At 45.2% G+C, this 52358-nt stretch carries 41 protein-coding genes, 1 pseudogene and 1 riboswitch; of the genes and pseudogenes, 20 read left to right on the top strand and 22 right to left on the bottom strand.

Going from position 1 to position 52358, the window contains the following annotated elements; all coding sequences use genetic code 11:
* Positions 1-91: 91 nt before the first annotated feature.
* The 3 genes from AB4274_RS06855 to AB4274_RS06865 all read right to left on the bottom strand — a co-directional run bounded on the left by AB4274_RS06855 (position 92) and on the right by AB4274_RS06865 (position 3077).
* Complete coding sequence (locus AB4274_RS06855; protein ID WP_017059919.1) at positions 92-1453, bottom strand: sodium-dependent transporter; 1362 nt, start codon at positions 1451-1453, stop codon at positions 92-94.
* A 289-nt stretch (positions 1454-1742) separates the two neighbouring features.
* Positions 1743-2519, bottom strand: a complete 777-nt coding sequence (locus AB4274_RS06860) for a YggN family protein (RefSeq protein WP_136982350.1) — start codon at positions 2517-2519, stop codon at positions 1743-1745.
* A gap of 84 nt (positions 2520-2603) precedes the next feature.
* A complete protein-coding gene (locus AB4274_RS06865) occupies positions 2604-3077 on the bottom strand; it encodes a GreA/GreB family elongation factor (protein ID WP_372111429.1) in 474 nt (157 codons plus the stop codon).
* A 145-nt stretch (positions 3078-3222) separates the two neighbouring features.
* On the opposite strand from AB4274_RS06865, the gene AB4274_RS06870 reads away from it, so the two are divergent.
* Positions 3223-5157, top strand: coding sequence for an ATP-dependent DNA helicase RecQ (locus tag AB4274_RS06870; protein ID WP_017059916.1), 1935 nt, complete (start codon positions 3223-3225; stop codon positions 5155-5157).
* Between the two features lie 64 nt (positions 5158-5221).
* Here AB4274_RS06870 and dinB read toward each other — a convergent pair whose 3' ends face one another.
* On the bottom strand, positions 5222-6298 hold the full coding sequence (gene dinB / locus AB4274_RS06875; RefSeq protein ID WP_372101237.1) for a DNA polymerase IV: 1077 nt from the start codon (positions 6296-6298) through the stop codon (positions 5222-5224).
* A gap of 164 nt (positions 6299-6462) precedes the next feature.
* Here dinB and AB4274_RS06880 point away from each other — a divergent pair, with 164 nt between their 5' ends.
* Positions 6463-7701 carry a response regulator gene (locus AB4274_RS06880; protein WP_017071276.1) on the top strand — a complete coding sequence of 413 codons (1239 nt, stop codon included), beginning with the start codon at positions 6463-6465 and terminating at the stop codon, positions 7699-7701.
* Between the two features lie 135 nt (positions 7702-7836).
* Here the strand turns inward: AB4274_RS06880 and nqrM are convergent, their stop codons facing one another.
* From nqrM to bolA, 9 genes are all read right to left on the bottom strand, one after another.
* Positions 7837-8091 (bottom strand): (Na+)-NQR maturation NqrM, encoded by a 255-nt coding sequence (gene nqrM / locus AB4274_RS06885; RefSeq protein WP_009848378.1) that lies wholly within the window; start codon positions 8089-8091, stop codon positions 7837-7839.
* Positions 8092-8107: 16 nt separating this feature from the next.
* A complete protein-coding gene (locus AB4274_RS06890; protein WP_017059913.1) occupies positions 8108-9112 on the bottom strand; it encodes an FAD:protein FMN transferase in 1005 nt (334 codons plus the stop codon).
* Positions 9113-9286: 174 nt separating this feature from the next.
* Positions 9287-10513 carry an NADH:ubiquinone reductase (Na(+)-transporting) subunit F gene (nqrF, locus tag AB4274_RS06895; protein ID WP_017059912.1) on the bottom strand — a complete coding sequence of 409 codons (1227 nt, stop codon included), beginning with the start codon at positions 10511-10513 and terminating at the stop codon, positions 9287-9289.
* Positions 10514-10542: 29 nt separating this feature from the next.
* On the bottom strand, positions 10543-11139 hold the full coding sequence (gene nqrE, locus AB4274_RS06900) for an NADH:ubiquinone reductase (Na(+)-transporting) subunit E (RefSeq protein WP_009848375.1): 597 nt from the start codon (positions 11137-11139) through the stop codon (positions 10543-10545).
* Positions 11140-11146: 7 nt separating this feature from the next.
* Entirely contained in the window at positions 11147-11779 is a 633-nt protein-coding gene (locus AB4274_RS06905; RefSeq protein WP_008223083.1) for an NADH:ubiquinone reductase (Na(+)-transporting) subunit D, read from the bottom strand.
* Complete coding sequence (locus tag AB4274_RS06910; RefSeq protein WP_017059911.1) at positions 11779-12546, bottom strand: Na(+)-translocating NADH-quinone reductase subunit C; 768 nt, start codon at positions 12544-12546, stop codon at positions 11779-11781. The genes AB4274_RS06905 and AB4274_RS06910 overlap by 1 nt, the downstream gene beginning before the upstream one ends.
* Complete coding sequence (locus tag AB4274_RS06915) at positions 12536-13780, bottom strand: NADH:ubiquinone reductase (Na(+)-transporting) subunit B (protein ID WP_010439046.1); 1245 nt, start codon at positions 13778-13780, stop codon at positions 12536-12538. Before AB4274_RS06915 ends, AB4274_RS06910 begins: the two co-directional genes overlap by 11 nt.
* A gap of 5 nt (positions 13781-13785) precedes the next feature.
* A complete protein-coding gene (locus AB4274_RS06920; protein ID WP_032545690.1) occupies positions 13786-15126 on the bottom strand; it encodes a Na(+)-translocating NADH-quinone reductase subunit A in 1341 nt (446 codons plus the stop codon).
* Between the two features lie 521 nt (positions 15127-15647).
* Positions 15648-15956, bottom strand: coding sequence for a transcriptional regulator BolA (gene bolA, locus AB4274_RS06925; protein WP_017064186.1), 309 nt, complete (start codon positions 15954-15956; stop codon positions 15648-15650).
* Between the two features lie 174 nt (positions 15957-16130).
* Between bolA and AB4274_RS06930 the strand changes: the two genes are divergently transcribed.
* The 4 genes from AB4274_RS06930 to AB4274_RS06945 all read left to right on the top strand — a co-directional run bounded on the left by AB4274_RS06930 (position 16131) and on the right by AB4274_RS06945 (position 19878).
* Positions 16131-17282 carry a methyltransferase gene (locus tag AB4274_RS06930; protein WP_017068516.1) on the top strand — a complete coding sequence of 384 codons (1152 nt, stop codon included), beginning with the start codon at positions 16131-16133 and terminating at the stop codon, positions 17280-17282.
* 66 nt (positions 17283-17348) lie between these two features.
* Positions 17349-17918, top strand: coding sequence for a YajG family lipoprotein (locus AB4274_RS06935; protein ID WP_372111432.1), 570 nt, complete (start codon positions 17349-17351; stop codon positions 17916-17918).
* Entirely contained in the window at positions 17918-18466 is a 549-nt protein-coding gene (locus tag AB4274_RS06940) for a peptidylprolyl isomerase (protein ID WP_372111435.1), read from the top strand. The genes AB4274_RS06935 and AB4274_RS06940 overlap by 1 nt, the downstream gene beginning before the upstream one ends.
* Positions 18467-18519: 53 nt before the next feature.
* Positions 18520-19878 (top strand): AmpG family muropeptide MFS transporter, encoded by a 1359-nt coding sequence (locus AB4274_RS06945; protein ID WP_065584406.1) that lies wholly within the window; start codon positions 18520-18522, stop codon positions 19876-19878.
* A 66-nt stretch (positions 19879-19944) separates the two neighbouring features.
* Here AB4274_RS06945 and AB4274_RS06950 read toward each other — a convergent pair whose 3' ends face one another.
* Positions 19945-21291: a DUF4397 domain-containing protein gene (locus AB4274_RS06950; RefSeq protein ID WP_372072609.1), complete on the bottom strand. Its 1347-nt coding sequence runs from the start codon at positions 21289-21291 to the stop codon at positions 19945-19947.
* Positions 21292-21876: 585 nt separating this feature from the next.
* Between AB4274_RS06950 and AB4274_RS06955 the strand changes: the two genes are divergently transcribed.
* From AB4274_RS06955 to csdA, 3 genes are all read left to right on the top strand, one after another.
* On the top strand, positions 21877-22626 hold the full coding sequence (locus AB4274_RS06955) for an outer membrane protein OmpK (RefSeq protein ID WP_102428259.1): 750 nt from the start codon (positions 21877-21879) through the stop codon (positions 22624-22626).
* A 110-nt stretch (positions 22627-22736) separates the two neighbouring features.
* The gene (gene panE, locus AB4274_RS06960; protein WP_372111438.1) at positions 22737-23657 is read left to right on the top strand and encodes a 2-dehydropantoate 2-reductase; all 921 of its coding nucleotides are present in this window, start codon (positions 22737-22739) and stop codon (positions 23655-23657) included.
* Between the two features lie 59 nt (positions 23658-23716).
* On the top strand, positions 23717-24928 hold the full coding sequence (gene csdA / locus AB4274_RS06965) for a cysteine desulfurase CsdA (RefSeq protein WP_372111440.1): 1212 nt from the start codon (positions 23717-23719) through the stop codon (positions 24926-24928).
* Between the two features lie 69 nt (positions 24929-24997).
* On the opposite strand, the gene csdE is transcribed toward csdA, so the two are convergent.
* The 4 genes from csdE to AB4274_RS06985 form a co-directional block, all read right to left on the bottom strand.
* Positions 24998-25426, bottom strand: a complete 429-nt coding sequence (csdE, locus tag AB4274_RS06970) for a cysteine desulfurase sulfur acceptor subunit CsdE (RefSeq protein WP_372111442.1) — start codon at positions 25424-25426, stop codon at positions 24998-25000.
* Between the two features lie 37 nt (positions 25427-25463).
* Entirely contained in the window at positions 25464-26273 is an 810-nt protein-coding gene (gene tcdA / locus AB4274_RS06975; protein WP_372111444.1) for a tRNA cyclic N6-threonylcarbamoyladenosine(37) synthase TcdA, read from the bottom strand.
* A 113-nt stretch (positions 26274-26386) separates the two neighbouring features.
* Positions 26387-27499: a murein transglycosylase A gene (mltA, locus tag AB4274_RS06980; protein WP_017059898.1), complete on the bottom strand. Its 1113-nt coding sequence runs from the start codon at positions 27497-27499 to the stop codon at positions 26387-26389.
* Positions 27500-27580: 81 nt separating this feature from the next.
* Positions 27581-28054 carry a DUF2850 domain-containing protein gene (locus AB4274_RS06985; protein WP_017064193.1) on the bottom strand — a complete coding sequence of 158 codons (474 nt, stop codon included), beginning with the start codon at positions 28052-28054 and terminating at the stop codon, positions 27581-27583.
* 161 nt (positions 28055-28215) lie between these two features.
* Between AB4274_RS06985 and argA the strand changes: the two genes are divergently transcribed.
* Complete coding sequence (argA, locus tag AB4274_RS06990) at positions 28216-29553, top strand: amino-acid N-acetyltransferase (RefSeq protein WP_017064194.1); 1338 nt, start codon at positions 28216-28218, stop codon at positions 29551-29553.
* Positions 29554-29836: 283 nt separating this feature from the next.
* Positions 29837-30028, top strand: a complete 192-nt coding sequence (locus AB4274_RS06995; RefSeq protein WP_046224581.1) for a hypothetical protein — start codon at positions 29837-29839, stop codon at positions 30026-30028.
* 81 nt (positions 30029-30109) lie between these two features.
* On the opposite strand, the gene recD is transcribed toward AB4274_RS06995, so the two are convergent.
* The 4 genes from recD to AB4274_RS07015 form a co-directional block, all read right to left on the bottom strand.
* A complete protein-coding gene (gene recD / locus AB4274_RS07000; protein ID WP_372111445.1) occupies positions 30110-32320 on the bottom strand; it encodes an exodeoxyribonuclease V subunit alpha in 2211 nt (736 codons plus the stop codon).
* Positions 32320-35994 (bottom strand): exodeoxyribonuclease V subunit beta, encoded by a 3675-nt coding sequence (gene recB / locus AB4274_RS07005; protein ID WP_372111448.1) that lies wholly within the window; start codon positions 35992-35994, stop codon positions 32320-32322. Before recB ends, recD begins: the two co-directional genes overlap by 1 nt.
* A gap of 391 nt (positions 35995-36385) precedes the next feature.
* Positions 36386-39862 (bottom strand): exodeoxyribonuclease V subunit gamma, encoded by a 3477-nt coding sequence (gene recC, locus AB4274_RS07010; RefSeq protein WP_372111449.1) that lies wholly within the window; start codon positions 39860-39862, stop codon positions 36386-36388.
* Positions 39863-39989: 127 nt separating this feature from the next.
* Complete coding sequence (locus AB4274_RS07015; protein WP_137001990.1) at positions 39990-40940, bottom strand: TDT family transporter; 951 nt, start codon at positions 40938-40940, stop codon at positions 39990-39992.
* 208 nt (positions 40941-41148) lie between these two features.
* Between AB4274_RS07015 and AB4274_RS07020 the strand changes: the two genes are divergently transcribed.
* The 9 genes and pseudogenes from AB4274_RS07020 to AB4274_RS07060 all read left to right on the top strand — a co-directional run bounded on the left by AB4274_RS07020 (position 41149) and on the right by AB4274_RS07060 (position 52142).
* On the top strand, positions 41149-42045 hold the full coding sequence (locus tag AB4274_RS07020; protein WP_017059889.1) for a LysR family transcriptional regulator: 897 nt from the start codon (positions 41149-41151) through the stop codon (positions 42043-42045).
* 88 nt (positions 42046-42133) lie between these two features.
* Entirely contained in the window at positions 42134-42427 is a 294-nt protein-coding gene (locus AB4274_RS07025; RefSeq protein WP_008223840.1) for a YebG family protein, read from the top strand.
* Positions 42428-42582: 155 nt separating this feature from the next.
* Positions 42583-42667, top strand: a riboswitch (Fluoride riboswitch).
* 194 nt (positions 42668-42861) lie between these two features.
* Complete coding sequence (locus AB4274_RS07030; RefSeq protein ID WP_017071044.1) at positions 42862-43554, top strand: iron-sulfur cluster assembly scaffold protein; 693 nt, start codon at positions 42862-42864, stop codon at positions 43552-43554.
* Positions 43555-43579: 25 nt separating this feature from the next.
* The gene (locus AB4274_RS07035) at positions 43580-44569 is read left to right on the top strand and encodes a GGGtGRT protein (RefSeq protein WP_065584394.1); all 990 of its coding nucleotides are present in this window, start codon (positions 43580-43582) and stop codon (positions 44567-44569) included.
* A gap of 228 nt (positions 44570-44797) precedes the next feature.
* Positions 44798-45430, top strand: a pseudogene (locus tag AB4274_RS07040) (MarC family protein).
* Between the two features lie 258 nt (positions 45431-45688).
* The gene (gene dapD, locus AB4274_RS07045; RefSeq protein ID WP_017059885.1) at positions 45689-46720 is read left to right on the top strand and encodes a 2,3,4,5-tetrahydropyridine-2,6-dicarboxylate N-succinyltransferase; all 1032 of its coding nucleotides are present in this window, start codon (positions 45689-45691) and stop codon (positions 46718-46720) included.
* Between the two features lie 523 nt (positions 46721-47243).
* Entirely contained in the window at positions 47244-47594 is a 351-nt protein-coding gene (locus AB4274_RS07050) for an EF-hand domain-containing protein (protein ID WP_372111452.1), read from the top strand.
* A 124-nt stretch (positions 47595-47718) separates the two neighbouring features.
* Positions 47719-49041: an efflux RND transporter periplasmic adaptor subunit gene (locus AB4274_RS07055; RefSeq protein WP_032545691.1), complete on the top strand. Its 1323-nt coding sequence runs from the start codon at positions 47719-47721 to the stop codon at positions 49039-49041.
* Positions 49038-52142, top strand: coding sequence for an efflux RND transporter permease subunit (locus tag AB4274_RS07060; protein WP_372111455.1), 3105 nt, complete (start codon positions 49038-49040; stop codon positions 52140-52142). Before AB4274_RS07055 ends, AB4274_RS07060 begins: the two co-directional genes overlap by 4 nt.
* Positions 52143-52358 lie beyond the last annotated feature (216 nt).

The raw sequence follows: 52358 nt of genomic DNA on the forward strand, positions 1-52358 counted from the left end.
CTTTACGGGGTCACTTCATTATGAGTGGCTTTGTGCTTAATATTTCAAGTTCAGAGGAGGTAATTTCAAAAAGCCCAGATAGGGTTCTGCATTAACCGAAAGATGCCCAGATAACCGTTGCTACCAAAATTGGGCACACAAACTTCACATACATTGGCCAAACCTTACCAAACCAACCAAGTTGAAAATCAGGACTGCCTTGTTCAAGCTCTTTCACTTTTGAAGCTCGGCTCCATACCCAACCACCAAACACACAGAACATCAGTGCAGCGACTGGTTGAAGATACTGAGTTGCAATCATCGCTACCATGCCAAACATCGCAGCAAAGTTGTAAACAATCACCACACTAAACAGCGCGATAGCACCACCAATCACCCAGCTTGTTGGCGTTCGTCTAGTATTGAAACGCTCACTCACTAGCGCAACCGGGCCTTCAAGCATCGAAATCGAAGAAGTCAGTGCAGCAATCGTTAGTAGTAAAAAGAACACAATCGCAAAGATCTGTCCAAGCACACCTAAACTATCAAACATCAACGGCAAAACCGTGAATACTAGAGTGTCAGAGCTTAATAGTGAGCCGTCTTCAGCGTAGATTTGAACGCCTTTTTGCATCGCAACAAACATTGCTGGCATCACCACTAATCCAGCAATAAAAGCGACAGCAGTATCCACCAGAGTTACGTTCATCGCCATTTTTGGTAGGTTCTCTTTCTTGCTTAAGTAAGAGCCATAAACCAACATCGAGCAACCGCCAATAGTGAGTGAGAAGAACCCCTGTCCCATTGCCGCCAGAATCAGTTTTCTATCCCACACTTTCTCAAAGTCTGGAATAAGGTAATGTTTTAGGCCTTCCATCGCGCCAGATTGCGTCATGATGTAAACAAACAATAAGCCAAATAAAACAAACAGCGCAGGCATCAAACGAGTCGACCATTTCTCGATGCCTTGCTTAACACCGCCCTGCACAATCAAGATAGTCAGTACATAGAACGCGACGGTACCAAATACGTTGCGCTCAACACTGAAGCCCTTAAACCAATCAGCAATCGCTTCTAGGCCGATAAGATCCGCGACCGCACCAATTAGGAAACAGATCAACCAGCCACCAACAATACTGTAAAACGCCAACACTGCGCTTGGTACACTCAGTCCAACCCAACCGACAAACTCACCGACTTTCTTACCCAAAGGGTTTGTCGTCAAAGATCGCATGCTATCAACTGGGTTTGCTTGGCCGTGACGGCCGATAGCCATCTCAACCACCAACATAGGGAAAGCAACCACGAAGATCATGATCAAATAGACTAAAAGGAAAGCGCCACCACCGTTGCTAGCAACTTGAGTCGGGAAACCCCAAATATTACCCAAGCCAACCGCTGCACCAGCCGCTGCTAAAATAAAACCTAAACGAGAGCTAAAGTGCTCTCTTGAAGAGGAAGATTGTTGGTCCATATCGCCCGCATTAAAAATCAGTGAACTAGTTGAGAAGTACAGTAATAAAAAGCAATGATAGGCACAACCAATAAATGAACAATTCTCTGATTTTTACAATCAATGCGCTATTTAGAACAACAAAATTAACAAAAAACCAGTCTTATCGTTCAATTATAAGCAACAAAGCGAAGCAGTAGGCTTAAGAAGGAAATGGATTGAATTGAGATAAATACTCGCCGTGTGGTTCCATTTATACAAACAAAAAGAGCACCGACCGGTGCTCTTACTATTCATCACTAGACTCGAATTAAATTGTGAAGACTTGGTAATCTTTTAAGTTCGGAATGATTTCATGCAGTTCTTGCTCTTGTTCTGCCATCTCATCAAGTGAATCACAGAACTCATTCGCTTCCTCCTGTACTTGTTGAGAGTGTTCTTTCATTCGCTCTTCAACTTTCAGCTTTAATTCAGCCATACTGTCAGCCAGTTCAGTCAGGTTTAGGCCACCGTCTTGTTTCATTTTTTCTGACATCGCATTAAAAGCGCTAGAGATAAATTCTTGGTTAAAGATTTCTTTCGCCTTCTCGAAATCTTCAGACCAGCCATTGGCCATCGAATCAAAGCTTTCTGCAGGCAACACTAATTCGCCATCTTTGTAATAACGCGCTTCCAGTTCTGCAAAGTAGGTTTTCATTGATTCTTTTACATTATCAAATGACTCAGGTGAATCCAGGCTAGCCGCGATATCATCAATCACGTCATTGGCTAACGCTAAGCTATCGTTGGCCATTTGTTTCGCTCGAGGTAGGTACTCACTCATGTTTTCGCGATATTTCTCAATCGCCGCTTGTTGGTCAGCATCAAGCTCAACTTTCTCGCCATGAATATAGAGATCGTTATTATCATCGAACACGGCGGTATCACCATTTACCTGATGAATTTCGACTTTTTGGTCATCGATTCGCAACTCATTCTTCAAATCAACTCGACATTGAGCCGCAAATGTTGGCAGGCTCACAACAGAGATCGCCGCTGTTAACGATGCAATTAATACACTGTTTTTCATAAATACATTGTTTTTCATAACATCCTCTCATCAATCTGACAGATTACTATACCCTTGGTATATGCTCCTTTGTCAGAGAAACGTTTTATATCTATTAGTCAGTTAGTCGATAGAGATAACTTCGTAGCAAAACTGTTTATCTGCGACCTTAAACTCAATCTCATCACCAACTTCTTTACCCATTAGAGCCTGGCCAAAAGGTGCATTTGCCGTCACGATGGCAATCTCATTCTCATTCCACGTGACAGAAAGTCCGCCGACTCTCGGCCCCATAAAAAAGTGTTTATATTGATCATGCTCGTCAATGACCACAACGTAACTGCTCACCGTAACCTTCTCACTATCACGCAACACTAAGTTACGATAACACTGAATATCGTCTTCACACTCTTGTACCCTCACCGCTTGACCATGGGCGAGATACGAAGCTTCTAATGCCAATGTATCGTACTTATGTTCAGGCACTGTCTCTTCATCTGTCGCAGCATCAATAGCGCGTTGAGTAGCAGATTTTGCGATACGTAATCGGGATTCAAGTTGCTCTATGATTATTTGGCGAAGCTCAGACTTATTCATACTATTGGGGTGCTTTTCTATAGGAGCTACAGAATAGAATTAGGTACAATCAGGTGCAAGACATTTGATTCATCAAGCGACGCTATCATGAATGGGCGCCCGCTTTAGCATCAATACGACACTTAATAACTCAGGTAGAACATAAATGATTGAGCAGAAGCTAAAACAAGTATTCGGATTCGACTCACTGCGCAATGGGCAAAAGCAAGTCATTGATAACGTTCTATCTGGTCACTCGACTGCCGCGATATTCCCGACAGGCTCAGGTAAATCGCTGTGCTATCAATTACCAGCATTAGAGTTACCGCACTTAACCTTGGTGATATCGCCACTGTTAGCCTTGATGAAAGACCAACTCGCTTTCCTGCACAGCAAAGGCATTAGCGCAGCGGCAATCGAATCAAGCCAAGACCGACAAACCACACAACAGGTTATGCAGTCAGTGCGTAACGGTGACACCAAGATCCTCATGATCTCCGTCGAGCGCTTGAAGAACGAACGCTTTCGTCAGTTTATCTCCCAAGTGTCGATCTCACTGCTTGTGGTCGATGAAGCGCACTGTATTTCAGAATGGGGACACAACTTCAGACCCGACTACCTGAAGCTTCCTCAATACCAAAAACAGCTCAATATTCCTCAGGTTCTACTACTGACAGCCACTGCGACTACAGCGGTTATCCAAGATATGAAGTCAAAGTTTGAAATTGATGAGGAGCGCGTTGTGGTTACGGGTTTCTATCGTCAAAATCTCGATCTGTCGATTCAACCTTGTGAACAAACCAGTAAGCTAGAAACCTTGTGCAATGTGGTTAACCAAGCTTCTCTCGCTCCGACTATTGTTTATGTCACCCTTCAACAAACGGCAGAGATGGTGGCTCAGCAGCTTCGCAATGCTGGCGTTAATGCAGTGGCTTACCATGCGGGTCTTAAGCCTGAAAATAGAGATGCTATTCAACACCAATTCATGAATGATGACGTGAGCTGTATCGTCGCAACTATCGCGTTTGGTATGGGCGTGGATAAGTCCAACATTCGCCGAGTGATTCACTTTGACTTACCAAAATCGATCGAAAACTACTCACAAGAGATCGGCAGAGCTGGTCGAGATGGGCAAGCGTCTGAATGTATTTTACTGGCTAACAAACACGGTTTAAGCACACTCGAGAACTTCGTTTTTGGTGATACGCCAGACAACATATCGATCCAAGCGGTATTAAAAGAGATCTACGAAAATCAAAACATTGGCGCTTCTGGCTCGAATCAATGGGAGATCATGCTTAATCAACTATCACGTGAATCCAACATTCGTCAGTTACCGCTAAAAACACTACTGGTGTATCTCGAAATTGAAGGTGTGATTGAGCCCAAGTACAGCTACTTCGCAGACTACAAATTTAAGTTCATTCGTCCGAAACAGCAGATCACAGAGCAATTTCAAAGTGAACGTCGTCAATTTGTCGAAGCGATTTTCCAATGCTCTCCTCAAGCAAGAGTGTGGTGCCAAGTCGACTTCGATGCGCTTTGGACACACTTCCAAGCCGATCGTCAGCGTGTGATTGCGGCTATCGACTACTTCAATGAACAAGGTTGGATTGAACTAGAAAGCAAGCAGATCACCGATGTCTACGCGATCCACAATACTTCTGAAGATATGATGCAACTGTCAGAGCGTCTAACTGAGTTGTTTAAAGCAAAAGAAAACAGCGAGATAAACCGCCTTAACCAAATGCTGAATTTCTTTGAGGCGGATACTTGCCTAAGCTCACGCCTTGCGAGTTATTTTGCCGATGATAAAGCACCAACAAACTGCGGTCACTGCTCTGTATGTCGAGGAGAAGTGGCAATCTTACCAACCGTTGATGTTGAACCTATCGATGATGAGACGGTGATGACATGGATACATGAGTTTATTTCGGCTAGCCAACAACTGATTACCGACGAGGCAATTACTCGCTTCTTATGTGGAATCGCCACCCCGCTTTCAACCAAACTCAAAGCCAGTAAAATGGTCGGTTACGGCAAGCTAGAGCAGCAACCGTTCAGTGATACCTTAGCGCGAGTAAAACAACTTCCTAGGTAATTCTTACTTATAAAAAACCGACTAGGCTATGAAGCGTAGTCGGTATTCATCTCACTCATTATCTTTAAAAGAAGCTCAACTGACGCATTTGGTCTTTAGGTTGCAGCATTACGCTTAAACCAAGCAGGCGTATTTCTCGCCCCTGTTGTCTTTTCAGTATTTCACTAAGCAGCTCTTTGAAGTGTTCACGATCGAGAGAGGCATGGATGTGTTCAATCGTGGTTTGTTGAAAGTCGGCGAACTTGAGCTTAATGCCCTGCTTGATGATCGCTTTGCTTGGGCTAGCCTTTTCTAAGCGAGTCTCGAGTTCAGGAAATAGCTTATCTTCGATTACCTGCCAACATTCTGCGTAGCTTGAAATGTTTTGGGTAAAGGTGCGCTCTACACCTACCGATTTTCGCTCGCGCTCGATGATAACTTCTCGATCATCAATGCCATGACTGCGCTTCCAGAGTGATGCACCTTGACGGCCAAACTTGAGTAGCAGGTCTCGATAGTCAGACTCTTTGATATCCTTACAAGTAAAGAAACCCGCTTGGTGCAGCTTTTCTATGCTCACTTTGCCGACACCGGGAATCTTTTCAAGTGGTAGCTCATCGATCACTGATTGCACGTCTTGTGGAGGGATAACAAACTGACCATTGGGCTTATTCAGATCTGAGGCCACTTTCGCCAAGAATTTAATCGGTGCAATTCCTGCAGAAGCTGTCAGGTTCAGTTCGTTCCAAATATCACGGCGTATAGACTCGGCAATAAGTGTTGCTGAACCGTGACACCGCTTAGAATCGGTGACATCAAGGAAAGCTTCATCCAAGGAAAGTGGTTCAATGATTGATGTGTATCGAGAGAAGATTTCACGGATCTTTTTAGATATCTCGACATAGACCGACATTCTTCCCGGCACAACCAATAGATTAGGACAAAGCTGTAGGGCCTTTCCGGTAGGCATTGCAGAGCGAACACCAAACTTGCGGGCTTCATAATTACAGGTGCTCAAAACGCCGCGTTGCTTTTCATGCCCACCAACAGCTAACGGGCGATTTCGGTAAGCAGGGTTATCACGCATTTCTACAGCCGCGTAAAAACAATCCATATCAACATGAATTATTTTTCTTACTTTCTCTTCACCCGCGCTACACATCTAGGAATCACTCGACCTTACAACTGTATCTATAAACAGTATAATCCAATTATTATCAGATTTAAAACGATCTCGAGTCCAGCTAAAGAGGTTTCTCTTCAATAGCCATGAGCTCTTCTGATACTATTGTTAACGAGTATTTAGTCTATAAGTAGGGATCGCTTGTGAGTGAAAAAATACTAGTAGTGGAAGATAGCCGAGCATTTCGCAACTACCTGTACCAACAGCTGAAAAATAGCGGTTATGAGGTAGCAGTTGCTGAATCGATTGCAGAAGCAAAAAACATCTTGGAACAAGAGACGGATTTCTTGTGTGCCGTATTAGATTACTGCTTACCTGACGGGCAAGACGGTGAGATCATTGATCTCGTCTTAGGCTATCAACAGAAAATCATTGTCCTGACCGGGATGTTCGACAATCAACTGCGAGAGCAAGTCCTAGCCAAAGGCGTTATCGATTACATACTTAAAGACAGTATGTCATCAGTAAGCTACCTACTTCCCCTGGTTCAAAGAATTTCGAATAATCGCCATCACAAAGCATTGGTTGTCGATGATTCAGCGGTCGTTCGCCGTTACATAGCTCAACTTCTAGAACACCAATATATCCAAACTATCCAAGCCGAAGATGGCGAACAAGCATTAAAGCTCCTTCATAACGATCCCGATATTACGTTCGTTGTTACAGACCATGATATGCCGAAGAAAGACGGTATAGCGATGATCCGTGAGATACGACGCGATCACGACAGAAACCAGTTGGCTATTCTAGGGTTATCAGGCAGCGATGATCGCACCATGACAGCTCGATTCCTTAAAGCGGGGGCTAACGACTTCCTTTACAAGCCTTTTAACCAAGAAGAATTTTTTTGCCGTATCCATCAACTGCTTGATATGAAAGAAGCGGCCAACGAGCTATTTCGACATGCCAACGAGGATGCTCTTACTGGCTTATGGAACCGTCGTTACCTGTTCAATCAAACATGTAAAGGTTGTGAGCAGCGCAGTATAGCCATGATGGATATCGACTTCTTCAAGAAAGTGAACGACACCTACGGTCACGATGGTGGTGATGCAGTCCTCGTGGAAGTCGGCAAGATCATCAAAGACCATTTTAAAGATGATGTTGCTGTACGCTTCGGTGGCGAAGAATTTTGTATTCAGTCGTGTGGTTCGTTTGAGAGCTTTGTTGACAACTTAGAGTCCATGAGAGAAGCCATTGAAAGCCATGTTGTTGAGCATGACTCTCAAAGAATCAAGGTCAGTATCAGTATCGGCGTAACCGATTTAGACGCGAAGCTAGATGAGCAGATCAAAGCCGCTGATGAGCTTCTTTATACGGCAAAAGAGCAAGGTAGAAACCAACTAGTGTTTGCGCGTAACAGCATGCAAATCGAACAATAGTCATTCGCCTCTGCTTCCATTTTTGGTATACCAAGATTAATTGCTAGACCTCAAAACTAAAAAAGCTCAAGACGATAATCTTGAGCTTTTCAATTTGAGGGCATAGATAACTCTATCCCCTATGACTGTCACCAATTAAGCGATACGGTCTTTACTCCAAGCCGCTTCTTTTTGTTGACGCTCAGCCAGCTTCTCTTCACGGTAAGCTTCACGTGCTTCACGCTTCTTACGCGCGTCACAAGGTTCAGGGCAGTTACATACTTTATCAATACCAACAGCACCCAAACCGCCACAGCTACCTTTCACAACTTTCTTTTGGATAATGTAGCCAATTGACATCGCTGCGATTACTGCAAGAAAAACACCAAATGTAATCAGAAATGTATTCATAATTATCTCGCTTACCTTATTTACCTAAGTATGGCTTAAATGCTTCAGAAGCAATTTCTTTAAAGCCATCTGCTGTTTTTACCACCATGAACACTGGGATGTTATGTTGGTTTGCGACTTCCATTCCTTTTTCCTCACCTAAGACCATAAGGCCCGTAGATAAGCCGTCTGCAGTCATTGAAGACGGGTTTAAAACAGTCACAGAAACCACTTTATGGTGAAGAGGCTTTCCTGTTTCAGGGTTGATGATGTGTGAGTAACGAACACCATCACGTTCAAAATAGTTACGGTAATCACCAGAGGTTGCGATAGCCATATCACCCGGCTCGATGATCTCTTGGATATTACGCTCATCAACGCTTGGTTTCTCAATCGCGATACGCCAGCCCACGTTCTCACGGTTTAAACCTTTCAGACGAATTTCGCCACCGACTTCAACCATGTAGTTGTGAATACCGATAGAATCAAGGTAGTCAGCGACGACGTCAACACCCCAACCTTTTGCAATCGTGGATAGATCGACATACAGGTTAGGTAGGTCTTTCTTCAACATGTTGCCTTCAACACTAAGATGATGGATACCAATCTTAGCCTTGCGAGCCGCCAGCTCTTCATCTGATGGCACAACTTCAGGACGAGCTTCAGGACCAAAACCCCATAAGTTAACTAACGGACCAACCGTTACATCCAGAGCTCCTTCAGTAAGACCGTTCAAACGAATCGCTTCTTTCACAACCGTCGCTGTTTGCTCAGATACTTCGAACGCATCCGCACCTTTATGCTGGTTGAAACGGCTTAATTCGGAATCTTCACGGTAAGTCGACATCTGGTCGTTTACTTCTTCAAGTAGACGATCGATCTCTGTATGAACTTCATTAGACTCAGGAAATTCATCACCATTGATGTATTTAATATTGTAACTCGTGCCCATCGTTGGGCCACTCAAATGCACTTGCTCTCTTGACTGCTCACAGCCCGCAAGAAAAATCAAAGAAGTTAATGCAACAAGCCAAATTCTCACTTGCTTACTCCTGTCTAATGTTGAGGATTTATATAAGGAAAAATAAGAGTAAAAAATAGGTATTTTGAATGCCTTACTCTTTCTTATATAAGCCAGTATGTTGTCAAAAGCTGTCTTAGAAAAACAAATGGCTGACTCGTAGGAGTCAGCCATAATATCAATCACTTAAGTGGATTAACCACCGAAGTCATCTAGTAGGATGTTTTCATCTTCTACACCAAGATCTTTCAGCATGCCGATAACAGCAGCGTTCATCATCGGTGGACCACACATGTAGTACTCACAATCTTCAGGAGCTTCGTGATCCTTCAGGTAGTTTTCGTACAGTACGTTGTGGATGAAACCAGTGTAACCGTCCCAGTTGTCCTCTGGTTGAGGATCAGACAGTGCACAGTGCCACACGAAGTTTTCGTTTGCAGCCGCTAGGCCATCGAAATCTTCAATGTAGAACATCTCACGCTTAGAACGCGCGCCATACCAGTAAGACATCTTACGAGTAGACTTAAGACGCTTAAGTTGGTCGAAGATATGAGAACGCATAGGCGCCATACCTGCACCACCACCGATGAATACCATTTCATTGTCTGTGTCTTTAGCAAAGAACTCACCAAATGGACCAGAAATAGTACATTTGTCGCCTTCTTTAAGAGACCAGATGTATGAAGACATAACACCAGGAGCTACGTCAGGGTTGTTTGGCGGCGGAGTTGCGATACGCACGTTAAGCTTGATGATGCCTTTCTCTTCTGGGTATGAAGCCATAGAGTAAGCACGGATCGAATGCTCTTTAACGATAGACTCATAACGGAACAAGTTGAACTTATCCCAGTCACCACGGTATTCCTCAGGAATATCGTAATCTGCGTATTTCACGTGATGTGGTTCAGCTTCAATCTGAATGTAACCACCCGCGCGGAACGGAACTTCTTCACCTTCAGGGATCGCTAGAGCAAGTTCTTTGATGAAAGTAGCTTCGTTGTTATTCGAGATAACAGTACATTCCCACTTTTTAACACCAAAGATATCTTCGTCTAGTTCAATCTCCATGTCAGTTTTCATAGCAACTTGACATGCAAGACGTTCGCCTTCGCGAGCTTCACCTTTTGTGATGTGATCAAGTTCAGTTGGAAGGATGTCGCCACCACCAGACTTAACTTTTACACGACACTGACCACAAGAGCCACCGCCACCACAAGCGGAAGATACGAAGATACCAGCGCCAGCCAGGGCACCAAGTAGCTTGCTACCAGGTTGAGTAACGATCGCCTTTTCAGGGTCGCCGTTTACTGAAATAGTGATGTCACCTGATGGTACTAACTTAGACTTAGCGAAAAGAATCACTAGTACTAGAGCCAGTACAATAATGGTAAACATCGCTACGCCAAGAATAATACTAAACATTTGTTATTCCTTATTACTGGGTGCTTACCCTACAGTTGAACACCAGAGAAAGACATAAAGCCTAACGCCATCAGACCAACAGTAATGAACGTGATACCAAGGCCACGAAGACCTGGAGGTACGTCAGAGTACTTCATCTTCTCACGGATACCCGCAAGAGCAACGATAGCTAACATCCAACCCACACCAGAACCGAAGCCGTAAACAACAGATTCAGCAAAGTTGTAGTCACGAGTTACCATGAAAGATACACCACCAAAGATTGCACAGTTAACTGTGATCAGTGGAAGGAAGATACCTAGTGCGTTGTACAAAGGTGGGAAGAAACGGTCTAGAACCATCTCTAGGATTTGTACAAGTGCCGCGATAACACCGATGAATGCGATGAAGTTAAGGAAACTTAAATCGACACCTTCAACAAGCGCGTTTTCTTTCAGGATGTGTGTGTAAACAAGGTTGTTTACAGGAACAGCGATTGTAAGTACTACAACTACCGCAACACCAAGACCAAAAGAAGTTTTAACTTTCTTAGATACCGCTAGGAATGTACACATACCTAGGAAGAAAGAAAGCGCCATGTTTTCGATGAAAATCGATTTAACTAGCAGACTAATATAATGTTCCATGACTACCTTACCCCTTCGCTTCTACTTGTTCTGGTTTGAACACACGAATTGCCCAAATCAAGAAACCAATTAGGAAGAATGCAGAAGGTGCTAGAAGCATCAAGCCGTTTGGCTGATACCAACCACCGTTGCTCACTAGAGGTAGTACTTCCATACCAAATAGTTTGCCAGAGCCTAGAAGCTCACGGAAGAAACCAACAGTGATAAGAACGAAACCGTAACCAAGACCGTTACCAAGACCATCGATTAGAGATGGGATTGGCGCAGACTTCATTGCGAATGCTTCAGCACGACCCATTACAATACAGTTAGTAATGATTAGGCCTACGAATACAGATAGCTGCTTAGAGATATCGTATAGGTATGCTTTAAGCACTTGGTCTACCACGATTACTAATGATGCGATGATTGCCATCTGAACGATGATACGCACACTGTTAGGAATGTGGTTACGGATCAAAGAAACGAAGAAGTTAGACAGAGCAGTAACGAACATTACCGCGATAGTCATAACAAATGCTGTTTCTAGCTTAGTGGTTACCGCAAGAGCAGAACACACACCAAGAACCTGTAGCGCGATTGGGTTGTTGTCCAACACCGGCGCTAAGATGCTCTTTTTAATTTCTTTTGCACTAGACATTAGTTCAGACCTCCGTCACGAACTTTTGCTAGGAACGGACCAAAGCCCATATCACCTAACCAGAAGTCAAATGTATGTTGAACACCAACGCTAGTCAGTGTTGCACCAGAAAGGCCATCTACACCGTGCTCAGAACCTTGAGGAGCGCCACCTTTAACAACCTGAATAGCAGGTTTGTGGTTTTCGTCGAATAATTTCTTACCAACGAATTGAGCGCGCCAAGATGGGTTCTCAACTTCACCACCAAGTCCAGGAGTTTCACCTTGCTCGTAGTAAGTGATACCAGAAACTGTGTTGCCATCAGTTTCTACCGCAACGAATGCGTACATCATTGACCATAGACCGTTACCGTGAACAGGGATGATAACTTTAGAAGTTTCAGCGCCATCTTTCACAAGGTATACAGTACCCGTGTTAGCACGACGAAGGATCTTAGCGATGTCATCTTCAGCTGAAAGCTTGATTGACTGAGCTGGATCTTTTGCCGCTTTACGTTGGTCGTATGCAGCAGCATCGCCGTCAACGAAATCGCCAGTAGCGAAATCAACTAGACGAGGTTCAATGTTCTCTGCGTACAGTTCAGGGATATTACCCGCAAGTTCAATGCCCGCAACTTCAAGGATCTTAGTTTGCTGATCTAGAACCGCGTTAGCTTGTTGCTTAGGTTTAAGAACAACTGCAGCTGTTGAAACGATGATTGAGCACACTAGGCTCAATGCGATAACAACAAACAGCGTCTTTTTAATGCTATCGTTATTACTTGCCATAGCGCGCTAGTCTCCGCTTAATGTTCTTCTCGATTACAACGTGGTCAAACAGAGGAGCAAATAGGTTTGCGAATAGAATCGCAAGCATCATGCCTTCTGGGTATGCAGGGTTAACTACACGAATCATTACACACATTGCGCCGATTAGGATGCCGTACCACCACTTACCACCATTGGTAAATGACGCTGATACAGGGTCTGTTGCCATGAAGAACATACCAAATGCGAAGCCACCTAGAACTAGGTGCCAGTGCCAAGGCATGCTGAACATTGCGTTAGTGTCAGAACCGATCACATTAAACAATGTTGATACAGCAATCATACCGATCATAACACCAGCAATGATGCGCCATGAAGCAATGCCCATGTATACGATCATTGCAGCACCGATCATAAGTGCAAGCGTTGATACTTCACCGATAGAACCTGGAATGTTACCAATGAATGCGTCCATCCAAGTGATCGTCTCACCAGATACCGTGTTCATTAGCGCGCTACCACCGCCTTGAGCCCATTGGCTAAGCGCTGTTGCACCAGAGAAACCATCAGCTGCAGTCCAAACTACGTCACCAGAAATCTGAGCAGGGTATGCAAAGAATAGGAACGCACGGCCAGCAAGTGCAGGGTTTAGGAAGTTACGACCCGTACCACCAAAAATCTCTTTAGCAACAACAACACCGAAGGTAATACCTAGTGCAGCTTGCCATAGAGGAAGTGTTGGCGGAACAATAAGCGCGAACAAGATAGAAGTAACAAAGAAACCTTCGTTAACTTCGTGCTTACGCACCATACAGAACAGTACTTCCCAGAAACCACCAACGATAAAGACCGTCGCGTAGATAGGTAAGAAGTAAGTCGCACCCAAGAGCATCTTACTGCCCCAACCTGCATCGGCTCCTAAGGAGGCTCCAAGCATTTCGGTTAGCCAGTAGTGCCAGTTACCATCAATGATAGAAACTAGTTCTGCACCTGAATACATGTGGTTTAGTGCTGCAATAGCTTGACCACCTGCGTTGTACATACCCCAGAACATTGCTGGGAATACCGCAAGCCAAACCATGATCATGATACGTTTTAAGTCAACGCTATCACGGACATGCGAGCTTTTCTTTGTAACTGTACCTGGTGTGTAGAAAAGTGTTGCTGCAGCTTCGTAAAGCGCAAACCACGTTTCGTGTTTACCACCTGGTTCAAAATGATGCTCGATGTCTTCAATAAACTTTTTAAGGCCCATGAAAATTACCCTTCCTTCACAATTGTATCTAGGCATTCACGAAGTAACTGACCGTACTCGTACTTACCAGGACATACAAAGGTACACAGTGCTAAATCTTCTTCATCTAGCTCTAGCGCACCAAGTGCTTGTGCACTATCAACGTCGCCAGCACATAGATCGCGAAGCAGCAAAGTAGGCTCCATATCTAATGGCATTACTTTCTCGTAGTTACCAATTGGAACCATAGAGCGATCACTACCGTTTGTTGTCGTTGTCATGTTGAACAACTGACCTTTAAACACGTGACCAAGGAATGAACGAGTAACAGAGAACTTGTTCTTACCAGGCATAGCCCAGCCAAATAGCTCTTTATCACGACCTTCACGAAGAACCGAAACCTGTTGATGGTAACGGCCAAGGTAAGCATGTGGACCTGAAGCGTGAACACCAGATAATACTGAACCTGAGATCAGGCGAACTTCACCTGGCATCAACTCGCTGTCCGTCAACTCTTCAAGGCTAGCACCAATTTGAGTACGAACTAGGCGTGGGTTATTAACTACTGGACCAGCCAGAGAAACAACACGCTCAGAGTAAATCTCACCAGTAAGGAACAACTTACCGAATGCGATAACGTCTTGGTAGTTAATGCTCCACGCTACATTTTGTGCATTTACCGGGTATAGGTAATGCATATGCGTGCCTGCAAGACCTGCAGGGTGTGGGCCATCAAAAACATGTTCTTCAACGTTAGACTGAGCTGAACGAGGTAAGCTAGTACCTTTTTTACAAACGTACACTTTACCGTTAGTCAGAGTTGAAAGAAGATCTAAACCAGCAACGAAAGCATCAGACTGCTCGTTAATGATTAATTCTGGCTCAGCTGCTAGCGGATTAGTATCCATAGCAGTAACGAAAATAGCCTGAGTTTCAGAATCAACTGCTGGAACCTTGCTGAACGGACGAGTTCGCAAAGCGGTCCATGCGCCAGACTCAACTAACTGAGCTTTAACCGTTTCACGGTCAAGACTTGCTAGTTGGTTAGCTTCATAGCTATTGAACGTGATTTGCTCATTGCCTGCTACTTCAATCACTACTGATTGAAGAACACGCTTAGCACCACGGTTCACTTCAATAACTTTACCGCTTGCTGGAGAAGTAAATACAACACCTGGGTTCTTTTTATCTGCAAAAAGAACTTGGCCTTTCTTCACTTCATCACCAACGCGAGCATGCATCGTAGGACGCATACCAACGTACTCTTCGCCAAGCAAGGCGACTTTAGTGATGGACTTACCATCATTAATCACCTGGGATGGAGTTCCTGCGATAGGAAGATCCAAACCCTTCTTTATTGTAATCATACGCACTTGCACTACTTTATCGGGAAAAAGATTCTTTTAATTGCGTAAATTCAGGACGTTTTAAAATCGCCCTTAGACACGACATTACAGTGTCCGGTTTTGGTAAATTTGAGATACCAAAATCGCAACATTACATTAATAAACTCATCACAAATATTATGTGAGATTTATCAGGTGCCGTATTCTAGCATTTTTTGACAACTTGATGCCATGACCAATAACTTGAATACCGCGTTTATTTGGTGAGATTTGAAGCATATGGACTCTCAAATATGTATAAATTTGACGAGCCGCACAGATAGATTGGCTTTTGAATCGTGTTTTAAACAAGAGATTAATACTCTGTCACAAACTAATATTTTACGAGTTATGTTGAAACACTGTTAATAAAAACATTACTCATTGTAGGTATTTTTAGTCGTTCAAATTGCCATCAGTTTGAGTGATATAACAACGAAAAACACATAGGTTTGGCGACAAAAAAGGCGGCATCACCACCTTTTGTCAATATGCTCGCTGTGTTACTTGCCACCACCCATACACATAGGGCTGTCTGGCACGTTATCTAGCTGCTTCATCCATTCATCTTTTGTATAAGTGTGAATGGACAGTGCGTGAATATTATTCGCTAGCTCTTCTGAAAGAGCTTTATTTACCGCTCGATGACGAGCAATAAGACGCAATCCTTCAAACACATCACTGACAACAATCACTTTAAAATGACTCTCAGAACCGGCCGGAACATTGTGCATATAGCTCTCATTAACCACGTTTAAATGACTTGGTGAAAACTCATTGTGCAATTTTGTTTCGATAACTTCTTGGATCATTGTGATTCCTTAATAACGTATTGGCATTATCCGTGGGATGAGTATAAACCCTAAGCGGTCGACTGTCTGAGTATTTGATAGCGAATGGCGTAGGTTTGGTTGAGTTTTTTCTATCTTGTTCAGCCTGCATTTGAGACAATATCTTTGTTATTTCTTACATAAGTATCTCAAGCAATGAAAACCGAACTTACCCTTCACGATAGAACTTTAACCTTACATCGTTTCCCGAAACGTTCAAATGAAACCCTTCAAGCTTGGGATGCGGGCGACGAATACCTGATCAGTCATGTTGAAGAGATGAACCTCGAACCTGGCAAACACATCCTGATCATGAACGACAGCTTCGGTGCCCTATCCGCTTGGTTCTCGAAAGATCATGATGTCACTATGATGAGCGACTCATTTATCTCTCACCGTGGTGCCCTGAAAAACTTGCAGCGCAATCAAAGTAACCGAGTGAACTTCTTGAACACGATGGATGATATCCCACACGGTATCGATCTTGTGATCATGCAGCTGCCAAAAACAAATCGTCACCTAATCTGGCAATTGAGTCAGCTACGCCAAGCATTGCCTGAAGGCTGCCAAGTGATCGGCGTCAACAAGGTAAAAGAGATTCACACCTCTACGCTTAACCTGTTCGAAAAATACCTAGGCGAAACCAAAACATCACTAGCGAAGAAAAAACACCGCTTAGTCTTCTCATCTCCAAACTGCCAGCCAATTCAAACGGTAGAGCCTTTTGTTGAATGGGATGTAGACGGTGAAGATATCCGCCTGAAAAATTTACCAAATGTTTACTCAGGGGAAGCACTCGATCAAGGCGCTCGCTATATGCTAGAGCACATCCCTCAAGATCCTGAGCTACGTCATATCATCGATCTTGGTTGTGGCAACGGTGTATTGAGTGTAAAAGCAGGGCAATTGAACCCACAAGCCCGTATCACCTGTGTGGATGAAAGCTTTATGGCGGTGGAATCGGCGCGCCAAAACGTCAAAGATAACCTTGGTGAAGAAGGCAACTTCCAGTTCATCGCCAACAACTGTTTAGATGGCTTCAAGAAAAACAGCACCTACTTAGTGATGTGTAATCCTCCATTCCATCAGCAACAAGCGATTACGGATCACATTGCGTGGCAAATGTTCTGTGATGCAAAGCATGTTCTAAGCAATGGAGGCAAATTAATTGTTATTGGCAACCGACACCTCGGATACGATGTCAAACTAGCAAGACTATTTGGTGAAGCTAACGTTGAAACGCTTGAACTAAACCAAAAATTTGAGATATTACAAGCAACAAGAGAACCTGCGAATTTTAATAAATAAGCAGAAACGACTTCACAAGAATTTAAGATACCGAGCTTCTGGTGTGAATTTAGAAAGGATAAAGGAATGAAAAAACTGATTTTGGCTGCTTCTATTATGGCTTTGACAGCATGTTCAGCCCCTCAGCAAGAACAGATCAATGTAATGCCAGAAGCTTCACTAAGCCCAAGCAACCTTGTACAAGGCAAAACATACACACTAACCAGTAAAGATGTTCGTGCCGCTCAATATGTTGCATTGGTTGATAGTGGCCGTTCAAACATTCAGCCAATTCACGCTAAGCAAAACATGCGTATTTCTCTAGAAAATGCTGTTGCACAGCAGTTAGAGTCTCAAGGTTTTCGTGCGAGCGTAAACAGTGAAAACTCGATTGTTTTAGAGATTCAAGAAGCACTCGTTACCGTAGAGCACACCATTATGGAAAACAAAATGGACGGTAAAGTAACGCTTGAAGTTACCGCTGAAACGCCTGAAGGCAAACTAGTTAAAACATTCAACGGCACTGCAACACGCACTGGTGCATTGAGTGCATCTAACGACGACATCTCTATGGTTCTTAATGACGTGATCAACTTGGTTCTTACTGAGATCGCTAACGACCAAGAGCTACAAACTTACATGAAGGAACGTTTCTAATGGGTCGTATTTTATCTTCTATCGCATTAATGCTAGTGAGCGTGAGCGTTTGGGCTGGTCCTAAAGTAAACGTGGAAACAACATTAGGCGACTTCACTATTGAGCTTAACCAAGAACAAGCACCGGTTAGTGCGGAGAACTTCCTAAAATACGTTGCTGACGGCAGCTACGAAGGCACTATCTTCCACCGTGTTATTCCTGGCTTTATGGCTCAAGGTGGCGGCTTCGATCAAGAGATGAATCAACAAGCAACTTACGCTCCTATCAAGAATGAAGGCAGCAATGGCTTGAAGAACGATACAGCAACAATCGCGATGGCTCGTACTAATGCGCCAGATTCTGCAACTCGTCAGTTCTTCATTAACTTCTCTGATAATGACTTCTTGAACGCAAAAGGTAGCAACCCAGGCTACGCTGTATTCGGCAAAGTAATTGAAGGTTTTGATGTTGTTCAAAAGATGGCAACGATTCCAACCAAGCGAATGGGCCGCATGTCAGACATACCAGTTGACCCAATCGTCATCACTAAAGTGACCCTTCTTAAGTAATCCAATCTAACGCCCTTATTTCTTAAGGGCGTTTTTCTACACAAGGACGCCCTATGTCATCAGGCACTCCCTCTCTTTCTTGGATGCAGACTTTCCGCAGCTACCTAGATAAACGCCTACTTTGGGTGTTTATGCTCGGCTGTTCGAGTGGCTTCCCATGGGTTCTTATTGGATCCAATATGTCTGGTTGGCTAAAAGATGCAGGTTTAACGCGTGCTGCCATCGGCTACTTTGGCAGTGTGTTTGCCGTGTATGCGATTAACTTTCTATGGGCACCATTGGTAGACCGAGTAAAACTGCCGGTGCTTCACGCAATACTCGGCCAGCGACGCAGTTGGATCTTTTTCTGCCAATCCATTGTTTTAATCGGTACCTTATTCATCGCAGGCGTCAATCCCGCAGAGAACTTGGCGTTTACTTCAATGTTGGCGCTCGCTATTGCCATTGCCTCAGCCACGCAAGACATCGCGATTGATGCATTTCGTATTGATACCTTCCCAAAATCCGAAGCATCAAAACTGCCGCAAGCTTCTGCAATGGCCGTAATTGGTTGGTGGACGGGGTATTCTCTACCAGGCTACCTTGCCTTTATTAACGCAGACTCAATCGGTTGGAATGGCGTGTATTACGGAATGGCAGGCGTCGTTGTCGTACTAATGCTGTTTACTCTTTTTGTCGGAGAGCCAAATACACAACGCGAAGCCCTGCAAGAACAGGCTCAGCAACGCCACAATAAGGTTGTCGGTTCGAAAGTCGTGGCTTGGTTCAGTGTTACCGTGTTAGAACCGTTTTATGACTTCTTCAAACGAAACGGAGTTCAAGTTGCCATCACCCTACTGCTGTTCGTATTCCTATTTAAGATAGGTGAAGCCTTCCTAGGTCGCATGTCGATCACCTTCTATAAAGAGATAGGTTTCAGTAACGAACAGATCGGCCACTATTCGAAGTTAATTGGTTGGGGCGCAACCATATTCTTCACTTTGGTAGGCAGCGTCTTCAATGTAAAATTCGGCATTGTACGCGGACTGATGATTGGCGGTGTTGCCATGGCAGCCAGTAATCTAATGTTTGCATGGATCGCTCACACTGGCCCGAGTGAAACCTTGTTCTTGGCAACCATCATTGTCGATAACTTTACAACTGCGTTTTCAACCGTAGCGTTTGTCTCTTTCTTAACACTATTAACCGGGCAGGCCTTCTCTGCAACCCAATATGCATTACTCGCATCCTTGGGTAACTTCGGTCGAACAACACTGGCTTCATTTAGTGGTGAATTGGTCGATTACCTCAATGATTGGTCAACCTTCTTTATACTGACCGCACTTATGGTGATTCCAAGTTTGATCATGCTCTACTCGTTACGCCACTTTTTCACGGATTTATTAGAGAAAGCCAAAACTAACCAAGAATAGAGTCAAAGAAAACAAATAAGAAGAGGGTAGCATTGATCTACCCTCTTCTACGTTCTGTCTTCAGATCTAGTCTGTTGTTTCACTGACAATTAGGTTAAAACCCGTACCCATCGAATCATCAATCGCCACGACTTGATACACCACACCATCAGCTAAGGTTGCGGGCGCAGAGTCGATAGCCACAACTGACGGCTGACCCGCTACAGTAATCGTCACAAAGTAAGACCCCGCCGCAACATAAATGCCATTCGCATAATCTCTGAATTTCACATCACTTAGCGCCGGAGTGCTACCAGAGATCCCCGCGTTTTCTGTTAAGTAGATATCCACCGATGCCGCAATTGGGTTAGCAGCGGCGTGGGTAATGTTTAACACCGCACTGGTCGCAACCGGACGACGGTTTTCAGGAACAACCAAAGGTTCCAAATTCAGTGGACTTACTGTCCCTACCGCATAGATGCTGTAATCCATGCCAGCAAATACAGCTAATCCATCAACATCAATAAATGACGGAGACGTCGTTCCCGTTTCGTATATATCAATATCATAACTGTCTGCTGCTAAATCTAAGAAACCGCGAATTTCTTTAAACATTAAACCATCCAGAGGAGCAAACTTAGCAGAATTAACAAATACATCTACAGCTGGTGCGCCATCGACCAAATGCCCGACTCTTACTTCGGCAGTTTCTGCCATGTCGTATATTAACGATGATCCACTACCGTCCATCACCATCAACTTCACCGGAGATACACTGTTTGAGTCAGCTCTTGGTACCGCTGCAATAGTTAGCTCGCTACCGCCAGCCAGAGTTATCTCTCCAGAATCAAAAGCAATAGCACTTCCGCTCACTGTTTCTAATCTTACTCGGTACTGACCAGCTGGAATATTCAGCACGTCAGTAAAATCTTTATAAGCTAAAGTCCCTAACGGTGCGCCCAATGGATCACTAGGACCAGTGACATACAGATTTACATCGCCAACACCTGTTGCCGCGTGTACTACTTGCACATCTAGGCTTGAACTTGTTGCCGTTCCTGCAGCAGGGCGAGTAACAACCAAAGCCTCTACAGGATTGTTGGATCCATCGGCGTCGCCTACAACCATCACGGTGTAATCTAATTCACCGCTTAAATCGAATTGGCTTGGAGAAATAACAGTAGCAACAGCGTCACCTGGGAGTTGAACATCGACTTGAAGAGTTGTCTGTCCTTGATCTACTGAGGCGTATCCGGATGCCTGAGCATAATCGACACCGCTCCAACGAGCCTGGCTATTGACTAAAACGTTAGCTAAAGGCGCATCTGGCGATGCATGTACAGCTTGTAGTTGAGTTGTTGGTTCATCGTCATCATCACACCCAACAATGAAAAGGGCTGATATCGCTACAGCGAGTATAGGTGAATATTTCATCGGTCTTCTCTCCAAAAAAGTTAGACCAGTTCGTCACACAAATGATTAGTCCAATAACTAATCTTTAAAAAGTATTTCAAAATCTAGTGCAGTGAACTGTCTTTAATTCTCCGTGATTCAAAAAGTAGCTAGGTTCAAATCCCTAGGCAGTCATCACATGAGTTGTCCATCAATTGATTCCAACTCCACTACGCTGTTGGTCAAAAATAGATCAAAGACGAGATTAAGAGGTGGTTTGAATGAGTCATTTTTTAAGAGAAAACGCTTAGAAAAGAATACTGTTGATTTTGATATGCATATCACTCTAATTAGTAGAATCGTTTGCTTAGCGCAGTATTTCACCTATTTATCCACAAAATAATCGAATTTCACAAAATCAATAGAATTAGAGGTGCATCAGGATGCATTGCCACCGTAAAGTTCCATCATTTAGATCATTAGTGTGATCGATCTCACTTTAATAATTGCAATTTTCACTCTGTCTCACTTTTATTTGAGAACAAAATCGCTATGATGCTCGGCATTCGGACACACAAACACGCACGGATTAGCGGGTTACTTATTTTAAACATAGAGAGTTCCATTATGCGTAAATCACTTTTAGCTCTTGGCGTAGTTGCAGCTGCAACAGCAATCCCTGCTCAGGCAGAATACTTATATGGCTTTGGTAGCATGTATGCTGATTACCAAGTTTGGGACCAAGGCTTTGGTAACGATGACGATAACTTCGGTGGTGACATCTCAGATCGTAACCAAGCTGTTATTGGTATCGAAGGCGGTGCTGCATTTGACTGGGGTCAAATCTACGGCTTCTACGACTACGAAGGTGTTGATCGTTCAGGTGATGATCGCGGAGCTTCAACTAAAGGTACTATCCACTACAACCTAATGGATACTAAAGTTAGCCTTTACGCACAAGTTTACAACACAGATACTGATGCTGGTTTCCATGAGCAAAACCGTGTTCTTGGTCTTGGCTATACTGGTCTAAGCGGTGACGGTTGGGCATTCACACCATTCATCGGTGCACACCAAATTAACTCTGGTGATATCAGCGGTTCTAACGGTGGTATGGCTGGTTGGGTTGGTTACTACAATACTGACATTGCAGGTCAAAACTTTACGTTCTCAACTTGGGGCGAATATGAATTTGCTCGTAACGATGAGTACTCAGAAGTTCAAGGTGGCGACTACGGTCTAAATGGTAGTATCAATGCACTATGGAACTTCCACCAAAACTGGTCAACTGGTGTTCTTTACCGTTACACAGTGAACAAGCTTGCACGTAAAGACTACCAAGATCTAATCATCTACCGTCTACAGTACAACTTCTAATCAAGTTAAAACTTCATTAGATAAAATGGCACCCTCGGGTGCCCTTTTTTATTGCTTTCATTTAATGCCTCGCTATCCTTGCAGCATCACTTTCTTATCTCGGAATTGCTGTGAACATCACTATTGTTGGACCTGGAGCTATCGGCTCTTTATGGGCGATAAAACTGCTTAAAGCGGGTCATAATGTCTCTTTGTGGAGCCGTTCTTCCGACCACTCCATTGAGTTATCACTTGATGGACAACCCTCTCTCCCTATCAGTAACAACAATATCGAACGATTAGCCGCGAGTGATCTGGTTATCTTCACCGTCAAGGCTTGGCAAGTCGAAACCGCAACCACTCCGCTCCTCCAACATCTCGACCCAGACACCATTCTCATGTTCATGCACAATGGAATGGGCGCGGTCGATAATATTGCTACTCAAGTCGATGGTTACCCCGTTGTATTGGCGACCACGACTCAAGCCGCATTCAAACCCAGCCGTAATCATGTATCTCATACAGGGTTAGGCCACACCCAATTGGGTGCTTTTAACCAAGTCGGTCAGCAATGCACGTTTTTAGTTGATGTCCTCAACCATGCCCTGCCAGAGGTAAGCTGGAACCCTGAAATAAAAACTGCGCTTTGGACTAAGCTCGCGATTAACTGTGCCATAAATCCACTCACTGGGCTCAAGCAGATTAAGAATGGCGAACTTGCTGATCACCAATTTGAGGGGGTGTTGCGTTCGATAGTTCAAGAACTGACAGAAGTGATGCAAGCAGAAGGGATCGCCTGTTCATTCGATGAATTAGCAGCAAGCGTCAAACGCGTCATCCTAGCGACGGCAGAGAACTACTCTTCAATGCAGCAAGATATGTTTTATCAGCGTAAGACAGAGGTCGACTTCATTAGCGGCCATCTAATCAAGACAGCACTTAAGCACGGCATAAAGGTTCCTGTTAACCAAAAGCTGTTTGCTCAAGTCAAAGAGCAAGAAAAGCGCTGGGATCATGAATATTCGTCAGCAACGATTAACAAGTCGCGATAAAATAACAAGACCGCTCAGCATAATGCTAGCACCCACTTTCAAGATTTAGGTAAGAACAGATGTTTGATATCAATCACATCCGAGAGCAGTTTCCTGCGCTATCCCAAACCATCAATCAACAACCGTTGATTTACTTAGACAGCGCGGCGACGACACAGAAGCCTCAGGTGGTTATTGATGCCATTAGCCAATATTACTCGAAGCAGAATGCCAATGTGCACCGTGGTAGCCATAGCTTAACTGCCCATGCTACCAGTCAATTTGAAGCCGCTAGAGACAAGGTCGCCCAGTTTATTGGTGCTTCGTCTTCAAAAGAGATCATCTGGACTCGCGGTGCTACCGAAGCGCTTAATCTTATCGCTCAAACCTACGCCAGAAGCACCCTTAAGCCCGGCGATGAGATCTTAGTCAGCGAAATGGAGCATCACGCCAACATCGTGCCTTGGCAAATTGTCGCAGAGCAAACCGGTGCTAAAGTCGTTAAAGTACCGATGACACCGGATTGTGAATTTGACCTCACTGCGTTTGATGCACTTTTAAATGAACAAACCAAGATTGTTGCATTAGCTCAGATAACCAACGTCACGGGCTCACGTCAGCCGATTGAGCAAGTGATCGAAAAAGCCCACCAGATGAATGCGATTGTGGTGGTGGATGGTGCACAAGGTATCGTTCATGAACCCGTAGATGTTTCATCTTTAGGTGCGGATTTCTACGTATTCTCTGGACACAAGCTCTATGCCCCTGCGGGCATCGGTGTGCTTTACGGCAAGCTTGAATTGTTAGAAGCGATGCCACCTTGGCATGGTGGTGGCAAAATGGTCGAGCGCGTCTCTTTCTCTGGCACTACTTTTTCAGAACTGCCTGGCAAATTCGAAGCGGGCACGCCAAATGTGGCAGGAGCCATAGCACTAAGCACCGCAATAGAATGGTTAAGTGGTTTTGTACAACAAGATGTCGAAAATCATATCCACCAACTACAACACGAGACTTATCTTGCTCTCAGTAAACTGGATGACATTCAGATTTTAGGGTATCAACCTAACGCAAGTGTGATTACTTTTGTGATGGATGGTGTTCACCATCAAGATATAGCGACTCTACTGGATCAGCAAGGTATCGCAGTACGTGCAGGACATCATTGTGCTCACCCATTAATGGATGCACTTAATGTGAAAGGAACGGTTCGAATTTCATTTGGTATTTACAACAACATGGATGATGTTGAAAAGCTCGTAGCGGCGATAGAAAAAGCCGTTGATATGCTTTAGGGAGTAGCGAAATTACTTAGGGTTGGCGTTTAACGTCAACCCTTTTTGCTTCTGTGTATCAAGGAGATATTAAGCACTTAGCTCTTGGATTTGAGCAACAATCGCTTTTAATCCATTACCGCGAGATGGGCTAAGGTGGGTAATTAGGCCGATTTGTTCAAAGTAACCATCAATATCGAATGCTTGTACCTGCTCTGATGTTTTTCCACCATACGCAGCCATCACTAATGCGATTAGCCCGCGAACGATACGAGCATCAGAATCAGCACAAAAGTGCCAAACACCATCGATATTCTGAGAAACTAACCACACTTGGCTTTCACAGCCAGAGACAATCACCTGCTCACTTTTCAGTTCATCAGGCATCGTTGGCAGTTTCTTACCCCATTGAATCACTTGGCGATAACGGTCTTCCCAGCCGCTGAATGTCTGCATCTTCGCGACGATATCATCACTGGTAATTTCAGTGCCGAATGGAGAGCTTGGGAATGTGGTCATTTTAATATCCAGTCGATTGTTAATTGAGTAAAAGACGTTACTTAGCGTGCTTTTGAATCAGCTTTTCAACGATACGCGAAACAGCTACAAAACCAAACGTCGCCGTTACAACTGTTGCCGCACCAAAACCCGTCGCACAATCCATACGTTTTGGACCTTCTGCTGTCGCTTTCGCAGCACAGACACTGCCGTCAGCTTGAGGGTATTTCAGCTGTTCAGTTGAGAACACACAATCGATACCAAACTTACGTGCTGGATTCTTAGGGAAATTATGATGACGACGAAGGGTATCTTTTAGCTTCTTCGCGAGCGGATCTTGAATCGTCTTGGTCAGATCGGCCACTTTAATTTGCGTTGGATCGATTTGACCACCAGCACCACCAGTAGTGATCACCTTAATTTTGTTGCTACGACAGTACGCCAGCAGCGAGGCCTTAGCTTTCATGCTATCGATCGCATCTAGAACAAAATCGAACTCTTTCGATAGGTATTCAGCCTGATTGTCTGGGCCGATGAAATCGTCAATCAGGTTAACTTTACACTCAGGGTTAATCAGCTTAACGCGCTCTGCCATCACTTCGATTTTGCTCTTACCGACGGTGCCCGACATTGCGTGGATCTGACGGTTGATATTGGTCACACACACATCATCCATATCGATCAACGTCAGCTCACCTAAACCGGTACGAGCAAGCGCTTCAACCGCCCATGAACCTACACCGCCAATACCGACCACACACACATGTGCTCCTCTAAGTATGTCGACTTCACTATTGCCATACAGGCGACGAGTGCCACCAAATCGTTGGTCATAGTTTTCTGAAGCTGGAGTGGTCAATTCACGCATTGTTGCCGCCAATTTATTTCTGAGAAAAAGAAAAGAGTGCGTTTTATACGCACTCTTGAATAAAAAGTCTAGGGGATTAGCGATTCGCTTTCAATGCCCCATTTTATTGTCGCTTACTCTACCTTTTCAGGAGGCAAAGCCCAAGGCGCTTCAGTTGCGCTACCATCTAAGCCGAGCTTCCACACACGACCAAAATGCTTGTAATGACCCGCTTCAGTACCCGCTCGAGGGCCCATGCCGTGGTAAAGGTCCAAATGGTTTTGCTTAACCGCGCCGCCCGTATCCAAAACCAGTAACAGTCTTAATTGGTGTGCACCGCTCCAAGTACCATCCGCATTCAATAAAGGAACCTCAGCCAGAATTGGAGTTCCCATAGGCAAGATAGAGCGATCGCCAGCTACTGCAGCCATTGGTAATAGAGGAATCCCAGCACTACCCATTACTGACAAGTCGTCTCTCGCTTCAAAAAACACGAAAGATGGATTTTGCTCAAGCAACTCTTTGACCACTTCAGGATCGTTTGCCAATACCCACTCTTTGATTGCTTTTAGCGACATTTTTTCGCGTGGAACTAAGCCTCGTTCAATCAGAACACGGCCAATGCTCACATAAGCTTTATTATTCTTACCCGCGTAGGCGAAATACTGCAGCGTGTCATCATCACCGAAGTGCACAAATCCACTGCCCTGCACTTCCATCATAAATGGGTCGATGCGGTTTGCTGAATAACCTAACTCAAGGCCTTGACCTTCTAATGCGCCGTTGTAAATCTCTTCGCGTGTTGGACACTCTTTGCCACACTCAGGAAGCCCGTAAACAGGGTAACGATATTCTTCATTCGCTTCGTGGCGCAGCTCCATCACAGGAGAAAAGTAGCCCGTGAACAAAACATTGCCTTGTTTATCACCACCACCTAGTTGAGCGGTTTGAACGCCAAAATTCGCTAGCTCGCTTGGATCTCCACTCAGCATCGCCCACTCATTGAGTTGTTGATAAAGCGGCTCATAGATTTTAGCCATCGAAGGGGATTTAGAAACCACCATCTCAGCTTGTTCTGCAAATGCGGTGTAGTCTCTTGGTTTATTGGATTCAACCTGATCGACCTTATTCAAGGTGCGAGGAAATTCGTCATCAAGGTGTTGCTGAGCAAGATCAGTGGGTTGAGCACAGCCAAATAACAAAGAGGCAGCGACAAGGGGAAGCCATTTTTTAATCACAAGAGTCATCCTAAAAATTCTATGCATCGAGGATGACAAAAACAGTCAGATAACACAATCTTAGATTGTAAGAGTTTACAAGAAGATAACCTATCGGACGGAGTTATCGATATGGCCCTTAAGGCGGAAGATGGGATTGTAGTGACTGTCAGAATCGAGCACCATTTCTGTATTGTCAGAATTGGTCATGCGGAAGCGATAGGTTTTATCACCCGCCTTGTATTCAAAGTAGTTTCCATCAAAGTCAAAGCTCGTCGAAACAACAGACCCACGAACTGACACACCATTAGCATTCAGAACAAACTCATCGGTCGCATAATGTGCAACATCTTGCTCTATCCAAGTGCCGTATATCAGATTGTCGGGCGTCGCCGCATTTTGCACTCGGGAAAGCACATCGCCGAACAAAGAAACCACCGCAAACGAACCCACTAAGGCTAGAACCATTAAACAACGTTCAATGATCTTACGCTTCAACTTAGATTGATTGCGCTGATCAGCTTCGCTGTAGAGACCTTTGGTTATCTCATCGATTTTGTTCTTTGTTGCTGGAGCTTGTTGCATTCGGTGACTACTCATAAGGATGCTATGCGCATTCTACACTGAGACAGTTTATATATTGAAGCCTAGATAAGAATAGTTTGCGCTTTATTCCAAAAAGGTGTTGTTTACATTTGAATTTAAATGCTAAATTATCGAATAAATAAACAAAATGGACTTGTTCTGTGAAATTAAGAAGTACAGCGCTAGTAAAAGGTTTCAGACAATCAACCCCTTACGTAAATGCTCACCGTGGCAAAACCATGGTCATTATGCTGGGAGGCGAAGCCGTTGCCGACAGGAACTTTGGTAACATTATTAGTGATATAGCCTTGCTCCACAGCCTTGGAGTAAAGATTGTTCTCGTTCACGGGGCAAGACCGCAGATCAACCAATTGCTTGCCAAGCAAGATTGCCATACGCCTTATCACAAGAATATTAGGGTCACTGATGAATATTCTTTGGGCGTCGCTATGCAGGCTGCTGGACAGCTTCAACTTGCCATCACCGCACGCCTCTCAATGAGCTTAAACAACACGCCGATGGCAGGCACTCAACTCAATGTTATGAGTGGCAACTTCATTACGGCTCAACCGCTTGGCGTGGATGACGGTACGGATTATTGCCACAGCGGGCGTATTCGTCGAATCGATATCGAAGGGATCAATCGCACGCTTGACCAAGGTTCAATTGTACTGCTTGGCCCTATTGCCAGCTCCGTGACAGGCGAAAGCTTTAACCTACTTTCTGAAGAGGTCGCTACCCAAGTTGCTATTCGTCTAAAGGCCGACAAGCTGATTGGCTTCTGCTCCGAACAAGGGGTAACAGATGAACGCGGTAACGTGCTCGCCGAACTCTTCCCTAAAGATGCCAAGCAAATTCTGGAACGATTAACGGAATCTCAAAATCCTGCCGAAGACATGAGCACAGGAACACTGCGCTTCTTGAAAGGAGCGATCTCCGCTTGTCGAGCTGGTGTGCCTCGTTGTCATCTAATCAGCTACAAGGTAGATGGCGCATTAATCCAAGAGTTGTTCTCTTTTGACGGTATTGGAACCCAAGTGGTCATGGCTAGTGCCGAGCAAGTAAGACAAGCTCAGATTGACGATATTGGTGGCATATTTGACCTTATTCGTCCTTTGGAAGAACAAGGCATTCTCGTTCGTCGCTCAAGAGAACAATTGGAACAAGAGATTCACCGCTTTACGATTATCGAAAAAGACGGACTGATTATTGGTTGCGCTGCACTATATGCGTATCCGGAAGATCACATGGCAGAGATGGCGTGTGTGGCGATTCATCCTGATTATCGTGATGGCAACCGCGGGCAAATATTACTGGACTACATGCGTCATCAATCGAAGTCTCGTGATATCGACCAAATTTTCGTTTTAACCACACATAGCCTGCATTGGTTCCGTGAACAAGGGTTTTACGAGATCGGAGTTGATGAGCTACCGATGGAAAAACAGGGGCTGTACAACTATCAACGTAACTCAAAAATCTTAGCGTTAAATGTGTAAATAAAGTTTTGGACTAAAATCTCACTTCAAAGGAAAAATAATTGCAAATGTAATCGTTTTCTATATGAGATTTATTAACTATGCACTTTCACTCACACGTATAATTGTATAGAATTTAGACGCTTTAATAATCTTAACAAATGTTTTTATTGGAATTGCCATCTCGATAGTCATGTCGAACTCATTGAGGTGGTCACTGCACGGATTGCTATACCCGTTGACGGCCAGCACGCTAACATTAGCTCTGCTCGTTAATATAAACAGCAAAAAGAGCAATATTGATATGAGAACCATTGTTTGTAACTCGCTGCAAAGTTTTTGGGATATGGCTGATAACCAATTCTTAGAAGGGCTAGACGTACACTGCGTGTTCCCTGTTAGCGAGAATCTAAAAGAGTTTATTTTGAATTGCCAAGCAAAGTACAAGATAAACCACATATCGTTTACTCGAGCGTTTTTAGGCTCTGATTCCTAATAACGCTCAAAGCAACCAAGGATGGTTGCTTTGTGTTTATCTAGCCCTAAGTTCAAAACCTTCTCTAGCCGTCCATAACGACTAATTCGTTAAGCGACTGCCTAAACCACTCACTCGCTCTGTTTTCACCTTAATCCCACGCTTCAACACATTTGTATCGCTGAACATCATCAGTCGTTTCTTCGCGCGTGTAATACCTGTATAGATAAGCTCCCGCGTTAAAATAGGGCTGAAATCTGGCGGCAAGATCATTAAGGTCAGATCAAATTCACTACCCTGAGATTTGTGTATTGTCATTGCATAAGCCGTTTCATGATCGGGCACTCGGCTTGGTAGCACAGCTTTTACGCTGCCATCGGGCAACTCAAAATAGACCTTCAAACGAGGGGTTAAGTCAGGTTGACTAGAACCCGCCTCAAGCATACAGATACCAATATCACCATTGTACAAACCCAAGCCATGATCATTTCGCGTCACCATAACAGGACGTCCGTGATACCACAGCTCATCATTATGAGGGCTCACCAAACGCCTTGCGGCCAGTGCTCTTTCAATTCTGTGGTTGAGGCCTTTAACACCAAAATCCCCTTCACGAATGGAACACAACAGTCGGCATTGGCTGAACAAATCGAGTACCGATTTCGCTCTCGCTTCTTGAGTTTCTAACTCTTCCAACGGCACATTCATTCTATTGAGGTACGCACCATACTCGTTAACCAAAGTACGCAGCATCAGGTTATAGCTGTCACTCGACAGAGGGTGGTTTTCGATATCGCCAAAATCTTTGGCAAACACTTGGTCTACTTGATTCGCAGAACCATTATTGATTGCTTTTGCCAGCTGACCGATACCGGAGCGCGCATCGAAACGATAACTCTTCTGCAGCATACACAAGCTATCCGCAATCGCAGGCGGATTCACCGCTCCAGCTTTGTCTTGTCTTGGTTTAGCTATCGCATCAAAACCTGTCATCTCTGCAATCAAATTGCCTTGCGCTGTGCTGTACCCTGCAGAGTTGAATGAACAGATATCACCGAGCACAGCACCTGCCTCTACTGAAGCGAGTTGGTCTTTATCACCCAATAAGATGAGCCTTGCGTGCTCAGGAAGTGCATCCACCAGCTTATACATCATCGACAGATCAACCATTGAAGCTTCATCCACTACCAAGATATCAAGGTGGAGTGGATTGCGTCGGTTATGTCTAAACTCAGCACGGTTAGGAATCGCGCCGAGTAATCGATGTAACGTGCTCGATTCAGTTGGTATGTTGGCCTTCACTTCAGGCGCTAATGGCAGCTGCTCAATCGCTTTACCAATCGACTCGGTTAAACGCGCCGCCGCTTTACCCGTTGGTGCCACTAGCTTAATCGTTGGCGTTTTACCTTGGCTGAGCGATTGCTCGATCATCGCCGACAGTAATTTGGTTACTGTGGTCGTTTTACCGGTACCCGGCCCACCGGAAATCACCGCAAAGCGACGACTCAGCGCCACCGCGGCTGCCACTTTTTGCCAGTTCAAACATGCCGATAACGGCACCAAGTCGTCCAACACATCTAAGTCCGTTACCTGCTTAGCTTGTACAATCGCTTGGTCGATTGATCCCCAATCTAAAGCCTGCTCATTCACAATATCAAGATGGTCACACACCAATTGTTGACGTAATACCTGAGACGTTTGTTGGCTTGCTTCAGCCTTGGCTAAGGCGTTAAACAGAAAATGATAGCTACGTGCAAAAAGCAGATTGAGCGTTTCAGTCAGCGCTTTTTTCTGCTCAGTATTGAACTCTACCGGCTTACTTAAACGGTTTAAGGTCTCAGCCAACACAACTTCGTAGTTCCAATAACGCTGTAAATAGACACGCTGCCCATCGAACATTAGAGGCTTAACACAATCGTTGGTCGTTCCCACTAAGTTTGATGATTGAAGCACAGCCACCCAATCAATACCCAACAGTTTTTGGTTCAATTGCAGTGCAGTTTCACCGTATAACCCAAGTAACTGAGCAAGATCTGCCGCTAGTTCAGGGCCTGTCGTATGCTGCTGTATAAGCTGAGTACAAATGTGTCCTTTGCCTAATTCATGGCTCACTACCCCCGCGAGAAAGCCGATCTCTTGAGGGTAGCTCGTGGCTTGCTGAGCAAGAAAACGGGCAAATTGATAATCCAACTGACGAATAGAACCCTTATCCGCAAGAAACTGGAGTACATCCATCAGTTGCTCAGGAATAAGTGAAACTGGCTTTGCTGTGTTCGCAGTATCTATGCCGGTATTAGTGGTCGTTGTTGTCATTATAAAAGCCCCATCTGTCCAGTTTCATCGTCATTCAATTGTGCCGAACGTCTGTCTATCACTTTACCGTCAATCAATTGATCCATTTCATCAAGTAAAGCCAGTGTTGGTTTCGCCGAGAAAATACCTTGCTGAGATTGGCCGTCCATTCCTCGTAAGAACAAGTAGTACACGCCACCAAAATGTTGTTCGTAGCTGTAATTGGCAACGCGGCTGCGTAAGAAACGGTGCAACGCCAATGCATAGATTTGATATTGCAAATCATAGCGATGGTCGGCCATCGCCGATTTCAATGCCTCGCCATGGTAGACAGCAACATCATCTCCTAAGTGATTCGATTTCCAGTCGAGTACATAGTATTTACCTTGGTGCTCAAACACCAAATCGATGAAGCCTTTCAACATACCTTGCACGGTTTGGAAACCTAGATCGCCCGCTTTGGCTGACAATGGATCGTGATATTGAATGGTTTGATTCAGTTCAGATGCAGCCAATACTTCGATCGGCAGTAAGAATTCCATCTCAACTAAACGTTGCGTCGAGTCTTTCTCGCTTAGCTTTAAGTTCTTGCCGTCTAATGCGGTGTTCAGCACTGTATCGACCAGTTGCTGAAGCACAGGTAGCCACTCTAATTCATATTGCTCTGATTCTAATAAGTGAGTGATTACTTGCGTGTTATGTTCACTGGTTGCTGGCTCGGTAAATTCAACCTCCTCAAACAAGGTGTGTAAGAAAGTACCTGGGCGAGCACCACGAGGGAACGTAAAGATAGAGCGTTCAGGCTCAATCAACTCAGACTCATCCTGCTCATCAGCCGAGTCAATATCAAAACCAGACACCTCAATGGTCGCGTCATGACTCGCACCGTGACTGCCCTGTTTGACAAGCCCCGAGTAACTGGTGATACGCCAAGCTCGGTCAATTGAAGCCTTAAGTTCACTGGCCTGTAAGTCGTCACTCACTTGCTCTGTTTGCACAAAAATTTGTTCGTGAGCGGTAGGTGTTTCGGCTAACAGCACACTGGAATTCTTACCCTCAATAGCCGATAGAGCTTGATGCAACTCGGCGATGCCTTGCTCTTGTCCGTTTTGAACCAAATAGCCCATGGCACTCAAGTGCACGCCGGTCGGCTCTTTGGTTGAACGCCCTTTACGTAGCGGTGCCATGCCAATAAAACATCCATAAACAGCACGAGTCAGCGCCACGTAAATCAAACGTAAGTCTTCCGCCAATCGCTCTTTGTCGGCTTGCGCTAAGGCACTATCGCTACCCGTAATATCAAGTACCGTGGTATCTGAGTCATGGTCGTAGAACTTGCCTTCGCTCGCTTCTCGGTAACTCGCGACAAATGGGAGGAATACAAGGTCATATTCCAAGCCTTTCGATTTATGAATGGTAACGATTTGAACCAAGTTTCTTTCTGATTCAAGGCGTTGAATGTCGTCGTCACTGCCACCTAAACCATTTTGTGCATCGGAAATCGCTTCTGCTAGCCAACGCAACAAGCCATAGTCACTGTCGAGTTCTTGTCTTGCTTGTTGCAACAATTCGCCAATGTGCATTAAATCAGTGAGTGAGCGCTCACCATTTTCTTCTTCCAGTAAGCGTTCCGCGAGATGTCGTTTACTGATCACGCTGCGAAGCATTGGCAACACGCCGCGCTGAAGCCACAACTTACGATATTCTCTAAACTCGTTAACGACGTTTTCCCACACCACTTCATCGTTGTTGAGTTCATCCAATGATGCGGCATCCAGAGCAAACAACTCCGACGCTAAACTGGCGCGTAATGCTCGGTCATTTTCAGGTGTCAGCACCGCCTGCAACAAACGTTGAATATCTTGTGCGACCAAGCTGGTGAACACACTGTCTCGGTTGGATAAATACACGCTCGCAATGCCTTGTTCCGACAACGCGTTCTTAATCAGACGACCTTCACTACCGGTTCGAACCAAAACAGCAATATCACCCGCATTCACGGCATGTTGTTTTTTGCCGTTATCAAAATAGGCTTGTTGATTTTGAGAAGCGGTCAGAATAGTTTGAATTTGACTCGCTGTCGCTTCTGCCATTGCCTTGTGATATTCGCCTTTAGGTAGTGGCTTATCTTCTGCTTCTTGTAACCAAAAGGTCAGTGCGTGCTGAGTTTCTCCGTTCATCACCCATTGGCGTTTGTCGGCCGATGGACTGGCAGCAACGGGCAAAAATGGAATGTCTTGATCGTAGATAAACGGGCTGTCCGAATTCATAAACACTTGGTTTACTGCACTGACCATATCGGCACTTGAGCGCCAGTTAGTGCCTAAGGTGTAGTGAGCACTAACTTGGTTTCTCGCCTTGATATAGGTAAAGATATCTGCGCCACGGAAGCCATAAATCGCCTGCTTTGGGTCACCGATCATAAACAAGCCGCACTGCGGATTATCAAGATAGATTCGGCTAAAAATACTGTATTGCAGTGGGTCGGTATCCTGAAATTCATCGATCATCGCCACCGGGTAGAGCGTGCGAATCCTTTCCACCAGCAGTGACTGCTCATCGACATCGATCGACGCAGATAACTGGGTCAGTAGGTCATCAAACGACAACCACTGCTTTTGCTGTTTCGCCTTGGCGAGCATAGTTCGACAATGAGTAATCGCATGCGCCAATAACGGAGCTTTCAAATCAGCTGGGTGATTTAAGAAATCCTCAATCGCTCCGAAAACTGCATGCTGAGGTGCAGTGCCTTTCGGTGTTTTTTCAATGAGAGTGGCTTGCGAGAACTTCTCTAACTTATCTGGATATTGATAATCATGAGTGTCGCTCTGCGCCCATGCTGTCACAGCTTCTAACCATGTCGGCAGAGACTTCTTGGTGTAGCTACGTTTGTTCACATCCGAAGCAGAGATCAAAGCCAAAAAGTCCGCTTCGGATTCACACCACAGCGCTTTAAGTTGCTTCACTTTATCTAGGTTTTGGTTGTGCAGAGTTTGCAAGTCGCCCGACATCGCATCTACCGTCAATTTCAGCGGAGATCCTGTCAGATAACGATTTACGTCTGCTAATAACGCAGCCGGTGAACCCCAGATATTACGAACCTCACCAGCCAGTTGAGTCGGCAGCGGGTAAAACTGCTTACGCCAGTAGTCAGCAACCACTTGCGCTTTTAGGTGGCTTTCATCGGTCACAAATTCATTATCAAAGCGGCTTCCAGACTCGAAGGCATTTTGAGTCAACATACGCTGACAGAAGCCGTGAATGGTGTAGACCGCCGCTTCATCCATTTGCCTTTCGGCATTGAGCAGTGTTTTCGCAGCGCCTGCGTGGTCTTCGATCTCTTGCAACAGAGGCGCAATCACTGGGTCATCACTTTGCCCGCGAGCAAACGCAATGCGTGCATCATGGATTCGTGCACGGATACGATCTCGCAGCTCTGCGGTTGCCGCTTCGGTAAAAGTCACCACCAGAATTTGATCTACGGTTAGCGGCTCATGATGTCGGGTAGCTTCTGTAAGCTCTCCTGTTGGTGCTGCCGTGCCATGCCCGAGCAGTAGGCGTAAGTACAAGCCAGCGATGGTAAATGTTTTACCTGTACCCGCTGATGCTTCAATTAAACGCGCGCCATGAAGTGGAAACGTCATGGTATTGAGTGTCTGTGGAGCAATTACCTGAACACTGCTTGTGGTCGTCATGCCTTACTGCCTTCTGATAAATATGTTGTTACAAATGTGACCTAGCGTGGAAAACGTCATTCAATTTACGTCCTACGCTGATTTGTTAATAGTTAGTGCGATCTCTCTCACGGATCAATTCGGATCGCCTCGCTACTATGCGCGTACGAGTTTTGTACTTTACGGCGTTACTTTGAACCACAGAATAATGGTCCCTCTGACCTGTGGCCGTACAGCGAACGCCCTACACTAATAATGATTTACTGGCGGCCACTTTATTTCCTGTACCTTGCTTCTATTCACCTTGATTCCCTTCATCTTGAAAGCAAGCGTACCAAACGCTTACCAGCGACTCTCTTTTGTCTTTCATTAATTCAGCGCACTCGCTATTGATCTTGTCGATCACAGCCACCTACTCCTGATCTTCCAGATCGGCAGTAGCCAACCTTGCCGCCTGTAGCACAAGCGTTGAATACATACGCGACTCAGTAGCCAATTCATCGTCCCATTTAGACCAGATTCGTGAGATGTAGGTATCTCTACCCTCGCCCGTGAAGGCGAAGCTGTCATTAAAGGTATCGGCCATTTTCTTGAGTGACTTTTCTTCATCATCGACCCACTTACCACGGCTAAAGCCCGCTTCAACACCAGCTAATGCCGTTTTCGGGAAGTATGGCAATGGTGCAGTCATACCTTGATAAAACAGTCGTACTAACTCAGCTAATATACTCTTCGCTTGCTGCGCATCGCCGATAGGTTGTAGCGTTTGGTGAACCACGCCCTCTTTTCTGTCATAGCCAATAATATGGGTCGTTTTTCCGTGTCCCATAACAGCGCAGGATAGATGATCAATCCACGCAGCCAAGTAATCTTGAGAGCGTATTTTGCCGCTACGGAAACGCACTAGACCTGATTGATAGTTTTGAGTTAACCACCCCATCAAGCGAACAGGCTTACCTTCGCCTAACACGTCAAACTCGATATTCACTTCGAGATCTTGCTGCGGTGATCCGCTCACAAATCTAATCTCTTTGGCTAAGTCTTCCGCTTGAACACGATTGGTTTCAAATTCGATGTCACCAAAGGCGCCGACCGGTAATCGACCTTGGGCTTTTTGCTCAGAGACAAACAGTCGCACCGCTTCGTCTGCACCTTCTGGGTGGTCCAGCAACACTTGCAGCAGCGCATCTTTAAGCTGGAAGCTCTCTAGGCCATTGAGTACGAATGGCTCATCGTCTTCCATTACAGGAAGTGGCGGTTCAAACACCACTTTGAGACGGCGATTAAAGAAGTACTGCACTGGCAAACGCCAAAAACGCTGTAACTCAACCAGGTCCAATTCCAACGGGTACGTTGCCCCCAACAAATAGTCATCCAATGCACGATTGAATTCACCACTGCGCTCACCAGAACGATTTGCCGCAGGAAGCCATTCTTTGGCGTAGCTCAATACATGACCTGCATCACCTTGCGTAAAGGCTGCTGGGCTAAATGGTGTCATGGTGTGTTCAAAGCTGATTGCTTGAGTCAGTTTGATACCAGAATCATCACTTGGTAACGCTTGATCTGCACTTAGGCAGTAGTTCTGGTGGCAGTACTCAATCAACTCAGAAACCAATACCGACGGTACTCGCTCAGTATTATCTTGAATCGAGCGGCCGACATAACTGATGTATAAACACTCTTGCGCCGACAACATCGCTTCTAAGAATAGGTAACGGTCATCATCACGACGAGAACGATCTCCCGGACGAGTGCGTCCGTTCATCAAATCAAAACCTTCCGGCGGCATTGAGCGTGGGTAAACACCGTCATTCATGCCTAATAGACAAACAGTTTTGAACGGGATAGAACGCATCGGCATCAGGGTACAAAAGTTCACTTGCCCCGCTAAGAAACGCTGACTGATACGCGCACCCGACAGTTTATTGTTTAAGTACTGATAGATAATGCTTAGCGATAGTTCTTGTTCGTACAAGGCATCATCAAGCTGTTCATTCAGTTGAGAAAGTGCATCACGAATCGACTTAAGCACCACCTCGCCTTCTAGCTCAACGGCGAAGAAATCATCAATCATTTGCAGCAAGGTTTCACGCCACATATCAATGGATTGCGTCTCAGCAAGGCGTTGACGGTAATGGGCAATACGATCAATAAAGTGCGCTAACTTACCAGCAAGTTCGGCGTTAATGCCCTGAACTTCGTTATAAGCTGCAATTGGAGAGTGTCCAGTTTCAAACAAACCTGCGGAATCCGACATCGCATAACCCAGTAACATACGCTGGATACCAAATAGCCAAGTATTTTGCTCGGTGGCAGGCAAATCAAACTCTGTTGCCGTAGAAGAATCGACGCCCCAGCGGATACCCGCTTCTTCAACCCACTGCTTAGCTTGTTCAAATTGAAATTCATCAATACCGAAGCGTACCATCATCGCTGGGATTTCTAATAGCTCTAGAAGTTCAGAAGCTAGACAACGCGTGTTCGGTAACGCGACCAACTGCATGAACGCGGTCAGAATTGGGCTCTCTTGGTCTGCAGTTCTATCAGAGATCGAGTAAGGGATATAACGCTCACCCGGAGCATTACCAAATACCGCCTGAATAGCAGGGCTGTAAGCATTGATGTCTGCCACCATCACAATGATATCGCGTGGTTTTAAGCTTGGATCAGCATCAAACATCGCTAACAACTGGTCATGGAGAACCTCCACCTCGCGCATTGGGCTGTGACAAGCGTGTACCGTCAACGAACGATCGCCCAGCTCAACCACTTGTTTGTGGTTGCTGGAGTCTAAGATGTGATCGTCTTGGTGCTCTTCTAACTCAAGAATATCGGCTTGCAGTTGATGCAGCAGGCTGTCTCTCTCGACATCAATAAAGAACTCATGCTCTTCGCTGTCTGATTGAGACAGTAAGAACAGGTTATCTCTGCCCAGTTTACCCATAGACGCCAGTAAGCTATTACCGACCGCTTGGCTGGTATGCAGTTCGTCTTCAATATTGGCTTCAATGCCATCTTTTAATGGTGAGACTTCGCCTTCTAGCTGAGGTAAACCATCAACCAAAGCAAACTGCTTACGACGCTGCGCTTCCACTCTCGCCAAGTATTTACGGTCACGAATATCGCCCCAGTAATGTTGGCAAGGGTTGGTAAACATCAGGTGGACATCAATCTGCTCGCCAAGCGCTTTCAATGCGTCCATATAACGAGGAGGCAGTGACGAAATACCAAACACAAACAGACGTTTCGGCAGGTGTTGTAACTGGCCTTGTTGATTAGCTAACGCTTCAATGAAGTCGTGATACAAGTTACCACGGTGATATTTCGATTGGCCTTGAGAGAGCGTTTGCTCGTAGAGTGCCTTCCACAAAATCGGCTGCCAAGGGTGCTCTTGTTGCCCTTCACTATCAATCAATTCTGCAACGGGTTCTCCCGCTTCCCACATCGCCATCCACTCAGGTCGATACACCAAGTAGCCATCGAAGATATCGGCAACTTTCTCGGCTAATTGATACAACTTAGAGCCGTCTTCGTCGTTTTCAAGATAGCGCTGTAGGGGTAAGAAATCAGGGTGGTCAAGCTTCGCAGGTAGCAAACTCATTAGCTTCCATGTCATCGCTTCCTTGTTAAAAGCACTGCGTTTAGGTACATCAGGAAGCACTTGGGTAAACATATCCCAAATGAAGGTTGCTGGAAGAGGAAAGTCTATATTTGCTGCTACACCAAACTCTTTGGCGAGTTCCATCTTAAGCCATTGAGACATACCTGGGCTCTGAACCAAGATCTGCTCTTTTTCGAAAGGGTTGGCTAAAGGATCACTTTTGATTAAATGAACGAGAAGGATTTTTAAAGTATCGACTTTATTGGAATGGTAAACAGTAAACAAAGTGCACTCACGCTAATCTTGCCACAATATAAAGCCAGATTAGCATAAGTGCCGAGTTTGGATTAGGAATATAAGCTTATGAAATACTGAAAACTTAAGCTCCGTTTATCTTTTGAACTATTGCTTCTTACAATCTACTGCCTACCGCGCTTAGAACACGGTGAGGTTTGTAATTCATGTAATAACGAACCGCCACATAACCCACTACAAACGTTGCCACAATCAATTCTAGATACGCTAGGCCAAACACTTGATTGATGTAATGCGCTTCAATACCTTGTGCTTGCATCCACGCAGCCAGTTTGAACAAGGCTGTTGCACCAATCACGATTGGGAAGGTAAACGCTGCATAACCAGGGCTAAATGGAAGACGAAGTAGTTTGAAAAACGCCATATAGATAATGAACGTCATCAACACTGCAATACCAAATAGTAAACCAATGATCACAGGTGAAGGGTTAGCAGTAACGGTTAAGTAACCCGCCAAAGATAGGCTTGCCGGTGCTGCCATAATCGCAATCGTTGGTTTTGCAGCATCTGGCACTTCGTGAGAGAAGATCAAACGGTAAACCATGATTGGTAGCATTACTGCGTAAACCAATAAGCCGAATACCAAAGTCGCGTTAGCTACTGGCTCTAAAACTGGATTACCTGAGAAAGAGACGTCAGCGACGATAATACCGATCGGTGGCACAAACCAGCTTGGCACCATGTGGTGAATCTCAAAGTTTTTAGCTCTGTGGTACAAAAAGCTCATTAGAAACACAACATGCAAAGCCACAGAAGCCAACCACATAGCTTCTTGTAAGAATTGAGAGATTGGCGCCAAAGACGCTGACACCACCATGCACCCCATTGCAAATGTTGGTACCACACTGCCGACAACAGGGTGAGCAAGATCTTCACGCAATAGGTGACCATGAATCAAAAATTTCACAGCTAAAACAAGAAGTAATACCGCCGCAATGCCAGCACTGATCCACTGCACCAAACCCGGTGTATGTAAGATACCTTGTGCGACTAGAACACCATCCCAACACCAGCCTAAGCTTGCAATTGCGAGTGCTAACCCTGCCATGGGTGTTGGAGCTCCTGTTAATCTATATTTAATACGTTGAATCATGTCAGCCTCTCTTAAACCTAATTCACTAAACTTGTGAACTCATCAGCTTGTTGAAGCCATAATACGCTTGCGCTTCGTTAAACAATATCCAATTATATATAACAAGTGTTCATCAATACTGAACAGAATCCATTTTCACCAGCAGAGTAAAACTAGGAATCTGATGGCTAATATTTCAATAAAACAGCTCAAAGTGTTCGTCACTATTACTCAGCACTCGACATTGACTGCTGCCTCTGAGGCTCTGTTTCTGTCTAAAGCTGCGGTCAGCATGGCACTAGGCGAAATGGAGAAACAACTCGGCCACTCTCTATTTGACCGGGTCAACAACCGATTAATTCTCAACCAAGAGGGACATAAGTTACTTCCATTGGCGGATGAAATATTACATCGTGCTGCTGGTATTGATGTTTTGTTCCGTGATGATCAGCCTTTAAGTGGCAATCTAAAGGTCGGCGCGAGTGACACGATTGGTAATCAGGTCGCACCGTTTATTTTGTCAGGCTTTCGCGAACGAACTCAACATCAGGATCAAAGCTTGTTCATTTCAAACAGTGCACTGATCTGCCAAAAGTTGGTGGATTATGAACTGGATATCGCGCTAATTGAAGGAAAAACATTACACCCTGAACTCATTTCGAGTCAGTTTAGCAGCGATGAAATGTGCATTATTGTTAGTAATCAACATCCTCTCGTTGCCAAAGAAAAAGTGATTTTAAGCGATTTAGAAGACAGCCATTGGATTTTACGTGAATCAGGCTCAGGGACTCGCGAGTTTTTCCTTCGTGCCGTCGCACCGCGCATCGAACATTGGTATGAATCTTTTGAACTCAACACCACAGAAGCAATCATCAACTCTGTTTCTGCCGGTCTTGGCTTTGCCTGTTTGTCTCGTTTAGCTGCTCAGCGAGCGATCGATTCAGGCCGAGTAAAAGCGCTTAATGTGCCACTTGATATGAAACGCCGATTCTGGATGCTGGTCCATAAAGACAAATATCAAAGCCCACTGCTGAAATCTTTCATGAGTTATTGTGAAGACTGGGCGGCACATCAAGATTGAGGCCGCATAGTACGGGCTCCAACTGGACTTTTAACATCAGAAACTGTATAAAAAGCCAGTAAAATTTATCAAACTTAGAGGATTAACCATGGCTGTTATCGTCAAGTACGTGGTGGAACGCAACGGAGAAGAGAAAATGACTTTTACCTCTAAAGCCGAAGCTGACGCATACGACAAAATGCTGGATATGGCTGATGAGCTTTTTGAACTGTTAGGCAAAAGCGATTTAGTTGAAGATGAAGGCAAGCAAGAAGAACTTGCAATGTACCTAGCGAAGAACAAAGAAGAAGTTCTTTACGCATTAGGTGCTAAGCGTAAGCCAGCTCCGAAAAAAGCTAAGAAGCTTGAAGCTGTTGAAGACGCAGAAGAAGATGCAGCTTAACTAGCTGATACCTTTCTAAAAAACGTCAATGACGCCTCTAATCAGAGTTCGTTATTGGCGTTTTTTTATACTTATCGAAATATAATGAAGCTTGTTTATAGTCGAAATCGCTCTAAACATTCGCTTGCATGAAAGTGTGAGGAAGATCTAATCTATAGCCATCAGGTGATGGGGTTCCACCTAAGCTTTTGCTTCAACCGCCCGTTCTTTCCGAACAGTGCTAATGACTCCTACAGAATCGAAAACAGGTAATACTGTTGGACGTATCGCTATTCCTCCATTTTGAAATGGACTTAGTCTATTAAGACCAAGTTCCATGACACCTTTGGATTATCGATACTCAAGATCTGTAGTGAATTAGCCGCACCTCTTCCAACACGTCCTGTTTTCTCAACGCCCTAGGCGTTAAATGGCTCTATAAGTGAGAAAACATTATGCACTACTCTTCAGAAATTCAATCAATGTGCCCTATTCAAAGGGGTGATCTTCACAATTCAGCTCCAATTCCAGTTGAAGGCGCAATGGTTAGCCCAAAAGATGTCATCGCTATTTCTGGCTTAAGCCACGGTGTTGGCACTTGTGCACCACAACAAGGTGCTGCAAAACTGACTCTTAACGTAAAAAACGGCATCATCGAAGAAGCATTAATCGAAACGATTGGTTGTTCAGGTATGACTCAATCTGCCGCGATGGCTGCGGAAATCCTCACCGGAAAAACCATTCTAGAAGCGCTGAATACTGACTTGGTATGTGACGCGATTAACGTCGCGATGCGCGAAATCTTCCTGCAGTTTGTTTACGGTCGAACTCAGTCGGCTTTCTCTGAAGGTGGCCTAGAGATCGGCGCAGCACTAGAAGACTTAGGTCAAACACAGCGCAGCCAAGTTGGCACCAGCTACTCAACCGCAGCAAAAGGCGTTCGTTACCTAGAGCTTGCAGAAGGTTACGTAACCAAGCTTGCACTTGATGATCACAGCGAAGTGATTGGCTACGAATATCTCAACCTCGGCAAAATGATGAAGGCGATTAACCAAGGCGTGCCAGCGAATGAAGCGGCCGACCTTGCGACAGGGACTTATGGTCGCTTCGACGAAGCCGTGACCACCATTAACCCACGCCAACAATAATTTTTGCCAATAAAAGAGGAAAGATATGATGAACACTCAATTTAATGAATCAGTAACTCGCGTATTGGCAGAAATGAACTTCGACTCTTTAGAGCAAGCAAACCAATACTGTTTATCACACAATGTCGATCCAAAAGCATTAGTGATGGACACTCAACCTATCGCATTTGAAAGCGCAGCTGACGCTTACACTCTTGGTGCAGCATTGGCTCTGTTCCGTAAAGCGAACAACGCAGAACAAGCAGCGAATATCATTGGTGAAGGCCTTCAAGCATTCACAAAACCCGGCAGTGTTGCGGAGCAACGCCAAGTCGGTATCGGCCATGGCGCACTGGCTGCTCGCCTTCTCAATGAAGAGAGCCACTGCTTTGCTTTCCTTGCAGGCCATGAGTCTTTTGCTGCTGCAGAAGGTGCGATCAAGATTGCACTGAACGTGAACAAATCACGCAAAACACCATTGAAAGTTATCTTGAACGGTCTAGGTAAAGATGCCGCTTACCTAATCTCTCGCATCAATGGCTTTACTTATGTTCGCACTCAATTTGATTACCAAACGGGTGAGCTAGTTGAAACAGAACGTCGCCGCTTCTCACAAGGCCCTCGTGGCGAGATCTTGTGTTACGGCGCTGATGATGTACGTGAAGGTGTAGCGATCATGCACAGAGAAGAAGTGGATGTGAGTATCACGGGTAACTCAACCAACCCAACACGCTTCCAACACCCTGTTGCTGGTATCTACAAAGCAGAACGCACTCGCCAAGGTTTGCCATACTTCTCAGTTGCTTCAGGTGGCGGTACAGGTCGAACATTGCACCCAGATAACGTAGCAGCAGGCCCAGCGTCTTACGGCATGACCGATACCATGGGCAGAATGCACGCTGATGCTCAGTTCGCAGGTAGCTCTTCAGTTCCTGCTCACGTGGCGATGATGGGCTTCATCGGCATGGGCAACAACCCAATGGTCGGAGCGACGGTTGCATTGGCTGTGGCAGTGAGTGAATCTCAACACGCATAACGACAAAGTGAGTCCCACAATCTGCCTGTTATGTAGAGTCTGTTAGTTGAGAATCAAGCAATAACGGACGACTAAAACTCTACACCTATCACTAAAACCAAACAGCCAGCCTTATGCTGGCTGTTTTTTATTCACACTTGCTCTACTATCTATTTCTAATAATTATTTGTATCTAAGATTAAATACATTCTGCTGTCGTATTTAACTACATATTTTCAAAGGAATAATATGAAAGAGCTCATCATTCATACCATTACCGTGTTCATGGGCTTTTTTGCCATCATGAACCCTATCGCCAACACACCGATCTTTCTTTGATTAACAGGTGATAATGATAGGGAAACGGTCAAGTCTATCGCTTTCCGCTCAGTGTTCATCGCCTTCATCATCGTCAGCACCTTTGCTGTCTCGGGTAAACTCATCTTCGACCTCTTTGGTATCACGCTTTACGCGCTTCGTATCACCGGCGGGATCCTCGTGTTCTTGATTGGCTTTCATATGCTGCAAGGTGACTCAACACACTCTAAAGCAAAAGAGAAGGTCAACTCAGACGCTCAACAAGATGCGGCGCTCAGTATCGCCGTCTCGCCACTGGCAATGCCAATATTAGCCGGACCGGGCACCATTGCCACCGCGATGAACTTTGCCAGCACCGAAGGCATCTACGAAACCATCGTCGCCTTTGGCCTACTATGCGCCTTAACCTACGTATTGTTTGTATTTGGCGAGCGCTTCGTTAAAGCCGTTGGACCAAGCGCACTGAACGTGATTACTCGAATGATGGGGTTGATACTCGCGGTAATCGGTATGCAGATGTTGATTGAAGGGATTGAGCAAGCTTATAAGGCACTGTTTATCTAAAGAGGGGATTCACAGGAGAATGTTGATTAACGCACCAATCAATTTGTGTTGATCTGCAGTGTTTTCTCATTGCAGAAAACTATCTCTCAAAAGACAAGCAATATCATTTTACAGACTTTATCCCGATACGCCCTTTCATAACGAGGGCGCTCTCTTTATGATGAACGCAATTAAATTAACTTTGCTAACGGCAGCGCTTGTTATTCGAGCCGTTGTTTTGGAATAGCAAAATCAAGACTCAACACATGGAGATTCAACATGGCTTATTTTTCACTAGCCTTCGGTACGGCAACCAAAAATCGCGACAATAAAATCATTGAAGCGTTCTTCCCTAACCCGCTTCTAAACCCAAGCGACGCTCTTGTAGCAGCTGTAGCTGAAGTGTCAGGTTACGCTGAAGGCAACCAAGCTATCGAAATCTCTGCTGCACAAAGCGCAGAACTGGCGAAAGCATTCGCAGCAAACGATGATGCAGCTAACGCATCTTTCGCAGAAAAAGCGGCAGCGTCTGAACAGCCACTTGTTCTTGTTGTTCTTGCTACTGACGAGAAGCCAGCATCAGTTGCTGAAGGCTTCCTAAAGCTACAACTTATCTCTAACCGCCTAGTACAACCACACGGTACGGTACTGGACGGCATCTTCGGTCTACTGCACAACATCGCATGGACAAACGAAGGCCCTATCGACCTACCTGAGCTGGCTGAACGTCAAATCGAAGCTCGCCTTGCAGGTCGTGCTCTGTCTGTAGATTGCGTAGACAAGTTCCCTAAAATGGTGGACTACGTAGTACCAACAGGTATCCGTATTGCTGACACTTCTCGTGTTCGTCTTGGCGCACACGTAGGCGAAGGCACAACAGTAATGCACGAAGGTTTCATCAACTTCAATGCTGGTACAACTGGCGTGAGCATGGTTGAAGGTCGTATCTCTGCGGGTGTTGTTGTAGGTAACGGTTCAGACATCGGCGGCGGCGCTTCTATCATGGGTACTCTGTCTGGTGGCGGTACGATGGTTATCTCTATCGGCGAAAACTGCCTACTAGGCGCAAACGCGGGTCTTGGCTTCCCTATGGGTGACCGTTGTACAGTTGAGTCTGGTCTTTACGTGACTGCGGGTACTAAGGTTCGCATGCTAGATAAAGAAGGCAATGAAGTAGAAATCATTAAAGCTCGCGATCTTGCTGGCGTGTCTGATCTTCTGTTCCGTCGCAACTCAATCACAGGCCAAATCGAGTGCCTAGCGAACAAGTCTGCGGTTGAGCTAAACAGCGAGCTGCACAGCAACAACTAATCTAAGCGCTAGATGCTAGATGCTAGATGCTAGATGCTAGAAAATAATAAGCCGCTGGGGTTCAATCCAGCGGCTTTTTTGTATGTTCTGGGAATCATTATTGCCCCATTACCAGTCAGAGTTAACAGAATGTTAACATGTATTTGCCCTACTAAAAGTAATCCCTTGTCTGTTGGATATTTGCAAGGCAAACTGCTGGGCAAAAGTTCGAAAACACTCTGAATGTCTAAAAATCGCCATATTTTTCGAAACTAGGGATTTTATATCATTGGCTTTTCGGTTTCGGTTTCGGTGGCTGAAAGTTTGGGATAATTTGAAAACCATTTGGACATAGCTATGCCTGTACTCTTACCAGAGTACTAGCGGCAGAAGTTTCATAATTTCTGTTGCGCTGCGCTTACAAACCGATAAGAACATAAATCGATATCTACTTAGCCATCTTTACATACCTTTACATCACATGACGTTATCTTACTTACATTAGTATATTCTTAAGTAGTGAAACAAAGAGAAGGAAAACGTCATGAAAATCAAAAGCACGATACTCGCGTTACTCGGTATCGTTATGGCCTTCGGAGCAATGGCTGGTGGAATGAATAAAGGCATGAATAACAATATGTCACGCCCAGTATTTTCACAGTTTGATCTCGATGGTGATGGCAAGATAACCGAAGCCGAGTTCAATCAAGCACGCTCAGAACGTATTGCCCAGCGAGCAGAAGAGGGACGTACGTTGAAAAATATCAATCAAAGCCACAGTTTTGCTTCGTTAGATAGCAACGCGGATCGCGCTATCTCTCAACAAGAGTTTAATGCTCATCAAGGCATGGTGAACCCCAAAAATACCATGGGCAAAGGCAAAAACAATCAGTAGCTCAATTCAATCAGGCCTCCATTTGTGAGGCCTGACTTATTTTGAGATCAAGGAAGCAAATCCGCTTATGTTGGTGTGCTACCTTTTGCTTAAGGAAAAGCTAATATATAGTAAGGGAATCGCTATGACTAGGTATAGCTGGTTACAAAGGGCTCTGTTTGTTCCTCCTGTTTTGTTGGGCATCGCGTTATTGGTGATCGCACCAGGGATGAAGGCTGAACCGCCTAATGCGAGTAATACGGCTGCTAAAAAGGTGGTTCGGGTGTTGAAAGTCGAGCCGCGAAATATCCAACCTTCTGCCATCGGATATGGACATACCGAGTCTGTTCAAGACTGGCAGGCACAGTCTGAACTTGACGGCGCGGTTGTGTGGGTTTCTGAGCAATACAAAACGGGCGCTATTATCCGCAAAGACAGCGAACTCCTTAGAATTGACCCCACCGCTTATCAACTTACTATTGCCCGTTTGCAAGCTGAGCTTGAAGTGCTAATGCTAACGAATCAGACCATTATCGATTCGCTCAAGATTGCAGAGAAAGAGTTTGAGGTACAACAGTCAGAATATGCCCGCTCAATCAAATTGAGTGAAACCGGGCATATCTCCAAAACAGAGAAAGACCGCGCGACCAAAGACTTGCTCAGCAGCCAGCAACAGCTCCAGACACAGAAAAACCAACTGGCAATTAATCAAGCGCAGCAAAAGGTTTTGCAAACGGAACTAGCACTTGCAAACCGAGATCTCGAACAAACCGTAATTAAAGCCCCATTTGATATTCGCATTGTCGAAACCTTGGTTGGACTCGCCGAGTATGTCAACAAGGGGGAATTGCTGCTCAAAGCGGATGACATCGATGCCGTTGAGGTTCGCGCGCAGTTTCCGCTTGGTAAAATGCGTCCGCTAAGAAATTCCAATCGCTTTGACTCGCTTGACGAAGATGTTCATAGCAACTTGAGCGCGACAGTCGAGCTCCAAGCAGGCGATAAAGTAATTACTTGGCCTGCCGAGATCAGCCGCTCCGGCGGTGAAATCGATGCTCAGACTCAAAGCCAAAGCCTGGTTGCACAAGTAAATCAGCCCTATCAGCAAGCCATTCCCGGGGAGAAGCCACCACTTATTCGTGGGACTTTCGTTAAAGTCACGATTAAAGCACCAATGATGGAGCAACAAGTCTTGCTACCGATAAACGCCATCCATGATGGTAAAGTTTACACTGTCTCTGAAGGTAAACTGAAAAGCAAACCTGTCAGGATAGATTTCGTCCAAGGGCAGGTTGCGGTGATCAAATCTGGCGTGGAATTCGGTGATGTGGTTGTGCTAAGTAAACTTTCACCCGCCGTTGAGGGGATGGCTTTACAACCGCAACCGGATGAGAAAATCGGCCTTTGGTTGGATACGCAGAGCGGATTTAAAGCCCTAAACGCGATTCAGAAAGAGGGCAAATTATGATCGCTTTTTTTGCTCGGCACACCACTGGCGCCAATGTCCTGATGATGGCGGTACTGCTGTTAGGGGCTTTTGCCTTGCCCAAACTGCAGAAAGACACTTTTCCGTTGACGCCGACCAAAAATATTGAGGTTCGGATCGTTTATCCGGGCGCGTCACCTTTTGAGATGATGGAAGAAGTGTGTTACCCGTTGGAAGATTCTCTCGATAAGCTGAGTGGAATTAAAGAGTTAAGCTGTGATGCCCGAGAGAGTTTGGTCATCGCCAATGTGGAAATCGGCGATGATGAAGACATTGACACTTTAACCAGCGATATTCAACAGCAGGTTAACGCCATCAGTGATTTTCCGGATCGAGTTGAGCAGATCACGGTGTCGAAACTGGACCGAGTGGCAACGGTGGCCAGTGTCGCGATTACCGGCAATATGTCAGATAGGGACTTATATCTCTATGCCCAACAAATTAAGCACAAGTTAAAAGAGAGCCCATTGATCGCTCAGGTGACCGTGAGCGGTTTTGCGGATCAAGAAATAGAAATTCGCGTATCGCAGTGGAAGTTGCAGCAGTACGGCCTGAGTGTGTCCGACTTGTCCAATCTAGTACAACAGCAAAGTATCAGCACTCCTGCTGGCGTATTTAGTAATGACTTGGAAGAGATCAGCGTCCGCTTCGACCACTTAGGCAGCAACGTCAGAGACTTCGAAAATATCGTGATTAAATCCAGTGAGACGGGGACTCAGGTTCGCCTCGGTGATGTTGCCGTTATTCAGCAGAAGTTCACTAGCGATGAAAATCAAATCCTGTTCAATGGTCAGCGTGCCGCTTTGCTTCAGGTGTCCAAAACGCAATTTCAAGATACCTTAACGGTCAAAGATGCGATCGTCAGCATGGTTGAAAAAGAACAGGCGAGAGCCCCTGAAGGCGTCGCTTTAACCATCACCCAAGATTCCAGCACCAATATTATTGAGCGTCTGAGAATCCTCACCAGCAATGGCGCACAGGGATTAGCACTGGCATTTTTGATGTTGTGGGCGTTTTTTAATATTCGCTTTAGCTTTTGGGTCACCATGGGGCTGCCGGTTTCATTCCTTGGCGCCATTTTTGCGATACAACTTCTCGGTTATACCCTGAATATGATGACGCTGGTCGGGCTGATTGTCGCGATTGGTCTGCTAATGGACGACTCGTTGATCATTGCAGAAAACATCGCTGCCAAGAGGCAACAAGGGCTACCCGCGTTTGACGCTGCAGTTGAAGGTACCAAACAAGTCTTCCCAGGTGTGATTGCATCGTTTGCTACCACCATCATGGTGATAGGGCCGCTGATGTTTCTCACAGGCAAGATGGGCGAAGTACTACGCTATATTCCCATCGTGTTATTGATTACCTTGCTTGTTAGTCTGATAGAAGCTTTCTTGATCTTGCCGTCTCATTTGGCACATAGCCATACTGAATCTCGCTCTAATCCTATACGGGACAAGTTCATTGCCGGTTTTGAAAACATCAGAGACAGATTCTTTGTGCCAGTGAGTGTCAAGGCGATGAATGCACCTTATCTTTCAGTAGGGATATTGGTGATGGTGGTGATGATTTCAACCGCTTCCATTTCGTCAGGTTGGCTGAAATTCAAAGCCATGCCTGCCTTGGAAAGTGATGTGCTGCAGGCGCGTATCTTGCTCCCTCAAGGCAGTTTACTGAGCCAGACAGAGGCGGTGGTGGAGAAGGTTTCAAACGCGCTTGATGAACTCAACCAAGAATACGCAGAGAAATACCCAAGCTCAAAACCTTTGGTCGCGAGCACCACGATCATGTTCAACTCAAATGCTGATGCTAATGAGTCGGGGCCGCATATGGCAACCGTCAGTGCCGATCTATTGCCAGCACAATTTAGGCAGCAGAGCATTAAAGATCTGATCCAAGATTGGAAACAAAAAGTAGGCCCTACGGCGGATGTGGTTTCACTCAAGTTTACCGATAAAGAACGGGGCATTGCTGGCAATGGCATTGATATTCGGGTTCAGGGTGAGTCGTTACAAGAGCTCAATCAAGTCAGCCGCTCGCTGGTGAAATGGTTGAAGGGATTTGACGGTGTCTATAACCTCTCCACCGATCTGCGTGAGGGCAGAACCGAATTTCACGTTAACCTTAAAGATGAAGCTGGCGTGATGGGAGTTAATGCTTCCAACATTGCTCAAACGCTGCGCAGCGCGGTAAAAGGCAGTACTGATCTGACGGTTTTCCAACAAGGCGAGCTGGTGGATATTAGTGTGAGACTGGATGAGTTTACGCACCAAGCTAGCCTGTATGAGTTGAATAACTTGATGGTGACGGCAGGCAATGGAACCCTAGTTCCATTATCAAGTGTTGCGACGTTTGACAGAAAACAAGCCTTCTCGCGAATTCACCGCATTAATGGGATGAACACTGTGGTTGTGCAAGGCAATATCGATACGCGGGTTGCCAATGCGCGTGAAATCATGCTGCAGTTCAATAGCGAATTTGTCTCGCAAACTCAACACAAATTCCCAGACATCACCTTCACCTCGCAAGGTCAGGATAAAGAAAGCTCAGATACGGGCTCCTCGCTGGCGACCTTCTTTGCTCTTGGCGTGGTGGGGATTTATCTTATTTTAGTGTTCCTGTTACAAAGCTACACTCAACCGATTGCTGTGCTGCTGGCAATCCCTATGGGCTGGATTGGTGTGGTATGGGGGCACTTGGGCATGGGGTTCGATTTGACTATTCCAAGCTTGGTTGGCTTTGCTACCTTAGCGGGTATCGTCGTTAACGATAACATTCTGTTGGTCAATTTTATTAAGAAGAATATCGCCCAAGGCGAGCGCTTGATAGACTCTTGTCGAGAGGCGGTACGTGACCGATTTAGAGCGATATTTATCACCTCGTTAACCACATTTGCAGGATTGCTTCCACTGTTAACCGAAACCAGTACGCAAGCGCAATTTCTGATCCCGTTAATTGCCAGTATTGCGTTTGGCTTAGTCTCGGCTACGTTACTAGCGTCAATTGTTGTGCCTTGCGTGCTGCTTATTTTGGACGATTTAAAGCTGACCAAATGGGCAGAAGGTGCTCAATCTTCCCTTTGAGGCCCTTGGGAGTGCATGCTGAACCATGTCATTTAGCCCGGCATGAAAATGGTAGTTTGCGTAGAATTTATTTGGCGATTAAACCCTATCACTGACTGCTGTTTTTTTGCGTACAAAAAACAATAGGGTCAGGTCTTGTCTTTTGCTCTTTGGTGGCAGTTTTTCTATCAGGTTTAGTTATTTGTCATACCTGAAGTTATTAGGGCGTGTTGATCT

The sequence above is a fragment of the Vibrio sp. 10N.261.55.A10 genome, assembly GCF_041470825.1.
Taxonomy (GTDB): Bacteria; Pseudomonadota; Gammaproteobacteria; order Enterobacterales; family Vibrionaceae; genus Vibrio; species Vibrio crassostreae_C.

Excerpts from the sequence above, each read along its gene's own strand:
- tcdA (WP_372111444.1), bottom strand. The coding sequence starts at position 26,273 with ATGCGTGAATTGACCACTCCAGCTTCAGAAAACTATGACCAACGATTT.
- AB4274_RS06920 (WP_032545690.1), bottom strand. The coding sequence starts at position 15,126 with ATGATTACAATAAAGAAGGGTTTGGATCTTCCTATCGCAGGAACTCCA.
- AB4274_RS07030 (WP_017071044.1), top strand. The coding sequence starts at position 42,862 with ATGCACTACTCTTCAGAAATTCAATCAATGTGCCCTATTCAAAGGGGT.
- recD (WP_372111445.1), bottom strand. The coding sequence starts at position 32,320 with ATGACAACAACGACCACTAATACCGGCATAGATACTGCGAACACAGCA.
- bolA (WP_017064186.1), bottom strand. The coding sequence starts at position 15,956 with ATGATCCAAGAAGTTATCGAAACAAAATTGCACAATGAGTTTTCACCA.
- AB4274_RS06905 (WP_008223083.1), bottom strand. The coding sequence starts at position 11,779 with ATGTCTAGTGCAAAAGAAATTAAAAAGAGCATCTTAGCGCCGGTGTTG.
- AB4274_RS06995 (WP_046224581.1), top strand. The coding sequence starts at position 29,837 with ATGAGAACCATTGTTTGTAACTCGCTGCAAAGTTTTTGGGATATGGCT.
- AB4274_RS07050 (WP_372111452.1), top strand. The coding sequence starts at position 47,244 with ATGAAAATCAAAAGCACGATACTCGCGTTACTCGGTATCGTTATGGCC.
- AB4274_RS06860 (WP_136982350.1), bottom strand. The coding sequence starts at position 2,519 with ATGAAAAACAATGTATTTATGAAAAACAGTGTATTAATTGCATCGTTA.
- AB4274_RS06855 (WP_017059919.1), bottom strand. The coding sequence starts at position 1,453 with ATGGACCAACAATCTTCCTCTTCAAGAGAGCACTTTAGCTCTCGTTTA.
- AB4274_RS06985 (WP_017064193.1), bottom strand. The coding sequence starts at position 28,054 with ATGCAACAAGCTCCAGCAACAAAGAACAAAATCGATGAGATAACCAAA.
- AB4274_RS07020 (WP_017059889.1), top strand. The coding sequence starts at position 41,149 with ATGGCTAATATTTCAATAAAACAGCTCAAAGTGTTCGTCACTATTACT.
- dinB (WP_372101237.1), bottom strand. The coding sequence starts at position 6,298 with ATGTGTAGCGCGGGTGAAGAGAAAGTAAGAAAAATAATTCATGTTGAT.
- AB4274_RS07060 (WP_372111455.1), top strand. The coding sequence starts at position 49,038 with ATGATCGCTTTTTTTGCTCGGCACACCACTGGCGCCAATGTCCTGATG.
- recB (WP_372111448.1), bottom strand. The coding sequence starts at position 35,994 with ATGACGACCACAAGCAGTGTTCAGGTAATTGCTCCACAGACACTCAAT.
- AB4274_RS06935 (WP_372111432.1), top strand. The coding sequence starts at position 17,349 with ATGAAAAAACTGATTTTGGCTGCTTCTATTATGGCTTTGACAGCATGT.
- AB4274_RS06915 (WP_010439046.1), bottom strand. The coding sequence starts at position 13,780 with ATGGGCCTTAAAAAGTTTATTGAAGACATCGAGCATCATTTTGAACCA.
- AB4274_RS06950 (WP_372072609.1), bottom strand. The coding sequence starts at position 21,291 with ATGAAATATTCACCTATACTCGCTGTAGCGATATCAGCCCTTTTCATT.
- AB4274_RS07025 (WP_008223840.1), top strand. The coding sequence starts at position 42,134 with ATGGCTGTTATCGTCAAGTACGTGGTGGAACGCAACGGAGAAGAGAAA.
- csdE (WP_372111442.1), bottom strand. The coding sequence starts at position 25,426 with ATGACCACATTCCCAAGCTCTCCATTCGGCACTGAAATTACCAGTGAT.
- csdA (WP_372111440.1), top strand. The coding sequence starts at position 23,717 with ATGTTTGATATCAATCACATCCGAGAGCAGTTTCCTGCGCTATCCCAA.
- AB4274_RS06955 (WP_102428259.1), top strand. The coding sequence starts at position 21,877 with ATGCGTAAATCACTTTTAGCTCTTGGCGTAGTTGCAGCTGCAACAGCA.
- AB4274_RS06945 (WP_065584406.1), top strand. The coding sequence starts at position 18,520 with ATGTCATCAGGCACTCCCTCTCTTTCTTGGATGCAGACTTTCCGCAGC.
- mltA (WP_017059898.1), bottom strand. The coding sequence starts at position 27,499 with ATGACTCTTGTGATTAAAAAATGGCTTCCCCTTGTCGCTGCCTCTTTG.
- AB4274_RS06865 (WP_372111429.1), bottom strand. The coding sequence starts at position 3,077 with ATGAATAAGTCTGAGCTTCGCCAAATAATCATAGAGCAACTTGAATCC.
- nqrM (WP_009848378.1), bottom strand. The coding sequence starts at position 8,091 with ATGAATACATTTCTGATTACATTTGGTGTTTTTCTTGCAGTAATCGCA.
- AB4274_RS06940 (WP_372111435.1), top strand. The coding sequence starts at position 17,918 with ATGGGTCGTATTTTATCTTCTATCGCATTAATGCTAGTGAGCGTGAGC.
- AB4274_RS07055 (WP_032545691.1), top strand. The coding sequence starts at position 47,719 with ATGACTAGGTATAGCTGGTTACAAAGGGCTCTGTTTGTTCCTCCTGTT.
- dapD (WP_017059885.1), top strand. The coding sequence starts at position 45,689 with ATGGCTTATTTTTCACTAGCCTTCGGTACGGCAACCAAAAATCGCGAC.
- AB4274_RS06870 (WP_017059916.1), top strand. The coding sequence starts at position 3,223 with ATGATTGAGCAGAAGCTAAAACAAGTATTCGGATTCGACTCACTGCGC.
- AB4274_RS06930 (WP_017068516.1), top strand. The coding sequence starts at position 16,131 with ATGAAAACCGAACTTACCCTTCACGATAGAACTTTAACCTTACATCGT.
- AB4274_RS07035 (WP_065584394.1), top strand. The coding sequence starts at position 43,580 with ATGATGAACACTCAATTTAATGAATCAGTAACTCGCGTATTGGCAGAA.
- nqrF (WP_017059912.1), bottom strand. The coding sequence starts at position 10,513 with ATGTTTAGTATTATTCTTGGCGTAGCGATGTTTACCATTATTGTACTG.
- AB4274_RS07015 (WP_137001990.1), bottom strand. The coding sequence starts at position 40,940 with ATGGCAGGGTTAGCACTCGCAATTGCAAGCTTAGGCTGGTGTTGGGAT.
- nqrE (WP_009848375.1), bottom strand. The coding sequence starts at position 11,139 with ATGGAACATTATATTAGTCTGCTAGTTAAATCGATTTTCATCGAAAAC.
- AB4274_RS06910 (WP_017059911.1), bottom strand. The coding sequence starts at position 12,546 with ATGGCAAGTAATAACGATAGCATTAAAAAGACGCTGTTTGTTGTTATC.